Below are 54,759 nucleotides of genomic sequence, written 5' to 3' on the forward strand. Positions count from 1 at the left end.
ATGACGACTATGAGGCACTTGCAAACCACATCATCAACGGTCTGAAGAGCCGCCTCGGCGAATAACAGTCATGGCGCGCGGCACACTCGTTCGCCGCGCGCCCTTTCTCGTCTTTCTCAGTCACCTGTCTCCGGCCGACTTTTCCTGAGCTTCCAGCGCAGCATTTATTTGCTTCTTTCGATGGCTGCCGTTAGTCGGAAAGGGCTCATATCCTCAAACGCGTTTGCCGCCGCTCACCGTCTTATCCAGAAAGGTCCATCCTTGTCCGCCGCATCGAATTCCGCCTTCGCCAAGACCTACTCCGGCTTCCTGTTCGACATGGACGGCACGATCATCAATTCGATCGCCGCCGCCGAGCGTGTCTGGGGCAATTGGGCGCGCGCTCAGGGTCTCGATGTCGAGACGTTCATGCCGACCATGCACGGCAAGCGCGGAGTGGATACGATTGGCCAGCTGAACCTGCCTGGCGTCGATCCCGTCGCGGAAGCGCTGAAGATCACCGAAGCCGAGATTGCCGATGTCGAAGGTGTGATCGCGCTGCCGGGTGCCGTCGATTTCCTTGCGTCATTGCCGCCGGAGCGCTGGGCGATCGTCACCTCGTCGCCCTATCGGTTGGCGCTGGCGCGGCTGGATGCGGCCGGAATTCCTGTGCCGCGCTTCATGGTTACCGCGGAGGACGTGAAGGTCGGCAAGCCCGATCCGCAGGGCTATATCCTCGGCGCGCAGCGCCTTGGCCTCAGTCCGTCGGAATGCCTGGTGTTCGAAGACGTCTTGGCCGGCGTCAAGGCGGGCGAGACGGCTGGTGCGGATGTGGTGGTCATCACCGCCACGCATTCGCATCCGATCGAGACCAATCACACCATGCTGCCGAATTACGAAAATGTTCGCGCGCATGCGGATGGCGACGGAAAATTATCGATCATCCGCAAAGGCTGACGCAGCCCGCTCCCTTCTGCGACCACTGCATGTCGCTTTCGCGCTTTGCAATGGGCTGCCGGCTCATTATGTATCTTGCGATAATATAAATTTTCGCGAAGATCCGATGACTCCCAAAGAGCTGAAAGCCCGATACCGCAACGAGCGCCTGGCGGCACGGGACGCCATTCCGGCGGAGGACCGTATCGAAAAGGGTCTCGCCATGGTGGTGCATGGCGGCGACGCCATCGATATCGGGCCGGGAGACATCGTCTCCGGCTTTCTGCCGATCCGTTCGGAAGTGGACATAAGACCGTTGATGGCGCGCCTGCGGGAGCGTGGGGCGCGGCTTTGCGTACCCGTAATCCTTGACCGCAGCACGATCGTCTTTCGTGAGCTCGTTGCCGGTGTGCCATTGGTTCCGGTTGGATTCGGAACTTCGGGGCCGGGGCCTGACGCGGCGGTGCTCGATCCCGATATCATGCTCGTGCCGCTTTCGGCCTTCGACAGAAGCGGCCATCGCATCGGCTACGGTGCCGGTCATTACGACCGGGCGATCGAGCGCTTGCATCAAAAAGGATTGAATCCGCGGCTGATCGGCATTGCATTCGATTGCCAAGAAGTGCCATCAGTACCGGCTGAGCCGCATGATGTCCGTCTTGACGCGATTTTGACCGAGAGCGGACTCGATTTCGTTTCGGAAGTGATTGGATAGCGAATGCGGCTGCTTTTTCTGGGAGATATGGTCGGCAAGACGGGACGAACCGCGGTATGGGACCGTCTTCCGGGGCTCGTATCCGACCTGAAGCTCGATTTCGTCATTGTCAATGGCGAAAACGCCGCCGGCGGCTTCGGCATCACCGAGGACATCTTCCTCGAAACGATCAATGCCGGCGCAGACGTCGTGACGACGGGCAACCATGTCTGGGACCAGAAGGAAGCCGTTGTCTTCTGCGAGCGCCACGACCAGTTCCTGCGTCCGGCCAACTATCCGGCCGGTACGCCCGGCCGTGGCTCCGGCCTTTACTATGCTCGCAACGGCGCGCGCGTTCTCGTTGCCAATATCATGGGCCGCGTTTTCATGCATCCGGAGCTGGACGATCCCTTCAAGTCCGCGGAAGCCATTCTCGATGCCTGCCCGCTGAAGGAGCAGGCGGATGCCATCATCTTCGACTTCCATGCAGAGGCGACGAGCGAAAAGCAGTGCTTCGGGCATTTCGTCGATGGTCGCGCAAGTTTCGTCGTCGGCACTCATACGCATGTGCCGACTGCCGACGCGCAGATCCTGAACGGCGGCACGGCCTATATGTCGGATGCCGGCATGTGCGGCGATTACGATTCCTCGCTCGGCATGGAAAAGGAAGAACCGCTCAACCGGTTCATTTCGAAAATGCCGAAGGGACGGTTCGAAGCGGCTTCCGGGCCTGCGACAATTTGCGGCGCCGGCGTCGAGATTTCCGACGTCACGGGACTGGCCGAAAAGATCGCGCCCTTGCGGCTCGGCCCGCGGCTTGCTGAAACCATTCCGGAGTTCTGGCGCTGATCGCTGGACGATAATCCATCATCCTCGAGGGATGACGCGATTGTGAGCAATTGCGTCTGATTGCCGCTGGACCTGTTTCGGGTCATGCCGCATCCTTTCGCCAATGTCTGGCTTGAAGGGATGGCATGATGCCGGGATTTCCTGTCCTTGCCGCGTTCTTCCTGATGATGATCTTTGCTTCGGGCGCGGCGGATGCCCAGCAAAAGCCGGCGCGTCCGGAGCCCAGCCAATGCCAGGCGATCGCGCAATCCCTGCCCAAGGCGACATTCGCCAGCTTTTCTACTCCCGGCCCCACGCTTGCCAATGACCCCGTCGATGGTGATGTGAAGATCACCTTTCTTGGCCACTCGACGTTCTTCATCGAAACGCCAGGCGGCGTTTCCATCGCCACGGATTACAGCGGCGCCTATCCGCCGCCGTATACGCCCGAAGTCGTGACGATGAACAAGGCGCATCCGAGCCACTACACTTTGACGCCCGATCCGGCGATCAAATATGTGCTGCACGGGTGGAGCGACGTGCCTGGAGAGCCGGCGAAGATCCATCTGACCGTAGGCGATACGTTGATCCGCAATGTCGTGACCGACATTCGCTCCTGGGGCGGCGGCATCGAGGCCAATGGCAATTCGATCTTCATCTTCGAGGCGGCGGGCCTCTGCATCGGCCATCTGGGGCATCTGCATTTCGAGCTGACCGACCAGCAATATGCCGAGATCGGTCGGCTTGATGTGGTGATGGTGCCGGTCGATGGCGGGCTGACCATGGGCGCCGACAGCATGAGCCGTGTCGTCAAGCGGCTGCGTTCATCGCTGATCCTGCCGATGCATCGATGGGGACCGCCGATCGACCAGTTCCTGGCCTTGTTCGGTCCCGATTTCGATGTCGGTTACGCGCCGACACCGAGCGTCACGGTGTCGGTGAAGAGCTTGCCGCGCAAGCCGCTGATCTATGTGCTCAAGGGGCTTTGATTGCGAGGAACGGTTTTTGGCTCTTCTTGACGGCTGATGTCTCGCATCCCCATTATCCGGCTTTTTACTTGAATGAAGGCCGCTTCGCTCTTATAAGGCGGCCATTCCCAACAAAAGACGTGAACAGGGGTGCCATGGCTGGCCATTCACAGTTTAAAAACATCATGCACCGCAAGGGCCGTCAGGACTCGGTGCGCTCGAAAATGTTCTCGAAACTGGCGCGCGAAATCACGGTCGCTGCCAAATCGGGTCTGCCCGACCCGAGCATGAACGCGAGCCTGCGTCTGGCGATCCAGAACGCCAAGGCCCAGTCGATGCCGAAGGACAATATCGATCGTGCCATCAAGAAGGCTTCCGGTGCCGACACCGAGAATTACGATGCGATCCGTTACGAGGGCTACGGTCCGGGCGGTACGGCGATCATCGTCGAAGCGCTGACCGACAACCGCAACCGCACGGCATCCAACGTTCGCTCGATCTTCACCAAGGCCGGCGGTGCGCTTGGCGAAACCGGTTCGGTGTCCTTCTCTTTCGATCACGTCGGCGAAATCACCTACAAGCCTTCCGCCGGCGATGCCGACAAGGTCATGGAAGCGGCGATCGAAGCCGGTGCCGATGACGTCGAAAGCGATGAAGAAGGCCATGTGATCATCTGCGCCTTCGAATCCCTCGGTGAAGTCGCCAAGGCGCTCGAAGCGACGCTCGGCGAAGCCGAAACCGTGAAGGCGATCTGGCGCGCGCAGAACAATGTGCCGGTCGACGAAGAAAAGGCCCAGTCGCTGATGAAGCTCATCGAAAACCTTGAAGACGATGACGACGTACAGAACGTCTATTCGAACTTCGAAGTTTCGGACGAAGTTATGGCCAAGCTCTCGGCCTGATCCCTTCCGGGTCTTTTAGAAAAGCCGACTGCAGCGATGCGGCCGGCTTTTTTGCTTGAGAGCATTTTCGCTTTTCTCCGAAATGCGAAAACACTCTATCGCGTTGGTTATTTGCGCAATTCCGGACGGAAAACCGCTACGCACTTTTCCTGGAATTGCTTTATGGCGCCGTCGCGCGGATAAAATCGTCGCGGAAGGCAGCAAGGTCCGGTGCTGCGACATCTGAGACAGCCCAGAAGACCAGCCCGTCCGCGTGCCATTCGGCAAAATTGTAGCCGTCCTTCTCCGCATTGATTTGGGCTCCTGCGGCGCCAGGCCAGATGAAGAGATTGATGACATGGCCATGCCGGCGATAGATCAGCGCCGCCACCACGCGGCTATCGAGATAATCCACCCGGCCGCCGACCAAGGGGAAGCCCTGCGCCGCCAGATCGACCACAGGGGGAGAGAAGTCGATCTTGCCGTTGAACCATGGTTTGACCGTGTGCTGGTCTGAAGTCAGCACGTCGGTCAGGTGATCGGCAAGCATCGAACGGACGTGGCTCGCAAGAAGCTGATCCTCGATCGTCTGGCTCTGCTGCGGCACGTTCAGCACGAGCATGAGGCTCGCGGCCAGAACAGCGAGCGAAGGCACGAAGCTCCATTCGCGAACCCATCGCCAAACGCGATGCCATGGGCTCTCCGTCTGGACCGCTGCCGTCGTCGCGCGTTTCGTCATGGCCTGTTCCAGCGAAAGTGCGGCCTGAACGCGGGTATGCACAGCCTCCGGTGCTTGCCATTTGACGCCTTCGCGTGCGGAAAGACGCTTGACCATCATGGCACTCTCCATTTCACGGGCACATTCTGGGCAAGTTGCCAGATGCGCCTCGAAACGGGCGGCATTGGCTGCGTCCAATTCGCCGTCGATGAAGCCGTGCAGCAGGTCTGCCCATTCGCTGTGATCCTTAAGTTCTTCACCGCTCATCGCGCCGCCCCTTTTTCTTCGAGGCTGCGCCAGACTTCGCCGAAATCGCGGCGGGCGCGGGCCAGGCGCGACATGACGGTACCGATCGGCGCATCGATAATGTCGGCGATTTCCTTGTAGGAGAGGTCCTCGAGTTCGCGCAGAACCAGAACCTCGCGCATGGCATCGGGCAACATGTTGATGACCGCACGCACCCGCTGCGTTTCCGATTTACGGATGAAGGCGGCTTCCGGCGTATCCTCCTCCGAGGCTGGCTCGGGAGAGGACGAGCCTTCCTCCAAATCTCTTTCGTCGGTCATCGGCTGTTCGTAACGGGTCTTGCGCCGGCCCTCCTGCAGCCAGGCATGATAGCAATTGCGGACGATGGTGAAGGTCCAGGCGCGGGCATCGCCGTCCCGAAAGCCGCTAAAGCCGCGATAGGCACGAAGATATGCCTCCTGCACGATATCCTGTGCGGCATCGGCGTCCCGGCTCAGGAAGCGCGCGAAATTATAGGCGGCGTCCAGATGCGGGATGATGGTGCGCTGGAAGCGGCGCATGGTTTCGTCGGGTGAGGAGATTGCGCGCTTTGAAGGCGCTGCATTTGCCGAAGATTCTGCCACCGTCATGAACAGGGCAATTGCATATGAAATGAGGTTGTTGCCGCAAGCACCTTCTCCCCGAGGGGAGAAGGTGCTTGCGGCGCCGACGTGCCTCATATGCGATCGCTCTGCCTTCATGGAAGCGGCATGTTTGATCGTTTTCGGTTCTGTGATGAAGGCCCGCAGGCGAGCCAGAAATCGCGCAAACCTGCTGATCGCGGTGTTTTGCAGCGAACGCCATGTCCATGGGCGGAGCTGGCCGCCAAGTATCATCGAACTCATAGGTCGGGCGTCTGTCATCGTGATCCCCGCAAAACGCCGCTGTGACTGTAAGCGTCAGCTAAGGCGCTTGCAATGTTGCCTGAAAAGCTAGATCGCGCTCGCGCGGGTTTTATTCCTGGTCGGATGAAAAAAGTCGAAGTCACGGAACGCGGAATGTCCGCCATCGCATCCGGTAATTCTCCCGCCGCAAAATAATCCATTGGACTTCAATGGCTTGCAAGAAATCTTCGGTCGGCGGGGAATAAGCACCCGTGACCGCCGATCTTCTTCCTCAGTGGATGGCCGCAATCGCTTGCGACCTCCGCCTAGCCCGAAAGCCATAACCCTGAGGAGATATTGCGATGTTTGATATGACCCGCCGCGCCGTTCTCGGCACGGCCGCAGCTGCGGCAGCCTTCGGACTGTCGGCGAAGCTCGAATTCATCCCGCAAGCCTTTGCAGCCACGCCGCTGGAGCCGACGGTCGGCTTCTACAAATACAAAGTCGGCTCGATCGAGGTGACGGCCATCTATGACGGCATCTGGCGCAAGCCGCATGATCCGGCCTTCATCAAGAACGCTTCCGTCGAAGATACCAAGGAAGCGCTTTCCAAAGCCGGCCTGACGACCGATTTCATGCCCATTCCCCTGACCGTTGTCGTTCTCGATATCGGCGGACGCAAGATCATGATGGATGCCGGCTCGGGCGTCGGCCAATGGCAGACCAACGCCACGCATCTGCCGGCCAACATGGCTGCCGCCGGCATCGACTACAAGAAGATCGATACGATCATGATCTCGCATTTTCACCCGGACCATGTCTGGGGCCTGATGGAAAAGGGGACGAATGCCGCCGTCTTCCCGAATGCCGAGCTGGTCGTCAACGCCGCCGAATACAACTGGTGGACCGATCCCGGCCGCGTCGACAAGCTGGCGGAAGGCCGCAAGGAAGCCGGCCGGCGCATCGCCTCCGTTTTCCCGACATGGAAGAATTGGAAGCTGGTCGAGGATAATGCGGAAGTTGTGCCCGGCGTGCACATGCTGGCCGCATACGGCCATACGCCCGGTCATTCCGTCTTCCTCATTGATGGCGGCAGCGAGCAGCTGATGGTCTCTGCCGACATCATGTATGTGCCGGCGCTGCTGGCGCCCCATCCGGAATGGGAAGGCGCTTACGACCAGGACGGCCCGATGGCCGTCGCCACCCGCCGCAGGCTGATCGATCGCGTCATTGCCGACAAAATCAGGATTTGCGGCTCGCATTTCCCATTCCCGGGCTCCGGCACCTTCGTCAAGGACGGCAACGCCTATGGCTTCACCCCCACCATCCAGGCCTGACCGGCCAAAAACAGGAGCAAGTACCATGTTCAGAAATGCCATTCTTGGGATCGCCGGCCTATGCGCCGTCGCCATCCTGCCTGCTGCCACCGCAGGCATTGCCTTCGCTGTCGACAATATGGAATCGACCGATGCGCCCGACCTGACTTCGGTTCGCGCCAAGATAGACGCGAAGGACTATGCCGGTGCGCTTGCCGAGCTTCGCGATATCGCCGAAGAGCATCAGCAGGCCGACGTCTATAACCTAATGGGCTTCACCCTACGCAAGACCGGCGACTTCAAGACATCGCTGACCTACTACACCAAGGCCCTGGAACTGCAGCCGGATCACAAGGGCGCGCACGAATATCTCGGCGAACTCTATGTCGAGACCGGCGATATGCCCAAGGCTCGCGAGCAGCTTGCCGCCCTAACCAAGCTTTGCCCGGCGGGATGCGAAGAACTTGAAGATCTGACCAAGGCGATCACCGCCAAGAGCACCAACTAGCGCACGACCTCAACCGATCCGGCAGCATCCCCTCGATCACATCGAGGGGATGCTGCCGGGCAGGACCGGAAAGCGTGTGGATCCCGACGGGAAGGAGAAAGGTCATGGAATTCGAAGAGGAGAATGCCGTTCTTGTGAATATGGCCGACATGGCACTGCTGTTCGGCCGCCTGCTGCTGTCGCTGCTCTTTCTGGAAGAAGGCTTCGAACTTGCCAGCAATCTCGATACTGCATTGGAGGCGATGGCAAGGCTCGGCGTCACCGCTCCCATCGCCACGGCAACGATCGTGCTGCAGCTTGCCGCCGGACTTGCCATTGCGCTCGGGCTGATGACTCGCCTCGCGGCTTTTGGCCTCGGCCTGTTCTGCCTGCTGACGGCGCTGCTCTTTCACAACAACTTCGCCAGCCATAACGAGCTGCTGCACTTCGAAAAGGATTTGGCGATTGCAGGCGGCATGTTCGCCCTGATCGTCGCCGGTGCGGGCAAGCTGTCGCTCGATATGCTCATCCGGCGTCATTGGAAGACGAGGCTCGTGGCTTGAGCCCGTCGATCGGCCGGTGAGCCGCGTATATGAGATCGGCTCACCGCATAGACTGCCTGAAAATCAGGAGATCTTCCTGAAGCTTGGAAGCGTCGCGAAGAATTCCACCGATTTCAAGCGCGCCTCGATGTCATGGATCGGCATCGATATGATGACTTCATCGGCTTCCGTGTCCTTGATGAATTGCGAAAGCTTCGCCTCCCCCGTTCCGGGCGAGCCGACCACTGCGTAGCGCAGCGTATTTTCCACGTTCAGCTTTTCCATCGGCGTCCAGAAATCATCCATGTCGCGGCGCGGACGCGGGAAGAGGCCGCGCACGTTGCGGCGGAGATTGACGAATTGCTGCTGTGCGGAGGTGAAGTGATATTGCGCCTCTTCGTCCGTATCCGCTACTGCGCCCATGATGCCGACCATCACATAGGGCTTGGCGAGCGTGGCCGATGGCGTGAAGCGCTCGCGATAGATGGCGATGGCATCCATCAATGCTTCCGGGGCGAAATGCGAGGCGAAGGCATAGGGCAGGCCGAGCATGGCGGCGAGGTGGGCGCTGTAGAGGCTGGAGCCGAGCAGCCAGATCGGTACGTTGGCGCCATGGCCGGGAACGGCAAGAATGATCTGGCCTTCGTCGGCGGGACTGAGGAGATGCTGAAGCTCGACGATATCCTGCGGGAAGCTTTGCGCGCCGGCATCGATATTGCGGCGCAGGGCCTGTGCCGTGCGCATGTCGGTGCCGGGCGCGCGGCCGAGGCCGAGGTCGACTCGGCCGGGAAACAGCGCTTCCAGCGTGCCGAACTGTTCGGCGATAACGAGCGGCGAATGGTTTGGCAGCATGACGCCGCCCGAGCCGATGCGGATACGCGAGGTCGCCGCGCCGACATGGCCGATAACGACTGAAGTCGCAGCACTTGCGACGCCGGGCATGCCGTGATGTTCGGCAAGCCAGAACCTGTTGTAGCCAAGCTCTTCCGCCTTCTGCGCCATGCGCCTCGAACTCTCGAAGGACTGGCTGATGGTGCTGCCTTCGGCAACGGGCGAAAGGTCGAGGATGGAAAAGGGAACCATGGCAAGAAACCTGCGTGGTGGAGGGGAGGGTCGCACCCACATGTAGGAGCGCTGCGTGCCTATTCCAAACCCTGTTGCCGCAATTTCGTCACGATGTTTCCGGCACGGCTCCCGCGGCCCAGTCAGTGCCCCGTTTTTGTTTTGTTCACATTTTGCTGGCACATCTTCCGCCCGAAAGATAGGTTGGCTTATGCAGAATACGATTCGCATCATCGGCATCGATCCGGGCCTGCGCCGCACCGGTTGGGGTATCATCGATACGCTTGGCAACTCCCTGCGTTTCGTCGCATCGGGAACCGTGACTTCGGATGGAGAGATGGATCTCGCGTCCCGTCTGTGCCAACTGCACGACGGGCTTGCCGATGTCGTGCACAGCTACCAGCCGGACGAGGCGGCCGTCGAGCAGACCTTCGTCAACAAGGATGCGGTGGCAACCTTGAAGCTCGGGCAGGCCCGCGGTGTCGTCATGCTGGTTCCGGCACGCGCCGGCCTGCCGGTATCGGAATATGCGCCGAATGCGGTCAAGAAGGCGGTCATCGGCGTGGGACATGGCGAGAAGCAGCAGATCCACATGATGCTCAAGATCCTGATGCCCAAAGTGGAATTCAAGGGCAATGACGCTGCCGATGCGCTCGCCATTGCTATCTGCCATGCCCATAACCGCGGCGCCAGCCGGCTGCGGCAGGCGGCATTGGCGGGATAGTTTGTTCTTGACTTGTTCCTGTGGTAATGATAATTCTTACTCTAAGATCGGAGAGTAAGAATGCGTGTGACATCCAAAGGGCAAGTGACCATTCCCCGCGACTTGCGTGAATTGGCTGGCATAGAGCTCAACAGTGAAGTCATATTTTCCGTCGAGGATGGAAAGCTGGTTGTTTCGCCCAAGAACGGTAAGCGGGAAATGGAAGATCGGCAGCGGCTCGATCGGTTCATGGCCGCTCTCAAGCGCTTGGAAGGTACCGGCGATCAAGATATCGACGCCGAAGCGCTGATGTCGATGACGCGTGACCGGTGAATATGGTCACCATCGTCGATACGAATGTGCTGGTTGATTTGGCGATATCCAATTCAACTTGGCATGGGTGGTCCAGCGGGCAGGTTCTTTCTGCTTTCAAGCGAGGACCGGTCGTCATCAACCCCATTATCTATGCGGAATTCTCGGTGCGCTACAGCAGTGTGGACCAGGTGGACGAACTGTTGCCGCAAAGCGAATTTCGTCGCGAAAACCTGCCTTGGGCCGCTGCATTTGCCGCTGCCGCGGCTTTCAAGATCTATCGTCAGAGTGGTGGGGGAAGCGAGCGTGTTCTTCCCGATTTTCTGATCGGTGCGCATGCCGCTATTCGCGGTTACTCGATATTGACACGAGATTCCAAAGGCTATCGATCCTATTTCCCGGCCGTTGAGCTCATCTCTCCCGAAACCCATCCCTGACGGACATCATCCATGATCGGCAAGCTGAAAGGCACAATCGAAGAGATCGGCGAAGACTATGTGCTCGTGGACGTGCATGGCGTCTGCTATGTCGCCTATTGCTCAGCCCGAACATTGTCGAAGCTCGGTTCCGTTGGCGAGGCCTGCATCCTTTTCATCGAAACCTATGTCCGCGAGGATCAGATCCGGCTCTTCGGCTTCATGACGGCGCTGGAACGCGAATGGTTCAATATCGTGCAGACGGTGCAGGGCGTGGGCGCCAAGGTGGCGCTGGCGCTGCTATCGACGCTGACGCCCGCCGAGCTTGCCAATGCGATCGCCCTGCAGGATCGTGCCGCCGTTTCGCGGGCGCCGGGGGTAGGTCCGAAAGTCGCCATGCGCATCGTGACGGAGCTCAAGAACAAGGCGCCGGCTTTTGCCGGCGATGCAGCCAATATCGGGCTCAAGCAGGAACTGGGAGACGGGGTTGCCGCAGCGCCCGTTGCCGACGCGGTTTCGGCACTCACCAATCTCGGCTATTCCCGCGATCAGGCGGCGAACGCCGTTGCCGCGGCGATGAAATCGGCCGGTGAGGGTGCTGACAGCGCCAAGCTCATCCGCTTCGGTCTCAAGGAACTGTCGCGGTGAGGCTTTGCACCTTCCGCAATCCTGACTATTGTCGCAAAGTCGCGAGATCGAGCTTCGGCACTCCTTCGTCAAAGAGTATTTTTGATGCGGCGGATGTGATAACGCCTACGGCACTGGAACCGCAAAGCGCATACCCGGAATGGAACCTCTGACATGAGTGAAGCCGCACGTCTGATATCGCCGGAAAAGCGGGGCGAAGACATCGATGCGACGCTCAGGCCGCAGTCGCTGGACGAATTCACCGGCCAGGCGGAGGCGCGCGCCAACCTGAAGATTTTCATCGAGGCGGCCAAGGGACGCGGCGAGGCGCTGGACCATGTGCTGTTCGTCGGTCCGCCCGGCCTCGGCAAGACGACGCTGGCGCAGATCATGGCCAAGGAACTCGGCGTCAATTTCCGCTCGACATCCGGACCCGTCATCGCCAAGGCGGGCGATCTTGCCGCACTGCTCACCAATCTCGAAGAGCGCGACGTGCTTTTCATCGACGAAATCCATCGTCTCAATCCGGCTGTCGAAGAAATCCTGTATCCGGCCATGGAGGATTTCCAGCTCGACCTCATCATCGGCGAGGGGCCGGCGGCGCGCTCGGTGAAGATCGATCTCGCCAAATTCACGCTGGTTGCCGCGACGACCCGCCTCGGACTGCTGACGACGCCGCTGCGCGACCGTTTCGGCATCCCCGTCCGGCTGAGCTTCTATACGGTCGAAGAGCTTGAGCTGATCGTCCGGCGCGGCGCGAGGCTGATGGGCCTCGGCATGACGGATGAGGGCGCGCGCGAGATTGCGCGTCGTGCCCGCGGTACGCCGCGTATCGCCGGCCGCCTGCTGCGCCGCGTGCGCGATTTTGCCGAAGTCGCCAAGGCGGAAGCGGTGACGCGGGAGATTGCCGATGAGGCGCTGACACGGCTTCTCGTCGACAATGTCGGCTTCGATCAACTCGACAAGCGCTATCTCAACATGATCGCAGTCAATTTTGGCGGCGGGCCTGTCGGCATCGAAACCATTGCGGCCGGTCTTTCCGAGCCGCGCGACGCGATCGAGGACATTATCGAACCCTATATGATCCAGCAGGGCTTCATTCAAAGGACGCCCCGCGGCCGGGTTTTGACCGCGATTGCCTGGAAACATCTCGGCATGCAGCCACCCAAGGATCTGGAGGCCGCGCAATTCCGGCTGTTCCAGGAGGGAGACTGAATGCTCGGCCGTCGCGCCTTCCTGAAGCTTTTCGGCGGCAGTCTGTTCGGTTTGATGGCACTCGGAGGATATGCTCTCGGATATGAGCCCGTCGTTCGCCTGAATGTCACCCGCTATGCATTGAGCCCACCGGGATGGACGCCCGGGCTGAAGCTCAGGATCGTGGCGCTTGCCGATTTCCACGCCTGCGAGCCCTGGATGACGGCCGAGCGCATTGCCTCGATCTGCGCTCATGCCAACGAGCTTGGCGGCGATATCATCCTGCTGCTTGGCGACTATACCTCGGGAACCAATCTCATTACCGGCCGTGTCGATCATCGCATATGGGCGGCAGAGCTTGCGCAGCTGAAGGCGCCGCTTGGCGTTCACGCCATCGTCGGCAATCACGACTGGTGGCATGACGCAACGGCTCAAAGAATCGGTCATGGGCCTACCTTCAGCCACCGAGCCTTGTCGGCCGTGGACATCGAAGTTTATTCCAACCGAGCCGTGCGCCTGGAAAAGGACGGGCACGGATTCTGGCTCGCCGGCGTCGAGGATCAGCTTGCTCTGCGCCGGAGCATGCGCTGGAAGCGCCCCTTTACAAGAGGACTCGACGATCTCGACGGGACACTGGCGCAGGTTATGGATGACGCCCCCGTCATCCTTCTCGCGCACGAGCCGGATATCTTTCCTGCCGTACCGTCGCGGGTGTCGCTCACCCTGTCGGGACACACGCATGGCGGACAGGTGAGGATTTTCGGCTGGTCGCCCTACTCGCCCTCGCGTTATGGTGACCGATATGTCTACGGCCATATCGTCGAGGAGGAACGCCATATCATCGTATCCGGCGGCCTCGGCTGTTCCATCGCGCCGGTCCGCTTCGGCGTTCCGCCTGAGATCCTCCTGATCGATGTAGGATAAGGGATCATGCCGAAACGCAAACACATCAGATTGAACGCCGGCCGCGCACGTTTCCAGGTACGCGTCGCAGGTCTCGGATTTCGTGAGGGACATGTCCTGGTGCACCGGGCGGTGCACGAGAGCTTCTGGACCTTTCCCGGCGGCCGCGCCGAGATCGGCGAGACCTCGGAAGAAACCTTGCGGCGGGAGATGATGGAAGAGCTCGGCGTCGACGTGGCGGTCGGGCGCCTCCTCTGGTCGGTCGAGAACTTCTTCCATTACGAGCAGCTGGACTGGCATGAGCTCGGCCTCTACTACCTGATGGATATTCCAGCCGAGTTTCCCTTCGATCCCAAGCGGATCGTGCATCGCATCGAGGATGGCGACAACGAGCTGGAATTCAAATGGGTGCGAGCCACGCGCGAGGCGCTGGTTGCGCTCGATATCCCGCCCTATTTCATTGCCGAGGAAATCGAGAACCTGCCGCTAACCTCTCGCCATCTCGTCTGGCGGGATGGCGATCTGGACAGCGCCTAGGGGGACTTGATGGTTGCTTTCGATCCGGTCCGCAGCTTTCGCAAGCTTGCCTATAACAACGCCTTGGCGAATGTCCGGCTGCACCAGGCCTGCGCGGCGCTTCAACCCGGCGAGTTCGAAGCCACGCGGGTGAGCTTCTTTCCGTCGATCAGGGCGACCCTCAACCATATCCTGACGGTCGACTGGTTCTATGTCGATGCGCTGGAAGGCGGCACGCTGGGTCTGAAGGCATTCGATGTCGAGGAGCCTTTCGACCGCCTCGACGAATTGAGCAAGCAGCAGGCGGACGTCGATCGGCGGCTGGTGGCCTTCTGCGAAGATCTGACGCCGGAGACGGCGATGCGGATCGTCGATATTCGACGCGATGGCCGCATCCAGCGAGAGCGAGCGGACGATGTGCTGAACCATCTGTTTCAGCATCAGACGCATCATCGCGGCCAGGTGCATGCCATGCTGGCAGGAACCAGTGTCGCGCCGCCGCAGCTTGACGAATTCATCGTTTCCGACGATGCGCGGTTCAGGGAAGAGGAATTGGCCGCGCTCAATTGGGACGAGACGAAGCTGATGCGCTGATGCCGTGGCGCGGCCGCGATTTTGCCAGCGTTTCTATCGTTTGCCGGAATAAGTCCTTTCCGCCGCCTCGCCAGCCGAGGGCATAGATCCTCGACGTATTCATGGTGCTGAGCGCGTCGTGAGCTGCAGGTGCCGGCAGTGCGTGAGGACAGCCCGTTGCGCTTTGAAGATTGCCCAGGATTTCGTGTGTATCGGTCAGAATATCCGATAGGTTGAAGGCCTCGCGGTCGATGCGGCCGGCTTCCGTTTCCAGCAGAAGACGAACCGCGCGGCCGAGGTCGCGGCCGTGAACTTCGGTTCCCGCACGGGAAGAAACCGGTTTGCCGTTCAGATAGTCGTCGAACAATTTGTCCCATTTGTTGGGCCGCAGGTCGCCATAAACGCCGGTTGCGCGCAGGCTCGCAGTCGCGAAGCCGGGCGCAGACAGGGAAAACAGGGCATGTTCTGCGTCGCGCTTCACCTCGCCGTAGAGCGTGTTCGGCTCCGGTCTGGTCGCCTCGGTCAGCTCCTTTCCGGCGATCCCATCACCATAGACGGCGCGGGAGGAAAGAAAGATGCAGCGGCGGATGCCGGCCTTTCTGGCGGTCTCGAAGAGTTTGACGGAGCCGTCGAGATTGAGCCGGCGAAATCCTTCCGGATCGTTGCCTTCGCCGCCGCGATATTTGCCTGCGACATGGCTGAAGGCCGCGTGCACGAAGAAATACGCGTCGTCGAAAACATTGCTCTGATTTTCTGCAGGATCGAGGCTCAGAGGCACGAAGGAGGTTGGCTGCTGAAAGAAATCTTTTGGCGGCGGGCTGCGTCCGCCGACCGCAACCTTGTACCCGGCAGATAGCAGCTCTTGGGCAATGTATCGGCCGACAAGGCCGGTTCCGCCTGAAATGAGGACTTTCATGCCGCCGCTTTCGGATTTGCGAGCGTGGCGATATCCGGCATGTCTCGGCCGGTATGGAAGCTATGCCACAGGTCGATCAGCGGCTTGAGCTGTTCGGCCTTGGGATGGTTTTCTTCCCAGGGCTTCTCATATTGATAATGCAGGATCGAGACGCTGTTCCAGTTCCAGAGCTCGGGCATGCTGAACCAGACATATTGCAGCATGTTCATGAAGATGGGCAGTCCGTGCCAATCCGGGAAGAAGGTCTCGAGGAAGGTCTGGTCGGTGCGCCGCCAGAAGACGTCGGGGCGATCGAGGCTCTCCAGCATGTGCTGAAAGGTCGCAAGCGACGGCTTGGCGACGAAGACGCCCGAATTCAACCGGTGGAAATCGGCAAGGCTTTCGTAGACGTTCGGCGCGGCGGAAAATTCCGGATAGTCGAAGAGCCGATCGACGTTTCGCAGCACCAGCGCATCCGCATCGATGAAGACGCAGGTGTCGTATTCGATCAGCTGCCAGAGCCGTAGCTTGCAGAAATTGTCGAGTGGCGTGTGGAAGGAAGGCTTGCGGCCCTTGCTGAAGGGAGCAGCGGCATGGAGGTTGCCGCGGGCATGCCGCTCGTTGAAGGCGTCCGACAAGGGAAGGTGCTCGACTTCGACCAGCCGGCAGTCGAGCGCAGCCAGCGGCGCGAGGTCCGCTTCACCGGCGCCGGCCGTATGCAATGCGACGATATCGGCTTTCGTGCCGGCATGAACGATCGAACGTGCCAGCGCCAGCGCGCCCATGGCGTAATTGGCATTCGTGACGAGCGTCACGAATGCCTGCCTGGCGCGAGGGCGGGTCCGCGGGCGCAATCCCTGCAGCATTTCGCTTCCCGGCATCATGACACGGACTTCAGCCTCTTGCCCTCCGGGTCATGATTGACCGTTGCGGCAAGATCCCTGGTCCAGGCGGAGACGGCCGGAACGCGCGAACGATCGACGCGGTAGGCGTATTTCCTGGCGACATCGACGATTTCTCCCAGCAGCCCAGTTTCAAGCGTGATCGGCGCCAGCCCGAGATCGAGGAACTTGTCGTTCTTGACGACGAGGTCGTTCTCAGGCGCTTCCTTGCGCGGATTGGGCAGGCGGACCACTTCCGCGCCGCTCATCCTGGCGATCATGTCGGCGAGGTCGCGCACGCGATGGGTCTCTGTCATCTGGTTGAAGATTTCGACGCGCGCCCCGTGGGCCGGCGGGTTCTTCAGAGCCAGTTCGATGCAGCGCACGGAGTCCTGGATATGGATGAAGGCGCGGGTCTGGCCGCCGGTGCCGTGCACCGTCAGGGGATAGCCGATCGCCGCCTGGATGAGGAAACGGTTGAGCACGGTTCCGTAGTCGCCATCATAGTCGAAACGGTTGATCAGCTGCGTATGCCGGCGCGTCTGCTCGGTATGCGTGCCCCAGACGATGCCCTGATGCAGGTCGGTGATCCTCACCCCGTCATTCTTGGCATAGAACTGGAAGAGCAGCTGATCGAGGCATTTTGTCATGTGGTAGACCGAGCCGGGATTGGCCGGATAGAGGATCTCCTGGCTGACCGTGCGGCCGTCGGCGGTATCGATGCCGACAGGCAGATAGCCTTCGGGGATGGCGGCGCCGATGGTGGAATAGCCATAGACGCCCATCGTGCCGAGATGCACGAGATGCGCGTCGAGATTGAGTTCGACCAGCGCGTTCAGCAGATTATGGGTGGCGTTGACGTTATTGTTGACCGTGTAGTTCTTGTGGCGGTCGCTCTTCATCGAATAGGGGGCGGCGCGCTGCTCGGCGAAATGCACGATGGCATCGGGGCGGTGCTCTGCCAGCCACTTCTTCAGAAGCTCGTAGTCCTTGGCCAAATCGATCAGGTTGAAATGGATGCGGCGGCCGGTTTCGGCATGCCAGATGCGGGTGCGCTCCTGGATCGAATCCATCGGCGTCAGCGACTGGACGCCCAATTCCGTGTCGATCCAGCGGCGGGAGAGGTTGTCCAGGATGTGGATCTCATGACCAGCGTCGGAGAGATGGAGCGAGGTCGGCCAGCCGATGAATCCGTCGCCGCCCATAACCGCTATTTTCATGAGATTTTTCCTTCTGCGCCGATCCGCTAGCCGGCACCATTCCGGATAGTCGGAGTTTATGACAATTGTTCAAAGCTTGCTTGATGGCAGAACTTCGGCCAAAGAGATGCCGGACATTCAAGGAGATGCGGCAAAGATGAACAGCCCCTTTCTGATTGCTGGGGAACTGGAAGCCGGAAGCCATCGGCTGGTGCAGCGAGTCTACTATGAGGATACGGATTTTTCCGGCCTCGTCTATCACGCGCGCTACCTGCATTTCCTCGAGCGGGGACGCACGGACTATCTTCGCTGTCTCGGCGTGGAGCAGCGCGAGCTCCTGAATGCCGATGTAGAGGGGCTGGTTTTCGTCGTCCACCGCATGGAGATCGACTTCAAAGGGCCGGCGCGGATGGATGACGTTCTGACGATCCGCACGGTGACCGAAAAGGCCGGCGGCGCCAAGATGGTGCTGTCGCAGGAGATCCGGCGCGGCGACATGCTGCTGATCGCAGCCAAGGTCATCATAGCCGTGATCAACGCAAAGGGTCGTCCGCGCCGCCTGCCGGAAAAGCTTGCCGCGCAGATGCTGACGGCATCGGAAAACGCTGGTTAGGCCGGGGTTCGCCGGCTCGCGGCTATGGCGGCCGCTTGCAGACATGCGGCCGTTGCGGACAGGTCGCTTGCAATAACTTGAGTTTTATGTGAAGGAATTCTCCACGCAAGCTTTGTCTGCGTTTGTCGCCGGTTTCGTCCGGTCAGTTCTTCCCTGGAGCCAGAATAGCCTTCGCCGCCGTTAAATCCTTCATGTTTCGACGCTAACATTCTTTTAACCATAATAGTGTCTTACTGGTTCTGTCGGAGTTTGTGCGGTGCACGCCTTCCTTTGACCAAATTTGACGGCAAGAAGGCAGTTGTAAGCTTGGAAGGCTTGACCAGGGCGTTCAGCGGCGGCTGCCAAACAATTCTTGTGAGATCACTTTTAGCCGCCCGGTCTAGCGCCGGGCGTTTGGATTCGGGGATTTTGGATCAATGGAACAAGTAGCATTGGCAGCGGCCACCACACCGGACATCACGCTCTGGTCGCTCTTCATGCAGGCGGGCCTGGTGGTCAAGCTCGTCATGATCGGCCTGCTGGCAGCGTCCGTATGGACCTGGGCGATCGTTATCGATAAATATCTAAGCTACGCACGGGCGCGGCGGCAGTTCGATCACTTCGAGCAGGTCTTCTGGTCCGGCCAGTCCCTCGAAGAGCTGTACCGGACGCTTTCCGAACGCAACAATACGGGCCTCGGCGCCATCTTCGTCGCGGCCATGCGTGAATGGAAGAAATCCTTCGAGCGCGGCGCCCGTTCGCCGATCGGCCTGCAGATGCGTATCGACCGCGCGATGGACGTGACGCTGGCTCGCGAATCGGAACATCTCACCGCCCGCCTCGCATCGCTCGCAACCATCGGTTCAGCCGGTCCGTTCATCGGTCTTTTCGGTACGGTCGTCGGTATCATGACCTCGTTCCAGGCGATCGCCGGCTCGAAATCGACCAACCTGGCGGTCGTTGCGCCCGGTATCGCCGAAGCGCTGCTGGCAACCGCCATCGGTCTGGTCGCCGCTATCCCGGCGGTTATCGCCTACAACAAGTTTTCCGGCGATGCCGGCAAGCTTTCGGCGCGCATGGAAGGCTTTGCGGATGAATTCTCCGCCATCCTTTCGCGCCAGATCGATGAGAAGCTGCAGCCGCGCCAGGCTGCTCAATAAGTTGCGGACAGAACCGGAGTAATTCACATGGCAATGTCTGTTGGAGGCAAAGGCGGCGGCGGAGGCCGCCGGGGCGGTCGCCGCGGCGGAGGCCGAGGCGGCCCGATCGCCGATATTAACGTGACGCCGCTGGTCGACGTCATGCTCGTGCTGCTGATCATCTTCATGGTGGCGGCGCCGATGATGACGTCTGGTGTTCCGATCGATCTGCCGCAGACGCAGGCGGGCGCGCTGAATGCCCAGACCCAGCCCATTACCATTTCGATCAAGGCCGATGGCCAGGTGTTCCTGCAGGAGACGCAGATCGACGTCGCCGAAGTCGCCGCCAAACTCAAGGCGATAGCAACCACTGGCTATAACGAGCGCATTTTCGTGCGCGGTGACGGCAAGGCGCCCTATGGCGTGATCGCCGATGTCATGTCGCGCATCCAGGAAGCTGGTTACAAGAATATCGGCTTGGTCACGCAGCAGATAACGGATCACTGACGAACCGACATGAAGCGCAGCCTTGCCACATCTGCTGTCATTCACATCCTGGTGCTGATCGGCGCCATGGTGACGCTGAGTGCGCCGGCGCCGCTGGAAACGCCGGAAAGCACGGCGATGGATGTCGATATCGTGACGGCTGACCAGCTTCAGCAGGGCGAGAAGAAAGCGCCGGTGACGGACCACGTCTCGCGCAAGCAGACCACGAAGCAGGACCAGGTCGCCAACGCGCAGAACGTCGGCGAGAACAAGGTCGATATCAAGAACCCGGTCGTGCCGACGCAACGGCCGGAGAGTGAGACTGCAGCCCTAGCGCCGAAGAAGGTGGAAACGCCTGTTCCACAGGACGATCCGCGCCCGAACGACGTCAAGACGATCGAGCAGCAGGAAACGGAAGCCGCGCCGAAGGAAGTTGCCGCCATTCCGCAGCAGAAGCCGGATGTGACGCCGACTCCGACGCCGAAGACGGACCCCACGCCGCCGACGCCAAAAGCCGATGCGACGCCGACCCCGCCGACGCCCCAGCCGATCGAGCAGGCTGAAATCCAGCTGCCGAATAATGTTCCGGTGCCGGATGTGAAGCCGCAGCCGACACCGCCGAAGGCCGCCGAGCAGAAGCCGGAAGTCAAGCCGACGCCCAAGCCGGAGACGAAGGTGGCCGAAGCAAAGCCGACGGACAAGACGACGACGCAGAGCACGAGCAAAACCACATCCACGGATGACGGCAAGAAGGACGCCGACAAGAAGCGTCAGACTCCAAAGGCCTCCAACAAGGGCCTTGACGATGGTCTTGCTGACGAGATCGCCAATGTCCTGAACAATACGTCATCCAAAGGCGGCGCTGCGCGTTCGCCCAAGCAGGCTTCTGCCGGTGCGGATACGCCGGTCACCTCGCGCGGTGGCATGAAATCGATGGGCGCCGGCAAGCTCAGCCAGAGCCAGCAAGACGGTTTGCGCGATCTGATCCAAAAATACTGGAACCTTACGCCCGGTCTTGAAGGCGCTGGAGACGTGCGCGTCAAGATTCACTTCAGGCTCGACAAATCCGGGCAGATCGTTGGCGAGCCGGAGGCGACCACGAGCGGCGGACCGGCTTCGACGCAGGCAGCCATGCAGGGCGCCGCTGTACGTGCTGTTCTTCGGGCGCAATCGGAGTACCTGAAGATTCTTCCGGCCGACAAGTATGAAGACTGGCAGGAAGTCGTCGTGAACTTCAGCGCAGCGGATATGGGGATGTGATGGAGGGAGCGCGGCTTTCGACGAACCACTGTCCCCGTTTCGGCCTGAGCTTGCTTACGGCCTTGGGGGTGATGTTGACTGGCTTCGTGTCCGCACAGGCTGCAAGCGCGACGCAGCCGCAAGAAAATTCCGCTAGGAACAGTCTCCGCGACGACGTTGCTAAAAGCTGGAATATCCCTCCGGGCATGGCAGGGGCGAAGCATGTCCACGTCCGGGTGCATCTCAAGCTCAGCCGAAGCGGAGAGATCGTGGGCGAACCGAAGGTTACCGCGGCTGGTGGACCCAAGGCGACGCAACAAGCTATGGAGGCCGCCGCTGTGCGAGCCGTGCTCCGGGCCGCTCCGTTCAAAAACCTACCAATAGATCAATATGACGACTGGAAAGAAGTGATGCTTCGCTTCGATGCCAGTGATCCAGCGAATTAATGCTGAAAGGCTTGATACATATGATCAGAAACTCCCTCGTTCGTCTCCTGCTGGTGCTGGCAGGCCTGACGGCAGTCTTCGCCACTCCGGCCTACGCCGTGGTCGAGCTAAACATCAACAAGGGCAACGTCCAGCCCATGCCGATCGCCATCACCGACCTTCTGTCGAATGATAGCCTCGGCCCGCAGATCTCGGGCGTGATCGCCGCCGACCTGCAGCGTTCCGGCCTGTTCGCTCCGATCAACAAGCAGGCCTTCATCGAAAAGATCACCAATCCGGATTCGACCCCGCGCTTCCAGGATTGGACCTCGATCAACGCGCAGGCGCTCGTAACCGGCCGGGTGACGCAGGAAGGCGGCCGCCTTCGTGCCGAATTCCGCCTGTGGGACACGTTCGGCAACAGCCAGATGATCGGCCAGCAGTTCTTTGCCCAGCCGGACAACTGGCGCCGCGTTGCCCATATCATCGCCGATGCGATCTATCAGAAGATCACCGGCGAGAAGGGTTATTTCGATACGCGCGTCGTTTTCGTCGCGGAAAGCGGCCCGAAGACGGCCCGCAAGACGCAGCTCGGCATCATGGACCAGGACGGCGCCAACGTGCGCATGCTGACCGACGGCAGCGATCTCGTGCTGACACCGCGCTTTTCGCCGAACCGGCAGGAAGTGACCTACATGTCCTTCGCCAATCAGCAGCCGCGCGTCTACCTGCTGCAGCTGCAGACGGGCCAGCGCGAACTGGTCGGCAACTTCCCGGGCATGACCTTCTCGCCGCGCTTCTCGCCGGACGGCCAGCGCGTGATCATGAGCCTGCAGCAGGAAGGTAATGCCAATATCTACACGATGGACCTGCGTTCGCGCACCACGACCCGCCTGACTTCGACGGCCGCGATCGACACGTCGCCCTCCTATTCGCCCGACGGCACGCAGGTCGCCTTTGAAAGTGACCGCGGCGGTAAGCCGCAGATCTATGTGATGAATGCCGATGGCTCCAACCAGCGCCGCATTTCTTTCGGTGACGGCTCCTATTCCACGCCGGTCTGGTCGCCGCGCGGCGATCTCATCGCCTTCACCAAACAGTCCGGCGGAAGCTTCTCCATCGGCGTCATGAAGACGGATGGTTCGGGCGAGCGCCTGCTGACCACCGGCTTCCATAATGAAGGTCCGACCTGGGCGCCGAACGGCCGCGTCATCATGTTCTTCCGCCAGCCGGCCGGCGCAGGCGGCCCGCAGCTCTTCTCCATCGATCTAACCGGCTATAACGAACAGAAGATCCCGACGCCGGGCTTCGCTTCCGACCCCGCCTGGTCGCCGCTGCTCGAGTGATGAAGCGGCTTGCCACTTTATCGCCGCAAAGTCCTGTGACTGGACCGCTTCACGACGATTTTAGGACATCATTAACCATACTCGTTGGAATCCGATTAACCGAACCCGGTTACAGTCTGGCAACCCTGATAGAGACTTAAGGAGAGACCGGCCATGAGCCGCACCGCAAACCAGGCCGTTGGCCACATGCAGAACCTCGCCCGCAACCCGATCATGATCGCGCTTTTCGTTGGCCTTTCTCTGGCCGGCTGCGCGTCGAAGAAGGGTCTGCCGAACGATGCCAATGGTCTTGGCCTGAACGGTGCCGGCAATGCTACTCCGGGTTCGCCGCAGGACTTCACGGTCAATGTCGGCGACCGCATCTTCTTCGACACCGACAGCACCTCCATCCGCACCGATGCCGCCCAGACGCTCGATCGTCAGGCACAGTGGCTGGCGCGCTACCCGAACTATGCGATCACCGTCGAAGGCCATGCCGACGAACGCGGCACGCGTGAATACAACCTGGCTCTCGGCGCCCGTCGTGCGGCTGCCACCAAGGACTACCTGGCTTCGCGCGGCGTTCCGGCCAAGCGCATGAAGACGATCTCCTACGGCAAGGAACGTCCCGTCGCCACCTGCGACGATATTTCCTGCTGGTCGCAGAACCGCCGTGCTGTCACCGTGCTGAACGGCGCCGGTTCCTGATAGGTCACACGACTGGTCGAATGCATAAAGGCGGCCTCACGGTCGCCTTTACTTTTTTGACCACACTTTGGCCGAACTCCGTTGCTTTTTGAGAGCAATTGTAAAAATCTCCTGTTCGAGCCTATGGCCCGAAGAATCAATGAGACAGGACGATCCATATGAGAAAACTTGTCGTGGCGAGCATGCTTTGTCTCGCCGCCTTTGCGGGTAGCGAGCGCGATGCTTCTGCCTTGTCGCTGTTTGGAATCCACCTTGGAGGCCGCAATGCCTCCACGCAGGCGGCCCCCGACAATGCGTATCAAAGACAAGCACAATACGGCCAGGCACCGGTCGTCAGGGTTCAAAGCAGCGACGCCGAAGTTCGTCTGCAGCAGCTTGAGGACCAGATGCGCCAGCTGAACGGCCGTGTCGAGGAAATGAGCTATCAGCTTCTTCAGATGCAGGAGCAGATCCGCAAGGCGCAGGAAGACAACGAATTCCGCTTCCAGCAGCTCGAAAAGCGCGGCGGTGGCGCGCCTGCGGCGGGCGGCGCGATGAAGAAGAGCGAAGCAAATGTCCCCGCACAGGGCAGCGGCGGCCAGCAGGACGATATCGCAGGCGTCATCACCGACTCGCAGAACGGCAGTGCCGTTTCGTCGCGCGGCAGCGGCGCGGGCAAGCCGCCGAGCGAGCTCGGTTCCATCCAGTTCGACCCGAACGGAAACCAGGTCGGCTCCTCGATGACGGGGGCCAGCAATGGCTCGGGTGCGGCGCCGAGCGCCGGCTCCAACACCCAGACGGCTTCGCTCGGCAGCGAGAACGATCAATACAAGGCCGCCTACGGCCATGTCCTGTCCGGCGACTACAGTGTCGCCGAACAGGAGTTCCGCCAGTATCTCGACAGCTACCCGAGCAGCTCAAAGGCTGCGGATGCGAATTTCTGGCTCGGAGAGGCGCTTTATTCCCAGGGCAAATATAACGAGGCCGCCAAGACGTTCCTGAATGCGCACCAGAAGTACAGCGGCTCCGAAAAGGCGCCCGAAATGCTGCTGAAGCTCGGCATGTCGCTTGCCGCACTCGACAACAAGGATACCGCCTGCGCGACGCTTCGCGAAGTGACCAAGCGTTATCCGAAGGCTTCCAAGGCCGTAACCGGCAAAGTTGCCAGCGAAGAGAAGCGGCTTGCCTGCTGATTGCCATGTCCGGTGACGCTGTGACCGGCGGCGCCACGGTTCTCTTGCCCGAGGACGCTGCAAGTGAATTTCTGCTTTCCCTATCGAAGCCTGCTCATATCCTGGTCGCCATTTCGGGCGGCAGCGATTCAACCGGGCTTTTGATTGCCCTTGCCGAACGGCTGCAATCCCTTCCTCACGAAGATGTAACTCTCAGCGCCGCGACCGTAGACCATGGCTTGAGAGCCGAAGCGGCGGACGAAGCGCGAGAGGTCGCCGCACTCTGCGCCTCGCGCGGTATTTCTCATTTTATACGGCGCTGGGAAGGCGAGAAGCCCGCGACCGGCATCATGGCGGCCGCCCGCGAAGCACGCTATGAGCTGCTTGCCGATCTTGCAGCCGAGATTTCGGCCGATGTCATCGTGACCGCGCACACGATGGACGATCAGCGCGAGACGATGGCCATGCGCAGCAAGCGCAGGCCACAGGGCGAGAGCGGTACCGGCATAGCCGATGCGGTGCTGTTTGACCGCCGCATCTGGATTGCCAGGCCGTTTCTGGCCTGCCGGCGGATTGGTATCAGAGCCTATCTTGCGGCGCGGGGCCTATCCTGGCTCGACGATCCAAGCAATGAGGACACGACGTACGAGCGTGTCCGCACGCGCGCGGATCTCGCTCGGCATCGGGCGGAAGCGGAGGTGCCTGCGGATGGTGCCGCCGATCGCGCGGTGCTTTCCGGCAAGGCATCCGCATGGCTGGACGCTCATGTGACCATTCATTCCAATGCGCTTTGCGTCATCGATCGATCCGCCTTCGCAGCGGAGGAGGCGATTGCCGCCTATGCCTTATCCTATATCGCCGCGGCTTTCGGCGGTAAGGCCTATGCGCCCGGGCGCGAGCAGATGCGGCATATCCTTGGCTTCATAAGGGCGGGGAATACCGGGCGGCGCACGGCAGGTGGCGTTGTTTTCGATCTGCGCCGGGAGGCGCTCTATCTGATGCGCGAGGGCCGCAATATCGGCTCGCTCTTGCTCATGCCGGGTGAAAAGGGGTGTTGGGACGGCCGTTTCGAGGTGCTGAATTCAGGGCGAACATCCATTCGCGTGCGTGCCTGCGGAGCGGAAGGTACGGCGACTTTCCCGCCGGAGCTGGCGAAGGGAGCGGTACAGCGCGCCAGGGCGGCATTGCCGTTGATCGAGGTCGACGGATCCGCTGCTGCGGCCGCGTCTGTGGTTACTCCCCATCTTGCACCTTTCGACCGCTTTTTGACACGATTCGATCTCACATTTGCAGATCGCCTTTCCGCGGCTTTTGGGCGCGAGGCCTATAGGCGGCTGCCGTTTTCGGCCCTATAGACGGAAAAAGCATGCGGCAGTGCGGTTTGCCTTGGCAAGGGCTTGGCGCAACCCTATGTTAGGGATCAAGTAATGCCGTCGCTTAGGCGGCGGAAGTTTCAGTGCTGGGGAGTTCGATGAACCCTAATTTTCGTAATTTCGCTCTGTGGGCAATCATAGCGTTGCTGTTGATTGCCCTGTTCAGCATGTTTCAGAACGCGCCGGCACAAACAGGCTCCAGGGAAATACCGTATTCGCAGTTCCTCCGGGAAGTTGATTCCGGCCGGGTTCGTGACGTGACCGTCACGGGCAATCGCGTCGTCGGCAGCTATGTCGAAAACGGCACGCCCTTCCAGACCTATGCTCCGGTCATCGATGACAGCCTGCTTGAGCGCCTGCAGACCAAGAACGTCAACATCGTCGCCCGTCCGGAATCGGACGGTTCGTCGAGCTTCCTCAGCTATCTCGGCACGTTGCTGCCGATGCTCCTGATCCTCGGCGTCTGGCTGTTCTTCATGCGTCAGATGCAGGGCGGTTCGCGCGGCGCGATGGGTTTCGGCAAGTCCAAGGCCAAGCTCCTGACGGAGGCGCATGGGCGCGTCACCTTCGATGATGTCGCTGGTGTCGATGAAGCCAAGCAGGATCTGGAAGAGATCGTGGAATTCCTGCGCGATCCGCAGAAGTTCCAGCGTCTGGGTGGCCGCATCCCGCGCGGCGTCCTGCTTGTCGGGCCTCCCGGTACGGGTAAGACGCTTCTGGCTCGCGCCATAGCGGGTGAGGCCAACGTGCCGTTCTTCACCATTTCCGGTTCGGACTTCGTCGAAATGTTCGTCGGCGTCGGCGCAAGCCGCGTCCGCGACATGTTCGAGCAGGCCAAGAAGAATGCACCCTGCATCATCTTCATCGACGAAATCGACGCCGTCGGCCGCCATCGTGGCGCCGGTCTCGGCGGCGGCAACGACGAACGCGAGCAGACGCTCAACCAGTTGCTGGTCGAGATGGACGGTTTCGAGGCCAATGAAGGCATCATCCTGATCGCCGCCACTAACCGCCCCGACGTTCTCGACCCCGCGCTGCTGCGTCCTGGCCGTTTCGACCGTCAGGTCGTGGTTCCGAACCCGGATATCGTCGGCCGCGAACGCATCCTCAAGGTTCATGCCCGCAACGTGCCGCTGGCTCCGAACGTCGATCTGAAGACGCTGGCCCGCGGTACGCCCGGCTTCTCCGGTGCCGACCTGATGAACCTCGTCAACGAAGCCGCCCTCATGGCCGCCCGCCGCAACAAGCGCCTGGTGACGATGCAGGAATTCGAAGACGCCAAGGACAAGATCATGATGGGCGCCGAGCGCCGCTCTTCGGCGATGACCGAAGCGGAAAAGAAGCTCACCGCCTATCATGAAGCCGGTCACGCGATCACGGCACTCAATGTCGCCGTCGCCGACCCCTTGCACAAGGCGACCATCATTCCGCGCGGCCGCGCGCTCGGCATGGTCATGCAGCTTCCCGAGGGCGATCGCTACTCGATGAGCTACAAGTGGATGGTTTCGCGTCTCTGCATCATGATGGGCGGCCGCGTCGCCGAAGAACTGACCTTCGGCAAGGAGAACATCACTTCGGGTGCGTCCTCCGACATCGAGCAGGCGACCAAGCTTGCCCGTGCGATGGTGACCCAATGGGGCTTCTCCGACGAGCTCGGCCAGGTTGCCTATGGCGAGAACCAGCAGGAGGTTTTCCTCGGTCACTCCGTCTCGCAGTCGAAGAACGTTTCGGAAGCCACGGCGCAAAAGATCGACAACGAGGTTCGCCGCTTGATCGATCAGGCCTATCGGCAGGCCAAGGACATTCTCACTTCGAAGCACGACGAGTTCGTGGCTCTGGCGGAAGGTCTTCTTGAATATGAGACGCTGACGGGCGAGGAAATCAAGGCGCTGATCCGCGGCGAGAAACCGGCACGCGATCTCGGCGACGATACGCCGCCGAGCCGTGGTTCGGCCGTGCCGAAGACCGGCGCGAAAAAGGACGGTTCGCTTGGCGCCAAAGGGGATGAACCCGAAGGCGGTTTCGAGCCGCAGCCGCGCTGACGCTAGAGCCGGATGATTTCAGGTCCGTTCGACCTAAAATCTGAATCCGCTCTGGAATCAAAGAAGTAGAGTGTGATGCCGTCCGAAAGCCGCCCACAGTTTTCGGCATCACGCTCTAGGAGCGATTGAACATGTAAACGAAGAGGCCGGTTCTCCTTTGAGTAGGGGACCGGCCTTTTTTTGATGGTTGAGGGTAACGAACGGAGGCTGAGGTCGCCGCTGCCCAGACCGACGATCGGATATCTCCATGCCTGAAGCATCCCCCATCCTCAGCTCGACGATTACCTGTCCGGTCTGCCGCTCCTCGGCGACCGAAACGATGCCGACCGACGCCTGCCTGCATCTCTACGAATGTAAGGGCTGCGGTGCCGTCCTTCGCCCGAAGGCAGGTGATTGCTGTGTGTTCTGCTCATATGGAACCGTTCCTTGCCCGCCGATCCCGGCTCAGACGGCCAAGCCGATCAGGGATGTGTGAGGACGGCCTCTGAACTGCAGTCCTGTCCATAGGCGCCACATTTGCGCTGACAGGCGAAAGGCTGGTTCCGTTTCTTGGGGAATTAGCTTTTTTAGTGCTTATTAATGGTAACGCGTTGTAATAGGCGTTCTCGGTAATTTAAGTGCCGAATTTTACAATGTGTGGCATGAGCCACAAGCATCGACACCTGCCGGTTCTCCCAATCCTGGAGCTGCGGTGCCGATGGCGCTGCATCTCCCGCAAGGATGCGGCAACGACAGGAGTGCATATGAAACGTCGCTATTTCGGAACTGACGGAATTCGCGGTCAATCCAATATCTATCCGATGACGCCTGATCTTGCCATGCGCGTGGGTATCGCAGCCGGCACGATCTTCCATCGAGGTAATCATCGTCATCGCGTCGTGATCGGCAAGGACACGCGCCTTTCCGGCTATATGCTGGAAAATGCCATGGTGGCTGGCTTTACCGCAGCCGGCGTCGATGCCTTCGTTCTCGGCCCTATTCCAACGCCGGCAGTCGCCATGCTGACGCGTTCACTGCGCGCGGATATCGGCGTCATGATCTCCGCCTCGCACAATCCGTATCAGGATAACGGCATCAAGCTTTTCGGTCCGGATGGCTACAAGCTTTCCGACGATCTGGAAATGAAGATCGAGGACATGCTCGACAAGGATATGTCGGAACATCTTGCCAAGGCGGAGAATATCGGCCGTGCCAAGCGTATCGACGGCGTGCATGACCGCTACATCGAACATGCCAAGCGCACGCTGCCGCGCGACGTCACGCTGCAGGGACTGCGTATCGCCATCGACTGCGCGAATGGGGCCGCCTACAAGGTCGCTCCGGCCGCCCTTTGGGAGCTTGGCGCGGAGGTCGTGACCATCGGCAACGAGCCGAACGGCACGAACATCAACCTCAATTGCGGCTCCACGAGCCCCGTCGCCCTGCAGAAGAAGGTGGATGAGGTGCGCGCCGATATCGGCATCGCGCTCGATGGCGATGCCGACCGTGTGATCATCGTCGATGAGACGGGCACGATCATCGATGGAGACCAGCTGATGGCCGTCATCGCCGAAAGCTGGGCCGAGAGCCAGACGCTGCGCGGCAACGGCATCGTCGCAACCGTCATGTCCAATCTCGGCCTGGAGCGTTTCCTCGAAGAGCGCGGCATGTCGCTTGCCCGCACGGCCGTGGGCGACCGTTATGTCGTCGAGCACATGCGTCAGCACAATTACAATGTCGGCGGCGAACAATCCGGCCATATCGTGCTGTCCGATTACGGCACGACGGGAGATGGCCTCGTGGCGGCGCTGCAAATCCTCGCTGCGGTGAAGCGCACGGGCAAGCCGGTCAGCGAGGTCTGCCGCCGTTTCGAGCCGGTGCCGCAGCTGCTGCGCAATGTCCGCATTTCCGGCGGCAAGCCGCTGGAGGACATTCAGGTGCGTCAGGCGATCGCCGATGCGGAAAGCGAACTCTCTCGCAACGGACGGCTGGTGATCCGTCCGTCCGGCACGGAACCGTTGATCCGCGTCATGGCGGAAGGCGACGATCGCGGCCAGATCGAGCGTATCGTCGGCGGGTTGATCGACGTGATCTCGAACGTGCGTTCGGCCGCCTGAGCGACCCAGGAAAAGCATTGCATATCCGGATCCATGGCCGTCTCGTCGAGGCGGCCATATCGCTTCCTGCGGCCGGATCGACGGTTGGTCTACTGGAACATTTCGCCGGGATAGGCGCCCCAGAGCTTGTCCTGTCTGATATAGCCTTTTGCCGAATGCTCCCTTACCGAAACGCGGCACCATGTGCCGGAGCAGGACTGGAGCGATACCAGTACGCGCGGCTGCAGTTCCGCGATTGCCCTTCCGGTCGGATTGGGATCGGCGCGCAGCATCGCATTCCCGGCCAGCCAGGGAGCGACCACGGCGGTGCGGGCGCCTGAGAGCAGGGCGCTGTGCATCCAGCCGGTTACTCCGGTATCGTCGCGGACCTGCCGCCAATGGCCGTATTCGTCGATGATCTCCAGCGGGAGGCCCGGCTTCATATAGATCCATTTGGTCGCATAGATCGTCGACGGTCCGACGCGCATGCGCGCCTTCTGAGCTCTGAGCGAAACATAGCGCGGGATCGGCAAGCCCGTTTCACGCCCTTTGTTCCATGCCGCGGCTGCGGCGACGGGCTTTACCGGCATGGGGCCGGCCAGAGCGGCAGAGCTCAGGAAGACGAGGACGAGGCCCAGGCAGACCCATATTTTTCGATGGCAAGTCAAAGACTTCCTCCTGAGTTGGCTTCCCGGCCTTCGCATTGTAATGGCTCGTTTCTTGCCAATCGGTTTAGAAGGAGGACGGCCGATGGTCGTGCAAGTTCGAAGCGTCGGGAGAACGAAGGAGGTGCCGTCAGCCGCATCCCATTCTTCTTACTGCAAAATTACCGATATCTAATATATTGGTGAAGTATAGATGCTAATAAATAGGGTAAATATTCGTAGTTAATCAGGTTTTAACTCCTTTTCATCATTATCCTCGTCATGTCATTTCGATTGGCAAGCCTCTGTGTTGTGCCAAGAGCAAGAAATTTGGAGCCAAAGCCATGATGAGAACCGTGATCGGCGCACTTGCCACTTTGCTTATCGGCACGTCGGCCTTTTCCGCTGATCTTTATACACCCGAGCCCCAGCAACCGGCGCCGGAAGTAACTGTTGCCCAATCCAGCGGCTGGTATCTGCGCGGCGACGTGGGCTACGCCTTCACGAACCTGCGCGGCGCCAACTACTTCCAGGGTTCCAATTCCAGCCTGGTCGATTTCGATAGCGCGAAGCTGGACGGTAATGTTACGCTCGGCGGCGGCGTCGGTTACCAGATCAACAACTACCTGCGCACGGACTTGACGCTCGACTATCTCTTCAAGTCCGATTTCAAGGGCTCCACGAAGGGCGATTGCGGTGCTTGCGGCCCGGGCTTTACGCCGACGGCGGCGACCTCGCGCGATCTTGCCACCCTGACGGCCTATAGCTTGCTTGCCAACGCCTATGTCGATCTCGGCACCTACGGGATCTTCACGCCCTATGTCGGTGGCGGTCTCGGCGGCACCTATGTCAAGTGGAGCAATCTGAAGAACACGTCCTGCTCCGACGCCAATCCGGATTCTTGCGATGGAACGGTCACGCATAACGGCCGCGGCAGCTGGCGCTTCACCTATGCACTGATGGCCGGTACATCCATCGACCTGAGCTGCAACCTCAAGGCCGATGTCGGCTATCGCTATCGCCACGTCCAGGGCGGCGATATGTTCGGTTACAACGAGAATGGCGGTCCCGGCTACGATAAGGGCCTGAACCTGCACGAAGCCCGCATTGGTGCCCGCTACACCTTCGGCGGCTGCCAGACAGCAAGCTACATGCCGCCGGCCGATATTCCGGTGCAGCCGCCGGTCTACAAGTAAGCAGTTCTTATCCAAGCTATTGAAAAGCCGCTCGGTTTCATCCGGGCGGCTTTTCCTTTTCATCTCCGCCGTTAAGCAATTCCTCGTGGTTTTAAAGCTTCATTAACCATGAATTCCCTATGGTTAATGGAATGAGAATGGCGGCTTTTCCGCAAAGCGCCTCGCTTGAGGGGCCGAGGCGGGGCGCAGAAGCCAGCCGGTTCGACGCGCGGGCGTCTGCCCGAGGATGGAAGGCGAGGGGTAATGATCCGTTTTGACGCTTTGGCGCTGGCCGCAGCGATGGCAGGCGTATCGGCGGGCATTGCCTTTGCCGCCGATACAACACCGCCGGAAATCAAGATGCCGGAGGTCAGCGTCACGGATGCCAAGGGATGGTATGTGCGCGGCGATGTCGGCTATGCCGTCAATGCCAGCCGCAACGATACGAAATTCCGCGCCTATGACCCCGCAAGCGGCGATTACAGTTCAAGCAGCTTTGATTCGACCCGCTTCGGCGGCGATTTTTCCGGCGGCCTCGGTGTCGGCTATCAGTTCAACGATCTGGTTCGTGCCGATGTCACCGGCGATTTCTTCAGCGGTGATTTCGATGGCCGTATCTCGAGCGGTTCGCCTTGCTCCGGCGGAGCGGGCGGCACGGCTTGCTCCACGAAGGCGCATTCCTCCTTCAGAGCGGGCAGCCTGATGGTCAACGGCTATGTCGATCTCGGCACGCTTGCGGGCTTCACGCCCTATGTCGGCGCCGGTCTCGGCGCCACGCGGGTTTCCTGGAGCAGCGTCAGTGCCCTCGGTTCCTGCGTCGATGCCGCATCGGGCTGCGCCGGTGCTGCCTCGGTCAGTGCGCGCTATCCCGGCGACAGCGACTGGCGCATGACCTATGCCCTGATGGCGGGTGTCGCCTATGAGGTTGCACCGAACATCAAGGTCGATCTCGGCTATCGCTTTTCCCATATCGCGGGTGGCGACATGTTCGGCTATTCGGCTGCAGCCGGTACCGCGGGCCGCGATGGTGCACTTTCGCGGCACGAAATTCGCGTCGGTCTGCGGATCACCACCTGGTAAGGCTGACGCCTTTCCGCTTTTCTTCGAATCGCGAAAAAAACTCTATCCTTTTGTTTTTGCGCAATTCCGGACGGAAAACCGCCCTTTTCCTGGAACCGCTCTAAGGCGTCGTCAGCACATAGGCGATACGCCGGAAGAAATCCAAGGTCCGGAAGATGTGAGCGGGTATGCGCCGCAACGCGGACGATTTGGCGGCGCGATAATCCCGGCGCCAGCCGATCATGGTCGTTCTTTGCAGCTGGCTGAAACCGGCAATATTCGTGCGTGTGCTGACGATGGATATCCGCATGTCCCAGCCGCGCTCCACGGCCACATCCCAAGGCAGCGACATGACGGCCAGCGATTTCACGATCTTTTCGGCACCGCCGCGCGTGACGAGATAGCAGGCAGTGGAGCCCTGCGGGCCGAAGAGGCAGCGGCCGACGATATCGCCCTTCCTGCTGCGCGTCATGGGGCGAAAGCCGTTCCAGCGGTGATTGACGAGCTTGATCAGGTCCGCAGTCGGGGCGGCTTCCTTCGCCGCCATGGCGCGTGCGAGGAAATCGATATCCAAGGCGACATCGTCTTCAATGATGACGGCCATCTCGTCGCCGCTGGCCAAAAAACGGTTCAGCGCCGTTAGATGGCTGCGGTAGCAGCCGTATTCGCCGGGCAGGATAGTGCGGCCGTGCCTGCGCCGGAAGCGATCGTGATCCACGTCGATCCACCGGTCGCGCGGAACGAGGGTGCCGTCTATGCCGTCGACGCGCTCGAATCGGAAGCCGAACTCATCGCTCTGCCTCTGGATCTCGGCCAGCCGTTCCGCTGCTCGGTCGATATTGATAAGATAGACCGGCATGGTCTGTGCGGGTGTGAAAGAGATTTCGGCGAGTGCAGTTGGAGGCATCGAGCACACTTGTAATTTCCATCGGCGCATCAGCGGGCGCCAGGCCTTATATGTTTACGCATCGACACGGAAACCAGCTTTTATGGGGCTATTTTGGTTTAGTTGCATTGCGCGTGCCTTGCATCCCATCAAAATTTCCGCACGAGTTCGTGATGGAGTGCTGCCCATGTATTTTCCTGTTGCGCTCGCGGGCAGCTTCCAATATATCCGGCGGCGGGACACTCCTCCCCAACGAGGAGCTTTCTATCTGAGAGGATAGCATCATGACTAAGCTCGCCAAGCCGGACATCCGTCCGAATAATACCCATTTCTCTTCTGGTCCATGCTCGAAGCGCCCCGGTTGGACGCTTAACGCTCTTTCCGATGCGGCTCTTGGCCGTTCGCACCGCGCGAAGGTCGGCAAGGCAAAGCTGAAGCAGGCCATCGATCTTACCCGCGAAATTCTGGAAGTTCCGGCGGATTATCGCATCGGCATCGTTCCGGCTTCCGACACCGGCGCCGTCGAAATGGCGCTCTGGTCGCTGCTCGGCGAACGCGGCGTCGACATGCTCGCCTGGGAAAGCTTCGGTGCCGGCTGGGTGACCGACGTCGTCAAGCAGCTGAAGCTCAAGGATGTCCGCAAGCTCGAAGCCGCCTATGGCGAGCTGCCCGATCTTTCCGCCGTCGATTTCGACCGCGACGTGGTCTTCACCTGGAATGGCACCACCTCGGGCGTGCGCGTTCCGAACGGCGATTTCATCCCGGCCGACCGCAAGGGCCTGACGATCTGCGACGCGACGTCGGCCGCCTTCGCTCAGAACCTCGATTTTGCCAAACTCGACGTCGTCACCTTCTCCTGGCAGAAGGTCCTGGGCGGTGAGGGCGCGCATGGCGTCATCATCCTGTCGCCCCGCGCCGTCGAGCGCCTGATGACCTATCAGCCGGCCTGGCCGCTGCCGAAGATCTTCCGCATGACTAGCGGCGGCAAGCTGATCGAAGGCATCTTCACCGGCGAGACGATCAACACGCCGTCGATGCTCTGCGTCGAAGACTATATCGACGCTCTCCTGTGGGCGAAGGAACTCGGTGGCCTGAAGGCACTGATCGGCCGCGCCGATGCCAACGCCAAGGTCATCCACGACTTCGTTGCCGCCAACGGCTGGATCGCCAATCTTGCCGTCAAGGCCGAGACGGAATCCAACACCTCCGTCTGCCTGAAGATCGTCGACAAGGATGTCGTCGCTCTCGATGCCGACGGTCAGGCGAATTTCGCCAAGGGCTTGGTAGCGCTGCTTGAGAAGGAAGGCGTCGCCTATGACGTCGGTCACTACCGCGACGCTCCATCGGGCCTGCGTATCTGGGCCGGTGCGACGATCGAAGCTTCCGACATGCAGAAGCTGATGCCCTGGCTCGCCTGGGCTTTTGAAACGCAGAAGGCGACGCTCTCCCAGGCTGCTGTCTGAGGTTTGAAGCGTTTACGGCTCCGCCAACGGGCGGAGCCCGGCATTCCGAACTTATTCTTAGCTGATCTTTTCAGGAGGCCTCCATGGCACCTCGCGTTCTCGTGTCCGACGAATTGTCGGAAACCGCCGTCCAGATCTTCCGCGATCGCGGCGTCGAAGTCGATTTCCAGCCGCAACTCGGCAAGGACAAGGACAAGCTGTTCGAAATCATCGGCCGGTATGACGGCCTTGCCATCCGTTCCGCCACCAAGGTGACGGAGAAGATCATCGAAGCGGCCAAGAATCTCAAGGTCGTCGGCCGGGCCGGCATCGGCGTCGACAATGTCGACATCCCGGCTGCCTCGCGCCGCGGTATCATCGTCATGAACACGCCGTTCGGCAATTCGATCACCACGGCCGAGCATGCTATCGCCCTGATGTTCGCGGTTGCCCGCCAGCTTCCGGCTGCCGACAGCTCGACACAGGCCGGCAAATGGGAAAAGTCGAAATTCATGGGGGTCGAAATCACCGGCAAGACGCTCGGCGTCATCGGCGCCGGCAATATCGGCTCCATCGTGATCGCCCGTGCTCTCGGCCTGAAGATGCATGTCGCTGCCTACGACCCGTTCCTGTCGAAGGAGCGTGCCGAGGAAATGGGTGTGACCAAGGTCGAGCTCGACGAGCTTTTCGCCCGCGCCGATTTCATCACGCTGCATGTGCCGCTGACCGATAAGACCCGCAATATCATCGACGCCAGCGCCATCGCCAAGATGAAGGAAGGTGTGCGCATCATCAACTGCGCCCGCGGTGGTCTCGTCGATGAGGCAGCCCTTGCCGCCGCCATCAAGTCTGGCCACGTTGCCGGTGCCGCCTTCGACGTCTTCGAGGTCGAGCCGGCCAAGGAAAGCCCGCTCTTCGGCCTGCCGAATGTCGTCTGCACGCCGCATCTCGGCGCCTCGACGACGGAAGCCCAGGAGAATGTCGCTCTCCAGGTCGCCGAGCAAATGTCGGACTACCTCATGAAGGGCGCCGTCTCCAACGCCATCAACATGCCCTCGATCACCGCTGAAGAAGCGCCGATCCTGAAGCCGTTCATCAAGCTTGCCGATGTTCTCGGCGCTTTCGTCGGCCAGGTCACGGACGATCCGATCAAGGAAATCGAGATTCTCTACGACGGCGTGACGGCCGGCATGAATACGAAGGCTCTGACGAGCGCGCTGCTCGCCGGTCTGATCCGCAATCAGGTTGCCGACGTCAACATGGTTTCGGCACCGATCATGATCAAGGAAAAGGGCATCGTGCTTGCCGAAGTCAAGCGCGACAAGACCGGCGTCTATGACGGCTACATCAAGCTGACCGTCACGACGGACAGCATGACACGCTCCGTTGCCGGCACCGTCTTCTCGGACGGCAAGCCGCGCTTCATCCAGATCAAGGGCATCAACCTCGACGCCGATGTCGGCAACCATATGGTCTATATCGCCAATACCGACGTTCCCGGCATGATCGGCTTCATCGGCACGACGCTCGGCTCTGCCGGCGTCAACATCGCCAACTTCCAGCTCGGCCGCGACAAGCAGGGCGGAGATGCCATCGCGCTTCTCTATGTCGACGGTGCGATCAGCGACGATGTGCTTGCCAAGCTGACGGCACATCAGGCGATCCGTCAGGCAAAGCCGCTGGTGTTCAACGTCGATTAGAGCCGGATGATTTTAGGTCTGTTCGACCTAGAGCAATTCCAGGAAAAGTGCGCAGCGGTTTTCCGTCCGGAATTGCGCAAAAACAAGGAGATAGAGCGGTTCAGAGATTCCGTGAAAAACTGAACCGCTCTAAAATCTGAATCCGCGCTAGAAATAAAGAAGTAGAGCATGATGCCGTCCGAAAACCGATCACACTTTTCGGCATCATGCTCTGAGCCTGTCTGCCCTGATGCAGGGCGGCAGCCATAGAGTTCGCTCCTCCCAAGAGCCAATCCGAAAGCCCGACGCGACGCGAGTTGCGCCGGGCTTTCTTCGTGGTTGTGAGGGTTGTGGATAAGCCCGGTCCGCAGACTATCGGGGGCAACGAAACGCGCCTATCTCTATGTCATGGAGGCTTTGCGGAAGAACATTCTCGGGGAAGGGATGGGCACGCCGATCGAATGGCTGGCGAAGCCGGTCTCGGTGGCGATCGTGCTGTTTGCACGGGCCATCACTGCCGTTCGGGCGATCTGGCCCGAGAGCGGCATGCAAACCCGCCGCTGCGTCTACTTCGCCAACCATTCCAGCCATGGTGACTTCATTCTGATCTGGACTGTTCTGCCGCCTCGATTGCGCCGGCGCCTGCGCCCGGTGGCGGGCGCGGATTATTGGCTGAAATCGACGCTGAACAGCTTCATCGGCCGGGATGTTTTCAACGCCGTGCTGATCGAGCGGGATCGCGAAGCGCGCAAGGAAGATCCGGTTACGCAGATGACGCAGGCGCTCGACGCCGGCTCGTCGCTGATCCTGTTTCCGGAAGGCACCCGCAATCTGACCGAACAGCTACTGCAGCCTTTCAAGAGCGGGCTTTTCCACCTTGCGCAGGCGCGCCCTGATATCGATCTCGTTCCCGTCTGGATCGACAATCTCAATCGCGTCATGCCCAAGGGCGAGTTCGTGCCTATTCCATTGATCTGCACTGTCAGCTTCGGCGAGCTGCTGCATATCGGTGAGGCAGAGGAGAAGGCGGAGTTTTTGGCGAGAGCCGAAGCGGCACTCCTGGCGCTTGCGCCGAAACGGGCGGGAGATTGAGCATGGAGGCAGCAAGCGCCGATCTCATTCATCTCGTCCTGGGCATTTTCGGCGTCCTGATCGTTGCCTCGATCATCGGCTATGTGCTGGAACGGCGCCTGTCGCCCGACGGATCGAACGCGGCGATCGAAAACCTGAATGCGCGCATCAAGGCCTGGTGGATGATGGTGGTGCTGATCGGCATCGCCTTCATTGCCGGCCGTGCCGGCGTCATTCTGCTCTTCGCTTTCTGTTCCTTTGCGGCGCTGCGCGAGTTCGTGACGCTGATCAATACGAAGCGGGCAGACCATTGGGCGCTTGCCGCTGCCTTCTTCGTGGCCTTGCCGGTGCAATATTACCTGCTTTGGGCGGAGCAGTACGGCATCTATTCGATCTTCATTCCCGTCTACGCCTTCCTCTTCATGCCGATCATCGCGGTGCTGCGTGGCGACACAGAACGCTTTCTGGTACGGATCGCCGAGGTGCAATGGGCACTGATGATCTGCGTCTTCTGCGCCTCGCATGTGCCGGCGCTGCTGACGCTGCATATTCCTGGCTACGAGGGCCGCAATGTGCTGCTGATCGCCTTCCTGGTGATCGTCGTGCAGCTCAGCGACGTGCTGCAATATGTCTGGGGCAAGCTCTTCGGCAAAACGAAGATCGCACCACGGCTGTCGCCGTCGAAGACGGTGGAGGGCTTCGTCGGCGGCGTCATCAGCGCCTCGCTGATCGGGGCGGCACTCTGGTGGGTGACGCCGTTCACGTCGCTGGAAGCCGGGCTTCTCGCCTTCGTCATTACGCTCATGGGCTTTTTCGGCGGGCTTGTGATGTCGGCGATCAAGCGGGATCGCGGCGTCAAGGATTGGGGGCATCTGATCGAGGGGCATGGCGGGCTGATCGATCGGCTGGATTCGGTCGTTTTCTCCGCGCCGATCTTCTTCCATCTCGTACGCTACTGGTGGTCGCTGACATGAGAGGAAAGCTGAAAGCGCTTGCCGGCAGCAGCATCGTGCATGTGCTTTTCGCCTTCCTTGCCATGGGCGGCTGGGCCGTTTTCGCCAATCGCATGCATCCGATGCCGAGGCCACTGATCGTGGGCTTCGTGCAGGGCGTGCTTTCCGGCTGCCTGACGCTGTTCCTGAAATCTGTGGTCGAAGCTTTGTCGCGGCGGTTCGGCGGCTTCACACGTCTTTGGGCGCCGCCGCTGATCGCCTGCCTGGGTTCGGCAACGATCCTGGTCGTCATCCATGCGCTGAGCGGCACGCCCGAAATCCTGAAGACCATTGCCGTGCCGCTGCTGGTCTCCTCCAGCTATGCGGCGATCTATAATTACTCGATATCGGGCGGGAGGTTGCGAAACCATGAGAGGTGAGGGGCCATGACAGGCAAGGGCCAGGCAGACAAAAGAGCCGGCGACAGGCGGCCGCTGGCGAGCCGCAACACGCGATGGGCGCAGACGCTGGCGCGGCGCATGACCGCGCTTTCGGTGACGCCGAACCAGATATCGCAGGCAAGCATGCTCATGGCGGCTTTGGCGGGGGTGTCGTTCTGGCTTTTCGGTGCCGCCGGCAGTTTGGGGATGCGCGCCGTCTTGCTGATCCTGGCGGCATTGTTCTGCCAGCTGCGTCTGCTCTGCAATCTGCTCGACGGCATGGTGGCCGTCGAGGGCGGGAAGGGCGAGGCCGACGGGCCGTTCTGGAACGAGTTTCCGGACCGCGTCGCCGATATCCTCATCTTTGCCGGCATTGGCTATGGCATCGCAATGCCGGGGCTTGGCTGGGCCGCTGCCGCCCTTGCGGTGCTGACGGCCTATGTCCGCGAACTTGGACGCGCGACCGGCAATCCGAGCGATTTCGGCGGCCCGATGGCGAAGCAGCATCGCATGGCCGTTGCTACGGGGGCGGCACTCCTCTCCATTATTGAAGCTTTTTGGAGTGGCGGCGTATGGGTTTTGACCCTTGCGCTCTGGATCGTCGCCATCGGATCGGCGGTCACCGTATTGCGGCGCAGCCGCAATCTGATCGGGCATTTGCAGGCAAAGGGGTGATCGGCACTTTTGCCGACCCCTTGCGCCGGCTGGCGATCCTTTCTATATCCCTCCAGAATTAGGCAGGCTGCGGAGAATGCGGCCCATTGCCCGCATGAAAATTCGCCGTTTTTGCATGGCATCCGGCGGTAGGCAGCATGATCCCGAGAAGTGTGCAGCGGTTTTGGATCAGATCATGCGAAATCAAATCGTGAGAGCGTGACGACAGGAACGTCATCCCGCTCGGCAGCATCGAAGATCGTTCAAGACTGGCGGCAACGACCGTGAATACACTGGATTTTGACAAGAGGCCGGAAGATACCCGTGTCGTCGTCGCCATGTCGGGCGGTGTCGACAGCTCCGTCGTTGCCGGCATTTTGAAGCGGCAGGGCTATGATGTGCTCGGCATCACGCTGCAGCTCTATGACCATGGCGCGGCCGTGCACCGCGCTGGTTCCTGCTGCGCCGGCCAGGATATCGACGATGCACGCCGTGTCTGCGAGACGCTCGGTATCCCGCATTATGTGCTCGACTATGAAAAGCGCTTCCGCGAGACAGTGATCAATCCCTTCGCCGAGAGCTATGTCGCCGGCGAAACGCCGATCCCCTGCGTTGCCTGCAACCAGACCGTCAAGTTCGCCGATCTCTTGGCGACGGCCAAGGAACTCGGCGCCGATGCGCTGGCAACCGGCCATTACATCCGCTCGCGCCCGAACCCATCGCCGGAGCATCCGCATCGCCGCGCGCTCTATCGCCCGGCCGATGCCGATCGCGACCAGAGCTATTTCCTCTTCGCGACCACACAGGAGCAGATCGACTATCTGCGCTTTCCGCTCGGCGGCATGCCGAAATCGGAAACGCGCGCGCTTGCCGAAGAAATGGGTCTTGTCGTTGCCAAGAAGGCCGACAGCCAGGACATCTGTTTCGTGCCGCAGGGCAAATATTCCGACGTGATCGCCAAGCTGAAGCCGAATGCGGCGCTTGCCGGTGAGATCGTTCATCTCGACGGCCGCGTGCTCGGCCAGCACGAGGGCATCCTGCATTATACGATCGGCCAGCGCCGCGGCATCGGCATTGCGACCGGCGAGCCGCTCTATGTCGTCTATCTTGACGCCCGCTCGCGCCGCGTCATCGTCGGCCCGAAGGAGGCGCTGGAAACGCATCGCGTCTATCTGCGGGATGTGAACTGGCTGGGCGACGAGCCGCTCGCGCAGGCCGCTTCCGGCGAGGGCTTTGCCTGCTTCGCCAAGGTGCGCTCCACCCGCGCGCCGTCGCCTGCCGTGCTGCATGCCGATGCCAGCGGCATCTATGTCGATCTTTCGGTCGGCGAGGCCGGCGTGGCGCCGGGCCAGGCCTGCGCACTCTATTCGGCGGCGGGCGATGACGCCCGCGTCTATGGCGGCGGCTTCATCGAACGCTCGGAGCGCGAGCCGATGGCGGAAGCTTCCCTGAAGGCGCTGCTGGCAAGCCCGGTGGCCGCCTGAGGGCAGTGGGGATCGGCGGCGAGAGAAAGCACTGATTTTTCCAAATCATCCGCTTGACACCAAGCCGAACCGCACCTTATAAGCCGCTCAACCGACGGGCCAGCGCTTTCGAGCGGCGGTTCGTTTGACCTTTGCATTTGATGTTCAACATCAAATGTCGCGTGGCGGAGTAGCTCAGTAGGTCAGAGCAGAGGAATCATAATCCTTGTGTCGGGGGTTCAAATCCCTCCTCCGCTACCAAATTTTTAATAAAAACAAATAGTTACGCTGATTGTAGCCGGTGTAGCCGGACGCGACTTTCCGGAATTTTGACACGGACTTCCGGAATTTTCGATTAGGGTCCTTTGGTGTCATTGATCGAAAGTTCGGCGTCGTTGGGAGCGTGCGTGGGTAAGGGCACTGGTCTCCCGTTGGTTGCAATTTTGCGATTTAGCGCCATAAACAATCTACTGGCCTTGGTGCAGATTGAGCCGACCGATTGAAAACGGTCCAAGGGAAAGTGCTCGCTGTTTATGCTACCTAGTTCGGTCGGGATGCGATGTGAAATGACGATCGGGATCGCGCCGTCGATCATGCGCCAAACACCATTGGCCATTTTATTCCGAGCCTCTATCGCTCTACGGATGCCAGTCCATGCGTCGGCGGTTGTCTGAGCATTGGGATGCAGCGGCATGGCGTACCGTTCCGATAGCTTCTTCGCAAGCTCGATTTTTTCTTTAGTTTCAATCTGTGTAACCAGCTTTCCGTCATCGTACGAAAGGCCAAGCGCCGCCCAATTGAACTCCTCCGCGTGCATTTCCATCTCTGAAAACTGCATAATGGCTGTCGCAACAGCGAGTTTGATATCATCCGGCACAGCCTCGGATAAGCGAGCGGTATCCGATAACTTCTTCTGGACGAGTTGCTGCTGTTTGCCCGATCCAGCTTTTGCCTTCTTAAAACGCGGTTCTTTAGGCGGCAGATTGTTCATAGGCTGTCCATTGGCTCAATTTCCAGACGATGCCTCGCAGAACGAGCAACATAATCAGTCGCTTTTTTCCAAATCGAACTCCTGATATTCGCCCGGGAAGTTCGTGTGCATCTCATTCGCCATTCTGTAGACGACATCAGTCAGGTATCTTATGAGGAGGTCGACTTGAGCGAATTCGGGGGCATCGAGCAGGGTGCCCTCAAGAAACCGTGGAGGCGTTAACACGGAAAATTCTTCACCCGTGATTGACCTTCGCCCTTTCATGGCAGACAGGCTGCTATGTGGGACAGCATCCGGATCGGCATGCGCGAATATCTTGTTGCGCTTCGACATGAGATCTTCATGAAGCTTTTGGGTGCTCACGGGCAGGCTGATGCCCATGCGCTTGTAACTGAGCGGTGGCAGGCCACGTCGAGCTTCGGAGAATGGACGCGCATAGGAAACGACGAGTGCCGTCTCATAGCACATGAAGCGCCGAAGATCCGCCCGGCCGTAGGTCTTACTGAAGTCAATATCCTCGTGGATGAAGGTGGCGGCGCTCGCGGCGTGACTCAAATCTCGAAGGGACAGCAGTAGCCTCCGAAAGAACGGACGATCCGAAAGCTTGCTCGTCGGAAACTTGGAGAAATCAGGGGGATCAAACGGTCTGAAATCCGATGATTTCTGTCCATCAGGCCGCGTCTCGCTGTACCGCCAGTCTGAAGGATAGGAGGCGATGATTTCGTCGGGCTTCAAGCTTTATCCCCAATGTAGCCGGTGGCGCGATTTTGCTGCCCGCAAGCTGTGGCGCTTCTCGACTCGAAAGTAGCTCGAATTATCGTTAGCAGTGGCGCTACCCCTGTTAAAGATCCACAATCTTAGCATCGACCGAAATCGAAGTTCGAAGGCTTCCACTCGCCTGTGATCGTGAGGTACGTATATTCGAGACGTGCTGCGGGAACCGATTGAAATTCAAACATTCGCCCGTGTTCGCTTGTCAGAGCCGTTGCGCCGAATTGAGCGACGAGGAGAATAGCTATTGCTGAAACGGCCGATATACAGTGCGAAAGCGTGGCTTTTGAATAATTCGTATATCGGTCGTGTTTCACGTCATTATATGCATCGTACCAAGCAAGGCTCCCTGACGGTCGATCACTCGACCAATCCGCGAACGGTTGAATTGGCGCAAGCCATGGATAAGGTGCCAAAAGCACCGAGTACTCTTTAGGTCGCAGGGCTTCACAGGTTTTGAAGTAATCCTTGGTGCTACTTCCAGCGTAGCCATTTGCGTGCAAAACGGATTTCCACTGCGCCTCTACCTCCGGGCAAGCCACGATCAGCAAGTTCATGATGCTGGGACCGAAGGCCTGGGCGTTCGATCCACCAGGTTCCACGACTCTGAAGATGCCAGAAAGTTGTTCGACGATGGCGGACAGGTGATCTCTGCCTCGGGCTATGAACTCACGATCGGTTTCAGCGGGGTACGCCCAAAGGTCGAAGCCTCCAGGGAGCGCCCTGGCTATGCGTGGATGATAGTGATCAGGAGCAATCGATAACTCTTTAAAACACCAATCGGTTCGGTCGGCTGCAAGTCCGAATGGTGTGCGCACGCCATTTCGAAACGATTCTATGAGATTCTCGCCGGGATCGGCGATGATTTTCTGTCCAGGTTGGATGGAATCGGCTTCCGTGCTCGTTACGCGCCAACAACAATTAACGGTGCCTACGGGCACCCAGTATTCAGTAAAGTAGCAGGTTTCTCGTAGGGTTGAAGTCTGCGATCCATCAGACATGCTCGACTCAATCTACAATCCAGGTTCGTCTTTACCCGGTATTCTTGTTTGAAAGAGGGATCAATGCAACATCGGTTAATCTACGTCGCGTCTTGCGGTTTATTCAGCGCCCGCGCGCCGGAAACCGGCACTGAGAAACGCAACGAGGAAGTAATTCAGTATTACCTCTGAAGGGGGGATGCGCAGCGAGCAGGTCGATGGCCCGCAGCCCATCTAGTTCGATTTCCCACTTCAACTCTGTCGCGGCTCCGGGTACGGGTGTGACAGTTATCTCTTTGCGCTGTCGGACGGGTCCAGTCCCCAAACTTAGGCCCGCCGCCGTTGCGATGACACGCAAGTGCCGCCCGTTTTTCGAGCGGCCGTATTCGCAGAGCGTTAGCCGTTGGACGGCCATGCGAAGGCGTCGATCCCAGCCGTCATGGTGATCGTGCCGGCGATGATCTGCTGGTTGATCTCGCCTTCGGCCGCGAAGCTCGCCTGCACATGCCCACCGACTGTATTGGCGATCGCCGTCATCTGCGTGGCTGTGACCTCGACGAAGCCCGCAGCCGTCTTGAACTTCACCGTTACCTCCGTGTTTGCCTGCACGTAATTGTAGGCTCCGGTAATCAGCGACTGGCTGACCCGATCGGCCATGACGTGCATAATCCCAGACACCCCGACTACCATTGGTGGATAATATCCCTCATAACGGCGTCAAAAAATTCTCTGCCGCCTCTCCGAACGTTTGTCGGAACCAACAGCCATCTCCCCGCGTAAAAGGAGATAAGGCGCTTCGTTCGATCTCGTGAGAGAACGAGGCGCCTTTTGAGCGGCGCGAACGTCCGGGCGGGGAGTGTGCTGCTTTCCATGACGACACCAAGAGTCACTTCGGAAGGAGTTCCTGATGTCGAACTACAAGCTTCTCGTTATGTTCTGTCTGTCCGCCGGCCTGCTCGTCTGCATGATCGTGGTTGGCCTGCTTTCGCTGCATCAGTGAAAGCATCCGGCTTGTGGCAGGCGAAGCCTGTATGCGCGGTGGCGGATGATGTTCCGCACCGCTTGCTCCCGTCGCTGCCGGCCATCAATCGGCCGGCCGAATTTGCCCCCCGCTCTCTCAAGCGGTTCCACGTTGCATGGCATCGCGGAATCGCTCCGGCTTTTGCCTGTGCGCAATTCCGGACGGAAGGCGGCCGTGCGGCTTTCGTGGGCTTGCTTAAAGAAACAGATCTGCACTTTCCATCAGGCGACCTGATGGTGAAGAGGCGGCAGAAGGTCCTTGCCGAAGCCGAGGCGTGTCGTGAAGGCGTGCAGTTCGGCGAGGGTGCCGTGGCGCAGGAAAAAGTGATCCGCCGAGAGGTCGAGCGGCCGGCGGCGGCCGAAGGGCAGGCTGGAAAAGGCGATCTTCATGCCATCCGCAGCCAGCGCCACCTTCTTTTCCGGGCTTAATGCGTCATCCGCGGCTGCAACGCGCGTGTAGTTCCCGATGAATTTCGGGATGATGGCGCTGCGGAAGATCAGAATGCCGGTCTGCAAGGGCTGCGGCGTTCCCGAACCGTTCGGCGCGATGACGTCGGCTTCCGGATGGGCTTCGATCTGGCGTTCGATGATGTCCTTGCCGTGAAACAGCGTGCCCTGTTCGACAAGCACTGTGTAGAGATCGCCATTGGCAAAGCCATAGCCGAGGCCGAGCAGAAGCGCTCGCGACCAGCCGCTGAGGGTGCTGTGTCCCTGGACGGCATGTCCGTAGTTGCGCTTCAGGCTGACCCAGCTGATGCGGGGATCGTCCGGCATTTTCGGGCGCAGCGGTGAAGCCGAATCGATGACGAGGATGTTGCTGGGCGAGGTGAAGGAGCGAACGCAATGATACCAGATATCGAAGCATTCGACCGAGCGGACGAAATCGTCGCCCAGCACCCTGTAGTCGCGGGCCTTGTCGTCGGCGTACCAGCCGGTCACGATGCTGTAGGTCATGTCGTCGCCTTTCGCCCAGTGCTCAAAGCCGCTTCTGCAATGCAACCATCTTGAAGTGCCAGCCGTTGATGCCGCCGCGATTGTTGCGGTGGACATAGACGTTCTGGATCTGCGAGGCGACCATGCTCAAATAATCCGGATGAGCGAACGGGATCTCGAGCTTGCCGGTTTTCAGGAAGGTTTCGAAGACTTCCGCGCTCTTCCTGCAGGGCGGCAAGGAGCTTTCGAAAGGCGGCTGCCAGTGAAAATCCTCGATGACGTAGAAGCCGCCCGGCTCGACCTTGTCGAAGAGCTTGAGAAAGGCGAGTTGCTGATGGAACGAGGCGTGCGAACCATCGTCGATGAGCAGCTTCAGGGTGGGAAGAGCAGTGCTCAGGCGATCGAGATCGGCGATGCTGCCGAGATCGCCACGGTGAAACTCGAAGCGGTCCAGCCGGATATGCGAGAAGTCGGAGAGATCGAAGCCATAGAGCTTGGCGCGGGGAAAATAGTCGAGCCACATGCGGATCGACGGCACATCGCTGCCGACGCGATCGACGGAGGCTCCCGCTTCCACGCCGCCTCGCTCCAGGCCGATTTCCAGCATCGAAAAGTCCTGGTTGCGGAACTGTTCGAAGAGAAACGAGTAAAGGGTCGCATAATTATGGGCGTGGCCGATCTGCGTTCCCTTGTCGGTCTTGTAGTAATCGGCAAGCTCTACGAGTTCAGGCATGGAAATCCCTTCCAAAGAAAGCCGGCATCAGGCGCAGCCAAGCGTCCGGCGGACGCTGCTTTCTTCAGCCGTGTGGCTGCTGCCGTAAATTTCGCGCAACTCCATCTGCTGCGACAGCATTTCGTAAAGCGCCGTCGTCACGGCGACGAGCGACGCGTCGTCGAGCGCGAAGACCTCATGGAGATCGTATTTCTCCATGAGCTTCAGGGCGGTTCGGAAGCAATCCTGCTGCGCCTCGACGGCCGCCAGCGTTTCGGGCGAGCGGTTGTCGCTCGCAAAGACCGGGACGGCGAAGTCCTGAATGAGGCGAACATCCTCGACCATGCCATGCGTCGCGTAATTGCACATTTCCAGCATGGTGTTCTGGACGACCGTCTGTTCCGCCGGAATGAGGGTATGGAACCGGCAGGTCTGCGGCGTCGCGGCCATTGCTTCGTAGGCCGGCGCAGTCGGCAGCTTGTGGAGGAAGAATACCGGGACCTGGCTGAGACCGATGGTGGCCGCGAAATTGGCGAGCGACCAGCCGGTGCCGCAGAGATCGACGATGAGGGCATCATCCGAGATCAGCTGCCTTGCGTAGCTTGTGTAGCTGGGCGACGGCTGCATCTTGGCGAGGCGGCTGGTGTAGAAATAGGTTGCCCGGCATTCAAATCCGCTCCGCTGGGCAACCTTTTCGAACAGCGGCATCCAGGCGTCGCAGTCGCGGCTGGAAAAGAGGATCGAGCGCTTGCCGAGCTGGGCGGCAAGTCTTGCCAGAGCGACGCTTCCAAGCAGCATGATCGGGAAATTCAAGCTTGCCTGGACAACCTGCACGGTCCGGCTCGGGGCGTTGGCCGACCACGTCGAAAGCCTGGTCTCGCGGCAGAGTTCGGCAAGCTGGCGCAGACCGATCTGCATCAGGACATCCTCGACCGGATTGAGGCCGAAAATGCCGGTGTGGCGATTGGGAATATCGAAACGGCCGGGCATTTCGACGTCGGAATGAAGATTGTCGCCGAGATGCTCTTCGATCGAAAGATTTGCCTGCGCCTGCGGCCAGATTGCGCCGGACCGCTTGCCGTCGGAGGTCACGATCAGGCTCACCTTTTTGTCGAGGCCGGCCTTGTCGAGCAGCTTTCGGATGATCTCGTGGCCGAGATACATGTCGGAGATCAGCACGTCGCCGTGGCGCACGAGTGCCATGTTCTCGGCGATCGGGATGACCTGTTCCAGCTCGACATCGATCTCGAGCGCCTTGAGCGCCGCGGTCCGGACCGCATCGAGCTGCAGCGCCGCCGCCAGCTCATCATAGATCATGTCGAGGTTGTAGGGATGCTGGGCAACCTTCGCTTCTGCCTGTTTGCGTGCCGCGGCGAACGCCGGCAGGTCGGCGCGCTTTGCAACGATCTCGAATACCTTCAACGGTTCGATGCAACGCCGGGCGATCAGCGTATCGAAGACATCGAACGTGCGGACGGATGGAAGCGCGCGCGCTTGCGCCGCTTCAGGCAATGCCGGGAGAGCGGAAGTGGAGGCGGGCTTTGCCGTCGGCGCGCCGATGAGATACTCGGTGAACTGATTGGAATTCGGTGCTGTATTCACGTCGTGTTCTCTCCAGCGCCGCCGCGCTTGTGCGTTTAGTCCGAGAGGAATGGCCTCCGGCTGGTATCCGGAAGCTTCGTGCAGGCAGCAGACGGAACCCGATCCCGAATCGGATGCGCCTCATCCGAGCGGATTTCCAATCCTTATCCTGCGGCTGGCAGGCTAGGTTCGGCAGCTTGTGCCAGGCTTGAGCGGGGCCTTGTCGTCACATTCTTAACGCGCGTCGTGGTCATAGGCCCGATGGCACGATCCCGGTGATATCACCCGTTTGCCGGCGCTCCGGGGCTGTGTTTCGGTTCCGGCCGAGACTTCGGCCGGCCGAAGACCTGCCTCAGGCTGAACCACTTGCCGCCAGTTGCGTTGTATCATCAAACAGTCGGCTCAAATCCATGCAACATGGCTTGCAAGAGGAAACATGCTCTGGCACCGTATCGTCATAGGGGATCGGGGTTTTCAATGAGACTGTTTTTTATGGTGGCCGCTGCGTTGGCGGTCGCCGGTTCTGCAATGGCTGCAGACGATGCCGCGAACAATGCGTTCCGGGTCTGCAAGATGATCGACAATACCGGTCTGTTCACCGCGCCCTGCCAGGTTGCCAACAGGCGAAATGCCGTTGTGGCAACGATAGACCTTCCGGCCGCCGATGCCAGAAAGGCCTGCATGCAGATAGCCGGCGTGGCTTCCTCAAAGGGATTCCATTTTCCCGGCGGAGAATGGACCGTGCAGATCCGGTCCCCGACCAGCGGTGACAAGTCGATCGCATTTTGCAGATTGCCGAAATAGGGCAGCTCCAGGAAAATGCGGTTTTCCGCCTAGCATTCCGCAAAAACAAAAGGATAGAGCGTTTTCGCGATTCGAAGAAAAGCGGAAAGACTCCAGCACCGTCAGGCCGATGCGTTCAATTCCTCGTCGGCGAAGGCGAACTGCAACTCCATCTGCACTGCATGCATGAAGAGCCCGGCCTGTCTGGAGATTTCGCCGTCTTCCATCCCCTGTTCGCGAAGGGCAGCGGCAAAGCCTGCCATTTCCGAACGCCAGAAGCGATTTGCCGCCTCTCCGTGAAGCTGCTGCAGGGCTGTGGCACACCGTCTGACATCACTGGTACGCCTGTCGGCCGGGAATGGTAGAAGCGACATATTCTCTCCGTCGTTGGCAGGGCGAATCGCCTGCCTCTGTTGGCAAGATCGCTGGCACTCGTTCACAAAAAGTGAATTATCTCAGAGAGATCCCGCATGCTGCGGGAAGGGAGGGGTGATTTCACTGCATTACGGATATGCCTGCCTCCCGCGCGGCCCTGATCAAGGCCTCTCTTACGGCTTCCGGCCCGACGGCGCCAAGCATCGCTTCGAGGCATATCCGCACCGCAGCCACATATTCCTCGCCATTTTCCACCGGCCAATGTTCCAATAACAATTCTGCGACCTGATGCACCGAATTGACGCGACGAGTTCCGCCGGTCTCTCCCATGACCAGCGTCACGGTTGGAAATGGCCGTAAAGTGTTTCGTTTCAAAACGCATTACCTCCGAAACGCACATGCTTCGGTAACCTAGCAAAAAACGTTCCGCGTCGCGCCTTCCGCCTGAGGTCGGCCCGGCTTCGGCGCCACAGCGGCCCTCCCGAGTTCCTGAAAACGCGGCCGTCAAATCAGGACTGCCCGAATCCGGAACGCTTTGAGTTCCCGAATTGGCAGCAAATTCAACGCCGTGGGGACGACGCTTGAGTATAATGCCGAAAACCGTGATCGGTTTTCGGATGGTATCCGGCTCTAGGCCAGTACGTCGGCCTCGATGCAGGCCTCGATGAACACCGCTCTGGCTTTCTCGCAGAGAAGGGGATCGGTGTCGGCCTTAAGGCACAGGTTGAGCGCCGATTCATATTTTGCGCCTCGAAGGGCGGGCCAGCGGGAGAGCAGATGATTGAAGGCTTCTTTCGGACTTTTGATTGCTTCCGGGATCCCGTAACCGATACGCAGGTACACGGGTTCAAGCCAGCGGATATCGCCGGCACTAAGGATCAAGTTCATTTTGATGGTGCTCCGACATTGCCATCGAAACTCCTGTCGCCGCAAAAGGTTTCGCAATGTCTGAAAAAAGCGATGCCAGTCCATTTGCGATGGTAGCGGCCGATCATGACGGATCCCAGCCGGGCTTCATCCGGTCAGCAATCAGGCTTCCTGCGATGAGGCAGGCTGCCGACCCGTGCGCAAGCCCGGAATGAGAGGGCGGCCAATTCTATTGGATCACCGGGCTTTCGATCGGAACGCCGGCCTCCATCGCTGCCGCGAGAAAACTGTCCCGTGCCTCCGGCGGTTGCCCCTGGCCTCTTTCGACATCGGCGCAGATCTGCAGGGCCATCATGAATGCCCTGCCTTCGGCCACCGGCCAGGCATTCAGCAGCATGTCCAACGCTTCTTCCGTGTTGGCGACCGTGTAGACTCTCCCTGTACGCTTGCAGATGACCATGATGGGACAATTCCAGTCTTTATTATTCATGGTACGAGGCTCCGATCGACGCCGCCGAAATTAACGCTGCGGTGCGCAAAATCTCAAGTTAATTTCGAGACGACATCTGGAGCAGCTCGGAAGTCTTTCAATCGTCAGGAAAATCAATTCGAACTGCAAGCTGATCAACTTTCGAGTCATAACTTTCAACACCGTGTTTTCATGGATAATCATTGCGCGGAGATTACTTGCGCCGATGCATGAGATCATAAAAGGCTTGGCGCGCCGCGCGGCCGACGGGAGAAAATGATGGGAAGCTTTGCGGAGATCAGGGAGCGCGCCGAGAAACGCAAGGGAGGCGCCGACGGATTGAAGACGCTGATGCCGAGGATGCCGGATCATGAGGCCTTGCGTGCGCTGCCGGATGACCGGATCCTGTCGGAAATGACGCGCTACATCTTCTATGCTGGCTTCGTGCGCAACGTCATCGATTCCAAATGGCAAGGTTTCGAGGCCGCCTTTTCAGGATTCGATCCCGCCTTCCTCAATCTCGCGCCGGACGATTATTGGCATGATCTGACCTCCGATGTGCGGGTCATCCGCAATGGCGCCAAGATCATGTCGGTCCGGGCCAATGCGCAGTTCATCCGCAAGCTCGCTGACGAACACGGGAGCGCCGGCCGCTTTTTCGCCGATTGGCCGCTTACGGATCAGATCGGCCTGCTGGCCGTTCTGGACAAGCAGGCGAGCCGGCTGGGCGGCATGACCGGGCAATATCTTCTACGGGCGATCGGCCGCGACAGCTTCGTCATGAGTCATGACGTCCTCGTCTGCCTGAGGCTGGCCGGTGTGCCGATTTCGGAAAACAAGCCGACCAAGAAGGACTTGCGGCTGATCCAGGATCAGTTCAATGCCTGGCATGATGAGACAGGCCTGCCGCTCACCTATCTCTCGCGCATCTGCGCCTTCTCCGTCGGAATGCCGGGGGAAGAGCCAAGGGAAGGGAACGAGCCCTGATTGATCTGGTTCCTCGAATGATGTTGGATCGCGTCCGACACAGGGAGAAACAGAATGACGACCGACAGGAGACCCTTGGCCATCAGCGCGCCGGAGCCGCGCTCGCTCGAGCTTATCTTCACCAAGGATGCACTTTCACTCCTTCATTCGAAATATCGCATTGTCGAGGCTGATCCGAATAATATCGCCGGGCTGAGCGACGAGGTGCTCGGCGAGGCGCGCTACATCATCGGCCAGCCACCCTTGTCGAAGGAAGTGCTCGACCGCATGCCGCAGCTCCGCTGCATCCTGAATGTCGAGAGTAATCTCATCAACAACATGCCCTATGAAGTGCTCTTCGAGCGCGGCATTCATGTCGTCACCACGGGTCTGGTCTTTGCCGAGCCGGTCGCCGAGATCGGCCTCGGATTCGCCCTGAGCCTGGCCCGTCAGATTGCCGATGCCGATCGGGACTTTCGCGAGGGCAGGGAGCTTTGGGGCGGCGATGGCAATACCAGCGCCCGGCTGATTTCCGGCAGCGATATCGGCATTGTCGGTTTCGGCGATCTCGGCAAGGCGCTGAACCGGGTTCTCAGCGGCTTCCGCGCAAATATCAAGGTGTTCGATCCGTGGATGCCGCCTTCGATCCTCAGGGAGCACGGCGTGCAGCCTGCCGGATTGGACGAAGTGCTGTCAGGCAGCGATTTCGTTTTCGTGGTCGCGTCCGTTACAAGCGAGAACAAGGGCTTTCTCGGCACCGAAGCCTTCGCCAGGATGCGCAGGGGAGCAGCTTTCATATTGCTCAGCCGTGCCGACGTCGTCGATTTCGACGCGCTGATGGCGGCGGTCGCTTCCGGCCATATCGTCGCGGCGAGCGACGTCTATCCGGAGGAGCCGCTTGGCCTTGCCCATCCCGTTCGCAAACTCAAAGGGTTCCTTCGCTCCGCCCATCGCGCCGGTGCGCTCGACAGCGCCTTCAAGAAGATGGGTGAGATGGTATTGGAAGATATGGATCTGATGGATCGGGGCCTGCCGCCGATGCGCTGCAAGCGCGCCGAGCGGGAGACGGTATCGCGCATGCGTTCGAAACCGGTCACGCGGAACTGACCATGGTTCTCCATTCCCGGCACAGTATTTCCCCGCGCCGGGAATAGGTTTGTTTTGACAGAGCTAGCGGCGGTCGAGCCGGTTGGCGAGGCGATCGCCCAGCCATTGCATGCCCCAGACCAGAACGATCAGGATGATGACGACCGCGATCATGACGTTCGTCTCATAACGTTGGTATCCGTAGCGGATGGCAAGGTCGCCAAGGCCGCCGCCGCCGATCGTGCCGGCCATGGCCGAAGCGCCGATCAGCGTCACCATGGTCACAGTGAAGCCGGCGACGATGCCAGGCATGGCTTCGGGTATCAGTACCTCGCGGACGATGGTCCAGCGATTGCCGCCCATGGCGCGCACGGCATCGATCAGGCCGCGATCGACATCGCGAAGCGAGACCTCGGCGACGCGCGCATAATAGGGGATTGCGGCAATGGTCAGCGGCACGATCGCGGCTGTCGTGCCGAGCGCCGTGCCGACGATCAAGCGCGTCAGCGGGATGAGGGCGATGAGCAGGATGATGAAGGGCACGGCGCGGAAGCCGTCCACCAGGATGCCGAGAACGCGGTTGACCGCGCCCTGCTCGGCGATGCCGCCGCGGCTGGTGACGACGAGGGCAAGCCCGAGCGGCAGGCCGATGATGAGGGAGAGAAAGCCGGATGCGCCCGTCATCCAGATCGTTTGCCAGAAGGAGCGCCAAAGCAGGCCGAGGATTACGTCAGTTGTCATAGCCTAGAACCTCCACCCGGGCGGAGCGGGCTTTCAAGAAATCACTGACCTGCGTCGGCAGAGTCGCGTCGCGTGTCGGCACCGCGACGAAGAAGCGGGCCACCGGCTGGTTCTGGATATGGTCGATGCCGCCGTGGACCAGCCGGAAGGAGCGGGGAAGGGCGGCCGAAAGCTCGGCAAAGAGCGCGCCTTGTGCGGCAGGGCCGGCAAGATCGACGCTGAGAATGGCCTCTGCGCCCGATGCCGGGGAAAGGCGCGCGGCGACATGGTCAGGGAGCTGCGGACGTGCACCGCTGAGCAGGCTGGCGGTGATGTCCTGCTGCGGATCGGCGAAGACGGCCCACACCGAACCCTCTTCGACGATCCGGCCGGTATCGATGACCGCGACACGGTCGGCGATCGAGCGGATCACTTCCATCTCGTGGGTGATGAGCAGGATCGTCAAGCCGAGCTTGCGGTTGATATCCTTCAGAAGCGCCAGGATGGATCGAGTGGTTTCGGGATCGAGCGCCGACGTCGCTTCGTCCGACAGGAGAATGGCAGGCCGGGCGGCAAGAGCGCGGGCAATGCCGACGCGCTGCTTTTGGCCGCCGGAAAGGGCGGATGGATAGGCCTTGGCCTTGTCGGCGAGGCCGACGAGCTCGAGCAGTTCGCGGGCGCGCTGCAAGCGTTCCGCCTTGGCGGCGCCCTCGATCTTCAGCGGCAGTGCGATGTTTTCCTCGACGGTTCTGGAGGACAGCAGATT

Annotated in this window: 60 protein-coding genes, 1 tRNA gene and 1 pseudogene (1 of these 62 only partly in view); 40 read left to right on the forward strand and 22 right to left on the reverse strand. The window is 60.1% G+C overall.

What is annotated here, in order from left to right:
* Window positions 1-261: 261 nt before the first annotated feature.
* The 5 genes from Q4Q11_RS04035 to Q4Q11_RS04055 all read left to right on the forward strand — a co-directional run bounded on the left by Q4Q11_RS04035 (window position 262) and on the right by Q4Q11_RS04055 (window position 4,307).
* Window positions 262-936, forward strand: a complete 675-nt coding sequence (locus Q4Q11_RS04035) for an HAD family hydrolase (RefSeq protein WP_498568732.1) — start codon at window positions 262-264, stop codon at window positions 934-936.
* Between the two features lie 106 nt (window positions 937-1,042).
* Window positions 1,043-1,630, forward strand: a complete 588-nt coding sequence (locus tag Q4Q11_RS04040) for a 5-formyltetrahydrofolate cyclo-ligase (protein ID WP_113213655.1) — start codon at window positions 1,043-1,045, stop codon at window positions 1,628-1,630.
* A gap of 3 nt (window positions 1,631-1,633) precedes the next feature.
* Entirely contained in the window at window positions 1,634-2,458 is an 825-nt protein-coding gene (locus Q4Q11_RS04045) for a TIGR00282 family metallophosphoesterase (protein WP_498568733.1), read from the forward strand.
* A gap of 125 nt (window positions 2,459-2,583) precedes the next feature.
* Window positions 2,584-3,426 (forward strand): MBL fold metallo-hydrolase, encoded by an 843-nt coding sequence (locus Q4Q11_RS04050; RefSeq protein ID WP_498568734.1) that lies wholly within the window; start codon window positions 2,584-2,586, stop codon window positions 3,424-3,426.
* Window positions 3,427-3,560: 134 nt separating this feature from the next.
* Entirely contained in the window at window positions 3,561-4,307 is a 747-nt protein-coding gene (locus Q4Q11_RS04055) for a YebC/PmpR family DNA-binding transcriptional regulator (RefSeq protein WP_112503189.1), read from the forward strand.
* A 160-nt stretch (window positions 4,308-4,467) separates the two neighbouring features.
* Here Q4Q11_RS04055 and Q4Q11_RS04060 read toward each other — a convergent pair whose 3' ends face one another.
* Window positions 4,468-5,271, reverse strand: coding sequence for an anti-sigma factor family protein (locus tag Q4Q11_RS04060; protein WP_498568735.1), 804 nt, complete (start codon window positions 5,269-5,271; stop codon window positions 4,468-4,470).
* Window positions 5,268-5,879, reverse strand: a pseudogene (locus Q4Q11_RS04065) (sigma-70 family RNA polymerase sigma factor); the annotation flags it as partial. The gene Q4Q11_RS04060 and the pseudogene Q4Q11_RS04065, both read right to left, overlap by 4 nt.
* A gap of 596 nt (window positions 5,880-6,475) precedes the next feature.
* Between Q4Q11_RS04065 and Q4Q11_RS04070 the strand changes: the two are divergent.
* The 3 genes from Q4Q11_RS04070 to Q4Q11_RS04080 all read left to right on the forward strand — a co-directional run bounded on the left by Q4Q11_RS04070 (window position 6,476) and on the right by Q4Q11_RS04080 (window position 8,479).
* Window positions 6,476-7,450 (forward strand): MBL fold metallo-hydrolase, encoded by a 975-nt coding sequence (locus Q4Q11_RS04070; protein ID WP_112503201.1) that lies wholly within the window; start codon window positions 6,476-6,478, stop codon window positions 7,448-7,450.
* A 25-nt stretch (window positions 7,451-7,475) separates the two neighbouring features.
* Window positions 7,476-7,937: a tetratricopeptide repeat protein gene (locus Q4Q11_RS04075; protein ID WP_112503204.1), complete on the forward strand. Its 462-nt coding sequence runs from the start codon at window positions 7,476-7,478 to the stop codon at window positions 7,935-7,937.
* A 104-nt stretch (window positions 7,938-8,041) separates the two neighbouring features.
* Window positions 8,042-8,479 carry a DoxX family protein gene (locus Q4Q11_RS04080; RefSeq protein ID WP_112503207.1) on the forward strand — a complete coding sequence of 146 codons (438 nt, stop codon included), beginning with the start codon at window positions 8,042-8,044 and terminating at the stop codon, window positions 8,477-8,479.
* Between the two features lie 63 nt (window positions 8,480-8,542).
* On the opposite strand, the gene Q4Q11_RS04085 is transcribed toward Q4Q11_RS04080, so the two are convergent.
* Window positions 8,543-9,541 (reverse strand): LLM class flavin-dependent oxidoreductase, encoded by a 999-nt coding sequence (locus tag Q4Q11_RS04085; RefSeq protein ID WP_498568736.1) that lies wholly within the window; start codon window positions 9,539-9,541, stop codon window positions 8,543-8,545.
* A gap of 190 nt (window positions 9,542-9,731) precedes the next feature.
* Here Q4Q11_RS04085 and ruvC point away from each other — a divergent pair, with 190 nt between their 5' ends.
* The 8 genes from ruvC (at window position 9,732) to Q4Q11_RS04125 (ending at window position 14,785) form a co-directional block, all read left to right on the forward strand.
* Complete coding sequence (gene ruvC / locus Q4Q11_RS04090) at window positions 9,732-10,244, forward strand: crossover junction endodeoxyribonuclease RuvC (RefSeq protein ID WP_112503213.1); 513 nt, start codon at window positions 9,732-9,734, stop codon at window positions 10,242-10,244.
* Window positions 10,245-10,304: 60 nt separating this feature from the next.
* Window positions 10,305-10,556 (forward strand): AbrB/MazE/SpoVT family DNA-binding domain-containing protein, encoded by a 252-nt coding sequence (locus Q4Q11_RS04095; protein ID WP_112503215.1) that lies wholly within the window; start codon window positions 10,305-10,307, stop codon window positions 10,554-10,556.
* Between the two features lie 2 nt (window positions 10,557-10,558).
* Entirely contained in the window at window positions 10,559-10,972 is a 414-nt protein-coding gene (locus Q4Q11_RS04100; RefSeq protein ID WP_498568737.1) for a type II toxin-antitoxin system VapC family toxin, read from the forward strand.
* Window positions 10,973-10,984: 12 nt separating this feature from the next.
* Complete coding sequence (gene ruvA / locus Q4Q11_RS04105) at window positions 10,985-11,599, forward strand: Holliday junction branch migration protein RuvA (protein ID WP_113213562.1); 615 nt, start codon at window positions 10,985-10,987, stop codon at window positions 11,597-11,599.
* Window positions 11,600-11,752: 153 nt separating this feature from the next.
* Window positions 11,753-12,793: a Holliday junction branch migration DNA helicase RuvB gene (ruvB, locus tag Q4Q11_RS04110; protein WP_112503224.1), complete on the forward strand. Its 1,041-nt coding sequence runs from the start codon at window positions 11,753-11,755 to the stop codon at window positions 12,791-12,793.
* Window positions 12,794-13,696: a metallophosphoesterase gene (locus tag Q4Q11_RS04115; protein ID WP_112503226.1), complete on the forward strand. Its 903-nt coding sequence runs from the start codon at window positions 12,794-12,796 to the stop codon at window positions 13,694-13,696.
* Between the two features lie 6 nt (window positions 13,697-13,702).
* Window positions 13,703-14,212, forward strand: coding sequence for an NUDIX hydrolase (locus Q4Q11_RS04120; protein ID WP_113213561.1), 510 nt, complete (start codon window positions 13,703-13,705; stop codon window positions 14,210-14,212).
* Between the two features lie 9 nt (window positions 14,213-14,221).
* Window positions 14,222-14,785, forward strand: a complete 564-nt coding sequence (locus Q4Q11_RS04125) for a DinB family protein (RefSeq protein ID WP_498568738.1) — start codon at window positions 14,222-14,224, stop codon at window positions 14,783-14,785.
* Here Q4Q11_RS04125 and Q4Q11_RS04130 read toward each other — a convergent pair.
* The 3 genes from Q4Q11_RS04130 to Q4Q11_RS04140 are packed head-to-tail and all read right to left on the reverse strand — an operon-like array spanning window position 14,754 to window position 17,760.
* Window positions 14,754-15,680 carry an NAD-dependent epimerase/dehydratase family protein gene (locus Q4Q11_RS04130; RefSeq protein WP_498568739.1) on the reverse strand — a complete coding sequence of 309 codons (927 nt, stop codon included), beginning with the start codon at window positions 15,678-15,680 and terminating at the stop codon, window positions 14,754-14,756. The genes Q4Q11_RS04125 and Q4Q11_RS04130 overlap by 32 nt on opposite strands.
* Entirely contained in the window at window positions 15,677-16,525 is an 849-nt protein-coding gene (locus Q4Q11_RS04135; RefSeq protein WP_113222915.1) for a glycosyltransferase, read from the reverse strand. Before Q4Q11_RS04135 ends, Q4Q11_RS04130 begins: the two co-directional genes overlap by 4 nt.
* Window positions 16,526-16,539: 14 nt before the next feature.
* A complete protein-coding gene (locus tag Q4Q11_RS04140; RefSeq protein WP_113222755.1) occupies window positions 16,540-17,760 on the reverse strand; it encodes an NAD-dependent epimerase/dehydratase family protein in 1,221 nt (406 codons plus the stop codon).
* A 136-nt stretch (window positions 17,761-17,896) separates the two neighbouring features.
* Here Q4Q11_RS04140 and ybgC point away from each other — a divergent pair, with 136 nt between their 5' ends.
* The 12 genes from ybgC to glmM all read left to right on the forward strand — a co-directional run bounded on the left by ybgC (window position 17,897) and on the right by glmM (window position 30,315).
* Window positions 17,897-18,352: a tol-pal system-associated acyl-CoA thioesterase gene (gene ybgC, locus Q4Q11_RS04145; RefSeq protein ID WP_498568740.1), complete on the forward strand. Its 456-nt coding sequence runs from the start codon at window positions 17,897-17,899 to the stop codon at window positions 18,350-18,352.
* A gap of 416 nt (window positions 18,353-18,768) precedes the next feature.
* Window positions 18,769-19,491 (forward strand): protein TolQ, encoded by a 723-nt coding sequence (gene tolQ / locus Q4Q11_RS04150; protein WP_112503241.1) that lies wholly within the window; start codon window positions 18,769-18,771, stop codon window positions 19,489-19,491.
* Between the two features lie 27 nt (window positions 19,492-19,518).
* Window positions 19,519-19,977: a protein TolR gene (tolR, locus tag Q4Q11_RS04155; protein WP_112503243.1), complete on the forward strand. Its 459-nt coding sequence runs from the start codon at window positions 19,519-19,521 to the stop codon at window positions 19,975-19,977.
* A 9-nt stretch (window positions 19,978-19,986) separates the two neighbouring features.
* Window positions 19,987-21,216, forward strand: coding sequence for a cell envelope integrity protein TolA (tolA, locus tag Q4Q11_RS04160; RefSeq protein WP_498568741.1), 1,230 nt, complete (start codon window positions 19,987-19,989; stop codon window positions 21,214-21,216).
* Window positions 21,217-21,287: 71 nt separating this feature from the next.
* Window positions 21,288-21,641, forward strand: a complete 354-nt coding sequence (tolA, locus tag Q4Q11_RS04165; RefSeq protein ID WP_498568742.1) for a cell envelope integrity protein TolA — start codon at window positions 21,288-21,290, stop codon at window positions 21,639-21,641.
* A 20-nt stretch (window positions 21,642-21,661) separates the two neighbouring features.
* A complete protein-coding gene (gene tolB / locus Q4Q11_RS04170) occupies window positions 21,662-22,966 on the forward strand; it encodes a Tol-Pal system beta propeller repeat protein TolB (protein ID WP_113213652.1) in 1,305 nt (434 codons plus the stop codon).
* A 153-nt stretch (window positions 22,967-23,119) separates the two neighbouring features.
* Window positions 23,120-23,653, forward strand: a complete 534-nt coding sequence (pal, locus tag Q4Q11_RS04175; protein ID WP_112503252.1) for a peptidoglycan-associated lipoprotein Pal — start codon at window positions 23,120-23,122, stop codon at window positions 23,651-23,653.
* A gap of 158 nt (window positions 23,654-23,811) precedes the next feature.
* A complete protein-coding gene (ybgF, locus tag Q4Q11_RS04180; protein WP_112503255.1) occupies window positions 23,812-24,825 on the forward strand; it encodes a tol-pal system protein YbgF in 1,014 nt (337 codons plus the stop codon).
* 5 nt (window positions 24,826-24,830) lie between these two features.
* Entirely contained in the window at window positions 24,831-26,159 is a 1,329-nt protein-coding gene (gene tilS / locus Q4Q11_RS04185) for a tRNA lysidine(34) synthetase TilS (protein ID WP_498568743.1), read from the forward strand.
* A gap of 116 nt (window positions 26,160-26,275) precedes the next feature.
* Entirely contained in the window at window positions 26,276-28,219 is a 1,944-nt protein-coding gene (gene ftsH / locus Q4Q11_RS04190) for an ATP-dependent zinc metalloprotease FtsH (RefSeq protein ID WP_112503261.1), read from the forward strand.
* A gap of 247 nt (window positions 28,220-28,466) precedes the next feature.
* Window positions 28,467-28,694, forward strand: a complete 228-nt coding sequence (locus Q4Q11_RS04195) for a GDCCVxC domain-containing (seleno)protein (RefSeq protein ID WP_498568744.1) — start codon at window positions 28,467-28,469, stop codon at window positions 28,692-28,694.
* Window positions 28,695-28,962: 268 nt separating this feature from the next.
* Window positions 28,963-30,315 carry a phosphoglucosamine mutase gene (glmM, locus tag Q4Q11_RS04200; protein ID WP_112503267.1) on the forward strand — a complete coding sequence of 451 codons (1,353 nt, stop codon included), beginning with the start codon at window positions 28,963-28,965 and terminating at the stop codon, window positions 30,313-30,315.
* 89 nt (window positions 30,316-30,404) lie between these two features.
* Here the strand turns inward: glmM and Q4Q11_RS04205 are convergent, their stop codons facing one another.
* Window positions 30,405-30,962 carry an SH3 domain-containing protein gene (locus Q4Q11_RS04205; protein WP_498568745.1) on the reverse strand — a complete coding sequence of 186 codons (558 nt, stop codon included), beginning with the start codon at window positions 30,960-30,962 and terminating at the stop codon, window positions 30,405-30,407.
* Window positions 30,963-31,282: 320 nt separating this feature from the next.
* Here Q4Q11_RS04205 and Q4Q11_RS04210 point away from each other — a divergent pair, with 320 nt between their 5' ends.
* A complete protein-coding gene (locus Q4Q11_RS04210; RefSeq protein WP_112503271.1) occupies window positions 31,283-32,134 on the forward strand; it encodes an outer membrane protein in 852 nt (283 codons plus the stop codon).
* A 243-nt stretch (window positions 32,135-32,377) separates the two neighbouring features.
* On the forward strand, window positions 32,378-33,193 hold the full coding sequence (locus Q4Q11_RS04215; RefSeq protein ID WP_113213550.1) for an outer membrane protein: 816 nt from the start codon (window positions 32,378-32,380) through the stop codon (window positions 33,191-33,193).
* A 100-nt stretch (window positions 33,194-33,293) separates the two neighbouring features.
* Here the strand turns inward: Q4Q11_RS04215 and Q4Q11_RS04220 are convergent, their stop codons facing one another.
* Window positions 33,294-34,079, reverse strand: coding sequence for a glycosyltransferase family 25 protein (locus tag Q4Q11_RS04220; RefSeq protein ID WP_112503276.1), 786 nt, complete (start codon window positions 34,077-34,079; stop codon window positions 33,294-33,296).
* 263 nt (window positions 34,080-34,342) lie between these two features.
* Between Q4Q11_RS04220 and Q4Q11_RS04225 the strand changes: the two genes are divergently transcribed.
* From Q4Q11_RS04225 to Q4Q11_RS04260, 8 genes are all read left to right on the forward strand, one after another.
* Window positions 34,343-35,521, forward strand: coding sequence for a phosphoserine transaminase (locus Q4Q11_RS04225; protein WP_498568746.1), 1,179 nt, complete (start codon window positions 34,343-34,345; stop codon window positions 35,519-35,521).
* Between the two features lie 83 nt (window positions 35,522-35,604).
* Window positions 35,605-37,200, forward strand: coding sequence for a phosphoglycerate dehydrogenase (gene serA / locus Q4Q11_RS04230; RefSeq protein WP_112503285.1), 1,596 nt, complete (start codon window positions 35,605-35,607; stop codon window positions 37,198-37,200).
* 423 nt (window positions 37,201-37,623) lie between these two features.
* Window positions 37,624-38,271: a lysophospholipid acyltransferase family protein gene (locus tag Q4Q11_RS04235; RefSeq protein ID WP_498568764.1), complete on the forward strand. Its 648-nt coding sequence runs from the start codon at window positions 37,624-37,626 to the stop codon at window positions 38,269-38,271.
* Window positions 38,272-38,273: 2 nt separating this feature from the next.
* Window positions 38,274-39,224, forward strand: a complete 951-nt coding sequence (locus Q4Q11_RS04240; protein WP_498568747.1) for a phosphatidate cytidylyltransferase — start codon at window positions 38,274-38,276, stop codon at window positions 39,222-39,224.
* On the forward strand, window positions 39,221-39,622 hold the full coding sequence (locus Q4Q11_RS04245; protein ID WP_498568748.1) for a hypothetical protein: 402 nt from the start codon (window positions 39,221-39,223) through the stop codon (window positions 39,620-39,622). The genes Q4Q11_RS04240 and Q4Q11_RS04245 overlap by 4 nt, the downstream gene beginning before the upstream one ends.
* A gap of 6 nt (window positions 39,623-39,628) precedes the next feature.
* Window positions 39,629-40,297 (forward strand): CDP-alcohol phosphatidyltransferase family protein, encoded by a 669-nt coding sequence (locus Q4Q11_RS04250; RefSeq protein ID WP_112503293.1) that lies wholly within the window; start codon window positions 39,629-39,631, stop codon window positions 40,295-40,297.
* Window positions 40,298-40,560: 263 nt separating this feature from the next.
* Window positions 40,561-41,760 carry a tRNA 2-thiouridine(34) synthase MnmA gene (gene mnmA / locus Q4Q11_RS04255; RefSeq protein ID WP_498568749.1) on the forward strand — a complete coding sequence of 400 codons (1,200 nt, stop codon included), beginning with the start codon at window positions 40,561-40,563 and terminating at the stop codon, window positions 41,758-41,760.
* 163 nt (window positions 41,761-41,923) lie between these two features.
* Window positions 41,924-42,000: transfer RNA gene (locus Q4Q11_RS04260), tRNA-Met, on the forward strand.
* Between the two features lie 94 nt (window positions 42,001-42,094).
* On the opposite strand, the gene Q4Q11_RS04265 is transcribed toward Q4Q11_RS04260, so the two are convergent.
* The 12 genes from Q4Q11_RS04265 to Q4Q11_RS04320 form a co-directional block, all read right to left on the reverse strand.
* A complete protein-coding gene (locus Q4Q11_RS04265) occupies window positions 42,095-42,730 on the reverse strand; it encodes a hypothetical protein (RefSeq protein WP_498568750.1) in 636 nt (211 codons plus the stop codon).
* 54 nt (window positions 42,731-42,784) lie between these two features.
* Window positions 42,785-43,465 carry a hypothetical protein gene (locus tag Q4Q11_RS04270; protein WP_498568751.1) on the reverse strand — a complete coding sequence of 227 codons (681 nt, stop codon included), beginning with the start codon at window positions 43,463-43,465 and terminating at the stop codon, window positions 42,785-42,787.
* A gap of 122 nt (window positions 43,466-43,587) precedes the next feature.
* Window positions 43,588-44,502: a hypothetical protein gene (locus Q4Q11_RS04275; RefSeq protein WP_498568752.1), complete on the reverse strand. Its 915-nt coding sequence runs from the start codon at window positions 44,500-44,502 to the stop codon at window positions 43,588-43,590.
* 375 nt (window positions 44,503-44,877) lie between these two features.
* On the reverse strand, window positions 44,878-45,171 hold the full coding sequence (locus Q4Q11_RS04280) for a DUF4376 domain-containing protein (protein WP_113213540.1): 294 nt from the start codon (window positions 45,169-45,171) through the stop codon (window positions 44,878-44,880).
* 552 nt (window positions 45,172-45,723) lie between these two features.
* Window positions 45,724-46,455 (reverse strand): hypothetical protein, encoded by a 732-nt coding sequence (locus tag Q4Q11_RS04285; protein WP_498568753.1) that lies wholly within the window; start codon window positions 46,453-46,455, stop codon window positions 45,724-45,726.
* Between the two features lie 22 nt (window positions 46,456-46,477).
* On the reverse strand, window positions 46,478-47,167 hold the full coding sequence (locus tag Q4Q11_RS04290) for a hypothetical protein (protein ID WP_498568754.1): 690 nt from the start codon (window positions 47,165-47,167) through the stop codon (window positions 46,478-46,480).
* A gap of 27 nt (window positions 47,168-47,194) precedes the next feature.
* Window positions 47,195-48,748: a hypothetical protein gene (locus Q4Q11_RS04295; RefSeq protein WP_498568755.1), complete on the reverse strand. Its 1,554-nt coding sequence runs from the start codon at window positions 48,746-48,748 to the stop codon at window positions 47,195-47,197.
* 434 nt (window positions 48,749-49,182) lie between these two features.
* Window positions 49,183-49,500 carry a hypothetical protein gene (locus Q4Q11_RS04300; protein ID WP_498568756.1) on the reverse strand — a complete coding sequence of 106 codons (318 nt, stop codon included), beginning with the start codon at window positions 49,498-49,500 and terminating at the stop codon, window positions 49,183-49,185.
* Between the two features lie 132 nt (window positions 49,501-49,632).
* Window positions 49,633-49,884, reverse strand: a complete 252-nt coding sequence (locus Q4Q11_RS04305; RefSeq protein ID WP_112503317.1) for a DUF6074 family protein — start codon at window positions 49,882-49,884, stop codon at window positions 49,633-49,635.
* A gap of 121 nt (window positions 49,885-50,005) precedes the next feature.
* A complete protein-coding gene (locus tag Q4Q11_RS04310; RefSeq protein ID WP_498568757.1) occupies window positions 50,006-50,227 on the reverse strand; it encodes a DUF982 domain-containing protein in 222 nt (73 codons plus the stop codon).
* A gap of 288 nt (window positions 50,228-50,515) precedes the next feature.
* Entirely contained in the window at window positions 50,516-50,773 is a 258-nt protein-coding gene (locus Q4Q11_RS04315) for a DUF982 domain-containing protein (RefSeq protein WP_498568758.1), read from the reverse strand.
* A gap of 208 nt (window positions 50,774-50,981) precedes the next feature.
* On the reverse strand, window positions 50,982-51,242 hold the full coding sequence (locus tag Q4Q11_RS04320; protein WP_112503324.1) for a DUF982 domain-containing protein: 261 nt from the start codon (window positions 51,240-51,242) through the stop codon (window positions 50,982-50,984).
* A gap of 258 nt (window positions 51,243-51,500) precedes the next feature.
* Here Q4Q11_RS04320 and Q4Q11_RS04325 point away from each other — a divergent pair, with 258 nt between their 5' ends.
* Together Q4Q11_RS04325 and Q4Q11_RS04330 are read left to right on the forward strand one after the other, a co-directional pair.
* Window positions 51,501-52,208, forward strand: a complete 708-nt coding sequence (locus Q4Q11_RS04325) for a DNA-3-methyladenine glycosylase I (RefSeq protein ID WP_498568759.1) — start codon at window positions 51,501-51,503, stop codon at window positions 52,206-52,208.
* Window positions 52,209-52,262: 54 nt separating this feature from the next.
* Window positions 52,263-53,294 (forward strand): hydroxyacid dehydrogenase, encoded by a 1,032-nt coding sequence (locus tag Q4Q11_RS04330; protein ID WP_112503330.1) that lies wholly within the window; start codon window positions 52,263-52,265, stop codon window positions 53,292-53,294.
* A gap of 63 nt (window positions 53,295-53,357) precedes the next feature.
* On the opposite strand, the gene Q4Q11_RS04335 is transcribed toward Q4Q11_RS04330, so the two are convergent.
* Together Q4Q11_RS04335 and Q4Q11_RS04340 are read right to left on the reverse strand one after the other, a co-directional pair.
* Window positions 53,358-54,014 (reverse strand): methionine ABC transporter permease, encoded by a 657-nt coding sequence (locus Q4Q11_RS04335; RefSeq protein WP_112503333.1) that lies wholly within the window; start codon window positions 54,012-54,014, stop codon window positions 53,358-53,360.
* Window positions 54,004-54,759: the 3' portion of a methionine ABC transporter ATP-binding protein gene (locus tag Q4Q11_RS04340; RefSeq protein WP_113213533.1), read on the reverse strand. Its footprint extends 327 nt past the window's final position; only the last 756 of its 1,083 coding nucleotides appear in the window; its start codon lies off the right edge, out of view; its stop codon occupies window positions 54,004-54,006. The genes Q4Q11_RS04335 and Q4Q11_RS04340 overlap by 11 nt, the downstream gene beginning before the upstream one ends.

It is taken from the genome of Rhizobium sp. UFLA01-1127 (assembly GCF_059803845.1).

Excerpts from the sequence above, each read along its gene's own strand:
- Q4Q11_RS04075 (WP_112503204.1), top strand. The coding sequence starts at position 7,476 with ATGTTCAGAAATGCCATTCTTGGGATCGCCGGCCTATGCGCCGTCGCC.
- tolQ (WP_112503241.1), top strand. The coding sequence starts at position 18,769 with ATGGAACAAGTAGCATTGGCAGCGGCCACCACACCGGACATCACGCTC.
- Q4Q11_RS04305 (WP_112503317.1), bottom strand. The coding sequence starts at position 49,884 with ATGTCGCTTCTACCATTCCCGGCCGACAGGCGTACCAGTGATGTCAGA.
- Q4Q11_RS04080 (WP_112503207.1), top strand. The coding sequence starts at position 8,042 with ATGGAATTCGAAGAGGAGAATGCCGTTCTTGTGAATATGGCCGACATG.
- ruvB (WP_112503224.1), top strand. The coding sequence starts at position 11,753 with ATGAGTGAAGCCGCACGTCTGATATCGCCGGAAAAGCGGGGCGAAGAC.
- Q4Q11_RS04320 (WP_112503324.1), bottom strand. The coding sequence starts at position 51,242 with ATGAATAATAAAGACTGGAATTGTCCCATCATGGTCATCTGCAAGCGT.
- Q4Q11_RS04265 (WP_498568750.1), bottom strand. The coding sequence starts at position 42,730 with ATGAACAATCTGCCGCCTAAAGAACCGCGTTTTAAGAAGGCAAAAGCT.
- Q4Q11_RS04210 (WP_112503271.1), top strand. The coding sequence starts at position 31,283 with ATGATGAGAACCGTGATCGGCGCACTTGCCACTTTGCTTATCGGCACG.
- Q4Q11_RS04130 (WP_498568739.1), bottom strand. The coding sequence starts at position 15,680 with ATGAAAGTCCTCATTTCAGGCGGAACCGGCCTTGTCGGCCGATACATT.
- tolB (WP_113213652.1), top strand. The coding sequence starts at position 21,662 with ATGATCAGAAACTCCCTCGTTCGTCTCCTGCTGGTGCTGGCAGGCCTG.
- Q4Q11_RS04100 (WP_498568737.1), top strand. The coding sequence starts at position 10,559 with ATGGTCACCATCGTCGATACGAATGTGCTGGTTGATTTGGCGATATCC.
- Q4Q11_RS04120 (WP_113213561.1), top strand. The coding sequence starts at position 13,703 with ATGCCGAAACGCAAACACATCAGATTGAACGCCGGCCGCGCACGTTTC.
- Q4Q11_RS04280 (WP_113213540.1), bottom strand. The coding sequence starts at position 45,171 with ATGGTAGTCGGGGTGTCTGGGATTATGCACGTCATGGCCGATCGGGTC.
- Q4Q11_RS04330 (WP_112503330.1), top strand. The coding sequence starts at position 52,263 with ATGACGACCGACAGGAGACCCTTGGCCATCAGCGCGCCGGAGCCGCGC.
- Q4Q11_RS04040 (WP_113213655.1), top strand. The coding sequence starts at position 1,043 with ATGACTCCCAAAGAGCTGAAAGCCCGATACCGCAACGAGCGCCTGGCG.
- Q4Q11_RS04335 (WP_112503333.1), bottom strand. The coding sequence starts at position 54,014 with ATGACAACTGACGTAATCCTCGGCCTGCTTTGGCGCTCCTTCTGGCAA.
- Q4Q11_RS04315 (WP_498568758.1), bottom strand. The coding sequence starts at position 50,773 with ATGAACTTGATCCTTAGTGCCGGCGATATCCGCTGGCTTGAACCCGTG.
- Q4Q11_RS04135 (WP_113222915.1), bottom strand. The coding sequence starts at position 16,525 with ATGCTGCAGGGATTGCGCCCGCGGACCCGCCCTCGCGCCAGGCAGGCA.
- Q4Q11_RS04225 (WP_498568746.1), top strand. The coding sequence starts at position 34,343 with ATGACTAAGCTCGCCAAGCCGGACATCCGTCCGAATAATACCCATTTC.
- Q4Q11_RS04085 (WP_498568736.1), bottom strand. The coding sequence starts at position 9,541 with ATGGTTCCCTTTTCCATCCTCGACCTTTCGCCCGTTGCCGAAGGCAGC.
- Q4Q11_RS04275 (WP_498568752.1), bottom strand. The coding sequence starts at position 44,502 with ATGTCTGATGGATCGCAGACTTCAACCCTACGAGAAACCTGCTACTTT.
- Q4Q11_RS04195 (WP_498568744.1), top strand. The coding sequence starts at position 28,467 with ATGCCTGAAGCATCCCCCATCCTCAGCTCGACGATTACCTGTCCGGTC.
- Q4Q11_RS04240 (WP_498568747.1), top strand. The coding sequence starts at position 38,274 with ATGGAGGCAGCAAGCGCCGATCTCATTCATCTCGTCCTGGGCATTTTC.
- pal (WP_112503252.1), top strand. The coding sequence starts at position 23,120 with ATGAGCCGCACCGCAAACCAGGCCGTTGGCCACATGCAGAACCTCGCC.
- Q4Q11_RS04070 (WP_112503201.1), top strand. The coding sequence starts at position 6,476 with ATGTTTGATATGACCCGCCGCGCCGTTCTCGGCACGGCCGCAGCTGCG.
- Q4Q11_RS04245 (WP_498568748.1), top strand. The coding sequence starts at position 39,221 with ATGAGAGGAAAGCTGAAAGCGCTTGCCGGCAGCAGCATCGTGCATGTG.
- tilS (WP_498568743.1), top strand. The coding sequence starts at position 24,831 with ATGTCCGGTGACGCTGTGACCGGCGGCGCCACGGTTCTCTTGCCCGAG.
- tolA (WP_498568741.1), top strand. The coding sequence starts at position 19,987 with ATGAAGCGCAGCCTTGCCACATCTGCTGTCATTCACATCCTGGTGCTG.
- Q4Q11_RS04140 (WP_113222755.1), bottom strand. The coding sequence starts at position 17,760 with ATGAAAATAGCGGTTATGGGCGGCGACGGATTCATCGGCTGGCCGACC.
- Q4Q11_RS04050 (WP_498568734.1), top strand. The coding sequence starts at position 2,584 with ATGATGCCGGGATTTCCTGTCCTTGCCGCGTTCTTCCTGATGATGATC.
- ybgF (WP_112503255.1), top strand. The coding sequence starts at position 23,812 with ATGAGAAAACTTGTCGTGGCGAGCATGCTTTGTCTCGCCGCCTTTGCG.
- Q4Q11_RS04095 (WP_112503215.1), top strand. The coding sequence starts at position 10,305 with ATGCGTGTGACATCCAAAGGGCAAGTGACCATTCCCCGCGACTTGCGT.
- Q4Q11_RS04060 (WP_498568735.1), bottom strand. The coding sequence starts at position 5,271 with ATGAGCGGTGAAGAACTTAAGGATCACAGCGAATGGGCAGACCTGCTG.
- Q4Q11_RS04115 (WP_112503226.1), top strand. The coding sequence starts at position 12,794 with ATGCTCGGCCGTCGCGCCTTCCTGAAGCTTTTCGGCGGCAGTCTGTTC.
- Q4Q11_RS04220 (WP_112503276.1), bottom strand. The coding sequence starts at position 34,079 with ATGCCTCCAACTGCACTCGCCGAAATCTCTTTCACACCCGCACAGACC.
- Q4Q11_RS04290 (WP_498568754.1), bottom strand. The coding sequence starts at position 47,167 with ATGCCTGAACTCGTAGAGCTTGCCGATTACTACAAGACCGACAAGGGA.
- tolR (WP_112503243.1), top strand. The coding sequence starts at position 19,519 with ATGGCAATGTCTGTTGGAGGCAAAGGCGGCGGCGGAGGCCGCCGGGGC.
- Q4Q11_RS04250 (WP_112503293.1), top strand. The coding sequence starts at position 39,629 with ATGACAGGCAAGGGCCAGGCAGACAAAAGAGCCGGCGACAGGCGGCCG.
- ybgC (WP_498568740.1), top strand. The coding sequence starts at position 17,897 with ATGAACAGCCCCTTTCTGATTGCTGGGGAACTGGAAGCCGGAAGCCAT.
- Q4Q11_RS04125 (WP_498568738.1), top strand. The coding sequence starts at position 14,222 with ATGGTTGCTTTCGATCCGGTCCGCAGCTTTCGCAAGCTTGCCTATAAC.
- ftsH (WP_112503261.1), top strand. The coding sequence starts at position 26,276 with ATGAACCCTAATTTTCGTAATTTCGCTCTGTGGGCAATCATAGCGTTG.
- Q4Q11_RS04285 (WP_498568753.1), bottom strand. The coding sequence starts at position 46,455 with ATGACCTACAGCATCGTGACCGGCTGGTACGCCGACGACAAGGCCCGC.
- serA (WP_112503285.1), top strand. The coding sequence starts at position 35,605 with ATGGCACCTCGCGTTCTCGTGTCCGACGAATTGTCGGAAACCGCCGTC.
- Q4Q11_RS04235 (WP_498568764.1), top strand. The coding sequence starts at position 37,624 with ATGGGCACGCCGATCGAATGGCTGGCGAAGCCGGTCTCGGTGGCGATC.
- Q4Q11_RS04215 (WP_113213550.1), top strand. The coding sequence starts at position 32,378 with ATGATCCGTTTTGACGCTTTGGCGCTGGCCGCAGCGATGGCAGGCGTA.
- Q4Q11_RS04055 (WP_112503189.1), top strand. The coding sequence starts at position 3,561 with ATGGCTGGCCATTCACAGTTTAAAAACATCATGCACCGCAAGGGCCGT.
- Q4Q11_RS04325 (WP_498568759.1), top strand. The coding sequence starts at position 51,501 with ATGGGAAGCTTTGCGGAGATCAGGGAGCGCGCCGAGAAACGCAAGGGA.
- ruvC (WP_112503213.1), top strand. The coding sequence starts at position 9,732 with ATGCAGAATACGATTCGCATCATCGGCATCGATCCGGGCCTGCGCCGC.
- glmM (WP_112503267.1), top strand. The coding sequence starts at position 28,963 with ATGAAACGTCGCTATTTCGGAACTGACGGAATTCGCGGTCAATCCAAT.
- ruvA (WP_113213562.1), top strand. The coding sequence starts at position 10,985 with ATGATCGGCAAGCTGAAAGGCACAATCGAAGAGATCGGCGAAGACTAT.
- Q4Q11_RS04045 (WP_498568733.1), top strand. The coding sequence starts at position 1,634 with ATGCGGCTGCTTTTTCTGGGAGATATGGTCGGCAAGACGGGACGAACC.
- tolA (WP_498568742.1), top strand. The coding sequence starts at position 21,288 with ATGTTGACTGGCTTCGTGTCCGCACAGGCTGCAAGCGCGACGCAGCCG.